Source organism: Rhodococcus gannanensis (assembly GCF_042681175.1).
GTDB classification, from domain to species: Bacteria; Actinomycetota; Actinomycetes; order Mycobacteriales; family Mycobacteriaceae; genus Rhodococcus_G; species Rhodococcus_G gannanensis.
The window spans coordinates 337,345-392,756 of the sequence record NZ_JBHUFB010000020.1 but is presented as its reverse complement, the minus strand read 5'-3'; the positions used below and the strand labels follow the sequence as shown (position 1 = coordinate 392,756).

Below are 55,412 nucleotides of genomic sequence, written 5' to 3'. Positions count from 1 at the left end.
GGTGGGTCCGTGGAACGAGCACCCGCGGGTGACTGGAGGCGTGATGGCCCTTCCCGTCAGGTGGTTGCTGTCGCAACCCGAGCTCGCCCTGAAACTGCTGGCGGGCACGACCGGGCTCGACGCCGACGTGACCTTCGTGGTCACCACCGAGTTGAGCGACCCGGCCCGCTGGCTCTCGGGTGGCGAGTTGCTGCTCACCACGGGGATCTCGTTGCCCTCGTCCGCGGTGGACCGCCGCGCCTACCTGCAGAAGATCGCCGAGTGCGGGGTCGCGGCGGTGGGGTTCGGTGTGGGTCTGTCCCACCCGTCGGTCCCCGAGGACCTCGTCGCGGCGGCCGACGAGTTCGGCCTCCCGCTGATCGAGGTGCCCCTGCCGACGCCGTTCGTGGCGGTGGCGAAGAAGGTCACCGAACGTCTCGCGGAACTGCGGTACGAGTCGATGCTGCGGGCGTCGCGAGCACAGCCCCGGATGACCCGTTCCGCAATCCAGGGCGGCGTGTACGCGACCATTCGCGAGCTGTCGGTGGCCTGTTCGGCGACCGTGCTGCTGATGGATCCGTCCATGCGGGTCATCGAGGCGTACCCGGAGGGCGTCGACGACGCCGTCGTCGCCGAGGTCGCGGATCTGGCCGCGAGTGGATCGGGATCGGTCGCGAGCAGTGTCGCGCGGAGCAGCAGCGGCGCGACGGTCGCGGTGCAGGTCATCACCGGCGGAAACGTCGTGCACGGCTACCTGGCCGCGATCAGCGACAGCTCGCTCGGGCACGTGGAACAGATCCTGCTCGGTCACGCGAACTCGTTGCTGGCCTTGGACTTCGAGAAGCCGCACCGGCTGCGTGCCGCGCAGAACCGGCTCAACAGCGAGGCGATCGGACTGCTGCTGTCCACCGAGATCGACCTCGCGCCCGCGCGGACGCAGGTGCGGCAGGCCGCCGACAGCGACGGCCGGGTGCGGGCGATGACGGTGCTGTGCGACTCCGAGTCCGCCGCCGAACGGGTCGCAGTGATCGTCGACGCGATCATGGCCGCCGAGGCCCGCCAGACGTTCGTCCGGCGCGACGGCACCAGGGTGACCGCACTGCTCCGCGGGCGGGACGAGCCCGACGTCGCGCAGCGGCTCCTGCAGGACCTCGGTTCCCGGCAGGCGAAGTCGGTACGGATCGGACTGAGCACCGCGCAGTCCGTCGACGACGTGACCGACGCGGTGCAGCAGTCGGTGCTCACCGCGTCGGCCGCGGCCTACGGTGGGCGCCCGGTCGAGTTCGAATCCGTCACCGGCAGTGCGCTGTTGACGTTCCCGGAGTCGCGGCGCGTCCTCGACGCGCTGGCCCGGACCATGATCACGCCGCTCGTCGAACACGACCGCGTGCACGGCACCGACCTGGAGCTGTCGCTACGCGCCTACCTCGAGGCGAACGGCCACTGGGAATCGGCCGCCGCGACGATCGGCATCCACCGCCACACGCTCCGCAGCCGCATCGCGCGGATCGAGGACCTGCTCGGCTGCGACCTCGACGTGGCGCGGGTGCGTGCGGAGCTGCTGCTGGCGATCATCGCCCGGCAGGCGTGACCGCCGTCCGGACTGCGAGCGCGAGCTCCGCGCTGACCACGCACCCGCGGACCCCGTCCGCCCGGCCCTCGCTGCGGAGTTCGCCGATCATCGTGGTCAGCCGTGCGGAGCCGGTCGGGTTCGATTCGCGCCACCGGTCGACGGCTTCCGCGACCGGTTCCTCGGCGCCGAGATCGGACAGCAGCACCTCGACGAGTGCATGCCAGCGCTCCTGGAGTTCGTCGGCGACGACGTCCGCGGCCATCGTGTCCCAGTACCCGGCCTTACCGTCGGGCGACATCGCGGTGCACAGCCAGTCCAGGCCGAGCCCGGAGCCGAGCTCGCGATACGCCTGCGCGGCACGGGTCACGTGATGGCCGGTGCGTTCCGCCGCGTCCGCCAGCGCGGGCGCCTGTGCCAGCACCCGGAGGGTGGCGAGGTCGGATTCGAGCCGCCCGGACAGCCGGGGCAGTGCGGCGCCGAGACCCGCGACTGCGTCCGCGAGCCGCGCGCCGTCCACTGCCGGTCCGTGCCCGCCGCGGCGTGCCCGCAGCAGCCACGACGTGGCCCGCTCGATCAGCTCCTGGACGCCGGACAGCAGGTCGAGTCGGGTCTGCCTGCCGATGTCCGGGATGGCGAGGACGTCGTTCCAGAGGCGGTCGACGTCGAACGCGGACCGGACCACCGCGTACGCGGTGACGATCTCGGCCGTGGTCGCGCCTGCCCGCTCCTCGAGCCTGTGGATGAACCCTGGCCCGACCCGGTCGATCAGCTGGTTCGCGACCACCACCGCGACGATCTCGCGCGCCACACGGTGCCCGCGCAGGTCCGGCCCGACGACCTCCCGGATCCGTGCCGGGAAGTACTCGTCGAGCAGCCCGTCGAACGCCGGATCGTCCAGATCGGCGGAGTCGAGAAGCTCGCTGCGGACGAGGTTCTTGGAGCGGGCGAGCAGGACCGCGATCTCGGGGCGGACGAGGCCGACGCCCGCGCGCCGGCGCGCGGCCAGCTCGGTGCGGGACGGGAGGACGTCCGCGGCCCGATCGATGCTGGTGGCGTCCTCGAGGTTCTCGATGAGGCGCTCGTGGCGGCTGAGCAGGAACGAGGCGTTCGCCTCGGCGAGGCTGATCGCCAGTGTCTGCCGGTCACAATCGTCCAGGACCGAGCGAGCGATGTCGTCGGACACGTCGGCGAGCAGCGCGTCGCGCGCCGCGGCGGTGAGCGCACCCTTGTGCACCGCGGTGTCGAGCGCGATCTTGAGGTTCACCTCGCGGTCGGAGGTGGCGACCCCGGCTGCGTTGTCGATGAAGTCGGCGTTGACGCGTCCGCCCGCGAGTGCGTACTCGACCCGTGCGCGTTGCGTCAGGCCGAGGTTGCCGCCCTCGCCGATCGACCGGCAGCGCAGCGTGTCGGCGTCGACCCGGACCACGTCGCTCGCCGGATCGGCAGCGTCGGAGTGCGACTCCACGGACGCCTTGACGTACGTCCCGATTCCGCCGTTCCACAGCAGGTCCACCTCGGCGCGCAGCAGGGCACGGATCACCTCGTGCGGCGCCAGTTCGGTGGCGTCGACGCCGAGACGGCGCCGGACCTGCGGGGACAGCGGGATCGACTTCGCCGTCCGCGGCCACACGCCGCCGCCGGGGGAGATGACGGTGCGGTCGTAGTCGTCCCAGCTGCTGCGCTCGAGGCCGGCGAGGCGTTCGCGCTCGAGGTACGAGTGCTCGGTGTCCGGGTCGGGGTCGAGGAAGACGTGCCGGTGGTCGAACGCGCCGACGAGACGGATCTGCCGGGACAGCAGCATGCCGTTGCCGAACACGTCGCCCGACATGTCACCGACGCCCACGACGGTGAAGGCGTCGGTGTCGACGTCGATGCCTGCCTCCGCGAGGTGACGGCGCACCGAGCACCAGGCGCCGCGGGCGGTGATGCCCATCTTCTTGTGGTCGTAGCCCGTCGCGCCACCGGAGGCGAATGCGTCACCGAGCCAGAAGCCGCGACCGAGGGCGATGCCGTTGGCGAGGTCCGAGAACCGGGCGGTGCCCTTGTCCGCGGCGACCACCAGGTAGGGGTCCGGTCCGTCGTGGACGACGGTCTCGGGCGGGTGCACGGTGACGCCGTCGACGACGTTGTCGGTCACGTCGAGGAGTGCCCCGACGAAGGCCGAGTACGCGGCCTCGACTTCGGCCGCGGTCGGGTCCGCCGTGCCGCGCACCACGAACGCGCCCTTCGCGCCGATCGGCACGATCAGCGAGTTCTTCACGACCTGCGTGCGCATCAGTCCGAGGACCTCGGTCCGGAAGTCGTCGCGGCGGTCGGACCAGCGCAGGCCGCCGCGCGAGATCGGCCCGCCCCGCACGTGGCTGCCTTCCACGCCGGGGGCGTGGACGAAGATCTCCCGGTACGGGACGACCGACGCGGGCAGGGACACTCGGGAGGGGTCGAGTTTCAGTGCGATCGGGGCGCCCGCCTGCACGTGCGGCCGGAACCAGTTGGTGCGCAGCGTCGCCGACACGACCGACCAGAGTCCACGCAGCAGCCGGTCCTCGTCGAGGGTCGTCGTCGCCGCGACCGCGGACGTCAGCGTGTCCTCCGCGGCCGCGACGTCGGCGTCCCGGTCGCCGGGCACCGGTGCGAAGCGGGCCCGGAACAGTGCCACGAGCGCCCGCGTGTAGGCCGGTCGCGCGGCGAGCAGGTCGACGACCGACGTGGTGGACAGCTCGAGTCCGGACTGCCGGGCGTAGCGGGCGAGTGCGCGGACGAGCACGGCCTCGCGCCACGGCAGGCCGGCGGTCGCGACGAGCCGGAGGTAGCCGTCCACCTCGACGGCACCGGTCGTCGCGGCGACGAAGGCGTCCGACACCAGTGCCTCGGTCACCGCGTCCCACTCGGCCGCTCCGGTGCGGAAGGTGAACCGGTGGACGGACTCGCGGTCGGAGGAGACGAGGTCGTGGGTGGCCACGCACAGGTCGAGGTGGGCGAAGGTCTCCACCAGGTCGGCGAGGAGGGGCGCGTCACCGTGCGGCCAGACGACCTCGGCCTGCAGCGTGTTCCCGGCTCCGGACGTCGTGGAGAACCTCAAGGACGGCTGGTCGACGACGGTGCCGGCAGAGAGGGGACCGTCGGCGGCGACCGACGTCAGGGTGCGACTCATGTGACTCCTCGAGGCGAATGTGCTTGGCGCAAGTCTTCTCGGGGGGAGATGTGTGCCACATCCGCCACAACGGAGTGTGTCGCAGGTGGGGGGACTCCCTTTCGTCGAACTGTCGGGGTTTCCCGAGGTCGCGGACTGTACGAATCGGTGCACGATCGGCGGCGGCGGTCTCGCGTCCGGCGAGGTGGCGTTGTCAGTTACTTGCAGTCACACCTGTAACTTGAACAGTGTTCAAGTGTGGCTGTGGAGTGGAACGACGCGACGATGACGACCCGGGTGCTGGTGATCGGAGCCGGGTTCGCCGGACTCGGGATGGCCGCCGGGCTGCAGGCCGCGGGAATCGACGACTTCCTCGTCCTGGAGCGGGCGGCGGATCTCGGCGGCGTCTGGCGCGACAACACCTACCCCGGCGCCGCGTGCGACGTCCCGTCGGTGCTCTACTCCTACTCCTTCGCGCGGGGTGACGGCTGGAGTGCGGCACGGGCCCGGCAGCCGGAGATCCTGGACCACCTGCGCGCGCTTGCACGCAGCTTCGCCGATCACATCGAGTACGGCGCCGAGGTGGTCCGCGGCGACTGGGACGAGGACGCCGCCCGGTGGCGGGTGACGACCGCGGACGGCCGCACGTTCGAGGCCCGGATCCTGGTCGCCGCGACCGGCGCGCTGAACCTGCCCAAGAGGCCCCGGATCCCCGGCGCCGACACCTTCGCCGGGCCGGCGCTGCACACCGCGGACTGGGACGATTCCGTCGACCTCGACGGCAGACGGGTCGCGGTGGTCGGGACCGGAGCTTCCGCTGCACAGCTCGTCCCCGCGATCGCGGCCCGCGCACGGACACTCGACGTCTACCAGCGGAGCCCGGCGTGGGTACTGCCCCCGATGGGATCCGCGGCACCGCGCCTGCCCCGCCTGGCCCGACTCGCCTGGTACTGGCGCGCGGAGGCCACGGCACCGGCGTACGCGGGATCGACCGTGGCGTCCGCGCTCCTGCGCAGGCGGGCGATGCGGCACCTGCAGGCACAGGTCTCCGATCCCGGCCTGCGGCAGGTGCTCACACCCGATCACCGCATCGGGTGCAAACGGATCGTTCGCTCGGACGACTACCTTCCGGCGATGGCGCGGGAGACCACGACGGTGGTGACGGACCCGATCGACCGGATCGAGCCCGGCGGCATCGTCACCTCGGACGGGATCGCCCGGCCCGCCGATGTCCTGGTGTACGCGACCGGCTTCCGGGTGGCCGGATCGCTGGCCGCGCTGCCGTTGACCGGCCGGGGCGGGACGACGTTGCAGGAGCGGTGGATGCGCGACGGCGTCCGCACCCATCTCGGGATCACCGTCTCCGGGATGCCGAATCTGTTCCTGCTGTCGGGTCCGAACACCGGTCTCGGCCACAATTCGATCGTGTTCATGATCGAGTCGCAGATCCGGTACGTCCTCGACGCGATCCGGGAACTGGACCGGGTGGGTGCCGCGGCGCTCGACGTGCGGGAGGACGTGCAGGCCGCGTCGGACGCTGAGGTGCAGGGGCGGCTCCGGCGCTCGGTGTGGAGTGACGGTGGTTGCAGCAGTTGGTATCTCGACCGCGGTGGCCGCAATCACGCGCTGTGGCCGGGATTCTCGTGGCGGTACCGGCTGAGAACGCGTCGCGTGCGACTGCGGGAACACCACCTCGTCGGGGCGGGGTGACCCCCGGGTCCCGTGGCCCGCGCCGGGTACTCGGACGGGACGAGACCCCTCAGCTCACCGCCGTCTCCACCACGACAACCCCGATCATCCAGGTCGCGACGATCACCACGGCGGCGGCGATCGGCCAGAGGAACATCCACCCACCGCGTCGGTGGGAGCGTGCGATCCCGGCCCCGGCGGTCACCAGGGCCACCACGATCCCGGTCCAGGCGAACACCGTTGCGGTGTAGACCGCGCCGAGTCTGCAGTCGTCGCGGCAGTTGACGGTCGCCATCTGGAACAGCGCCGCCAGGACGAACGCGTAGAAGGCCAGCACCAACACGGCGACGGACAGCACCGCCGTTGCGGCGGCATCGGCCCGACGTCGGTTCCGCAACGGGTTCGGGCTGCGTGGTGGTGGGACGGGAGGCCGGGACGTCATGGGGACTCTCCTTCCAGGGCAGGGACTCGTCACAGGGTCAGATGCCGCGGCGCGGTGCGAAGTTCCCAGCCGGCGTCGATTCCTCACGGGTATCCGGCCCACCATCCGTTAGGGTTGGCCAGAATTTGCGAGACGAAACGAGTGGCGCCTACGTGACGGGGGTTCGGACTGTGAGGGCATTCGGAGTCGGCGCGGTACTCGGCGCGGTGATGGTGGTCGGCACGGCGCAGGCTGCGGGCGCTCAGCCCGCGCCGGTCGTCCCGGGACCGGCACTCTCGGTGACCACCGTCCTGGACGGGCTGTCCAAGCCGTGGGACGTGGTGCAGGCGCCCGACGGCGCGGTGCTCACCGGCGAACGCTCGGGCAGGTTCGTGGTGTCGCGGCCCGACGGCTCCACCGGAGAGGTCACGGCCGACCTGTCGGATCTGTTCGTGGCAGGCGAGACCGGGCTGATGGGCATCGCGTTGTCCCGCGACTTCGCGGCCAACCGCACCCTCTACACCTGCCAGGGACACCAGAATCCCGGCCCGGCCGGCCCGGCCGGATCGCTCGACACCGGATCGCTCGGGACGGGTTCCGGTGGCGGTGCCGGACGCGACGTTCGAGTGGTGTCCTGGACCGTGGACGAGAACTGGACGCAGCTCACCCGCGGAGCCGACGTGCTCACAGGACTGCCGGTGGGCCCGACCGGCAGGCACGGCGGCTGCCGCGTACTCGCGCATCCCGACGGCACCCTGTACATCGGTGCGGGCGACTCGGCGTCGCCGACCGTCCCTCAGGATCCGGCGTCGCTCGGCGGCAAGGTCCTGCACGTCAACACCGACGGGACACCTGCCGCCGGCAACCCGGATCCCGGCAGTCCGGTGTTCACACTCGGTCACCGCAACGTCCAGGGGTTGGCGCTGCAGCCGGGCACCGGACGCCTTTACGGCATCGAGCAGGGCACCCGCGCAGACGACGAAGTGAATCTCCTGACCGCGGGCGGCAACTACGGCTACCGGCCCGACCGCAATCCGCTCGTCTACGACGAGTCCGTGCCGATGACCGATCCGGACCGGGTTCCGGGAGCAATTGCGGCTGTGTGGAGTTCGGGTGCACCGACCATTGCCACACCCGGTGGCACCTTCCTCGACGGCGCGAGCTGGGGGGAGTGGGCCGGAACGCTCGTCGTCACCAGCCAGCAGGCGAAGAAGCTGGTGCTGCTGCGGCTCGCCGCCGACGGCCGGTCGGTCACCGAGCAGTCGGTGGCACTGGAGGGGCAGTTCGGCAGGCTGCGGTCGGCGACCCTCGCGTCGGACGGCGCGCTGTTGCTCACCACGGACAACGGGTCGGGCGACAAGGTCCTGCGCGTCACGCTCGCGTCCTGACCCGACGAGTGATGGGAGTGGCGCCATGTGCTCACCCGACGTGATGGCGCAGGTGCAGGCGACGATCGAGCGGGACTCACGTCGCTCGGGGATACGTCGCCGCGACCTGTTCGGCGCGGCCGGACTCGCGGCGCTGGGCGCGCTCGCGGCGCCGCGGGTCGCGGCTGCGGCACCGGTGTCGATCTCGGGCACGGTCGTGGACCTCACACACACCCTGACGCCCGATTTCCCGGTGTGGCCTGGCAATCCGCAGTTCGCGATGCGCCCGGTCGCGCGGATCGGCGGGATCGGCTCCGTGGACGCCGGCTCGGTGGGCTCCGGCTCCGTCGACACCGGATCGCTGGGCTCAGCCGACCCCGCGAGCGGATTCGCCGTCAACGAACTCACCTACTGGGAGCACACCGGAACACACCTCGATGCCCCGGCGCACAAGATCGTGGGCGGGGCGACGGCGGAGGTGCTGCCGGTGGCCGACTTCGTCGCCCCCGTCGTGGTCGTCGACATCGCGGCCAAGGCGGGCGCCGATGCCGACGCCGTCCTCACCGTCGCCGACCTGCAGGACTGGGAGAGTGCGCACGGCCGCATCCCCGCCCGCGCGCTCGTCGCCATGTACTCGGGTTGGGAGGCGCGGCTCGCCGTCCCCGGTGCCTTCGCGAACCTCGACGCACTGGGCGTGCCGCACGCCCCGGGCTTCGATCCCGACGCGGTGGACTTCCTCGTCGCCGAGCGCGACATCGTCGGGATCGGCGTCGACACCCTCAGCCTCGACCACGCGAGCAGCCGTGACCACGGCGCCCACGTCGCCTGCCTCGGTGCGGGCCGCTACGGCATCGAGGCGCTTGCGAACCTCGACACGATCCCACCGGTCGGCGCGACCGTGGTCGTCGGTGCGCCGAAACACGTTGCGGCGACCGGTGGTCCGTGCCGAGTGCTGGCCCTACTCTGATTCGTCACCTCGGTTCCGAGGGGATTTCGGGAGCGCCGTCAGGGAGCGGGGACGCGGTAGCGCGGTCCCAGGGCCAGGTACAGGGTGTACCCGATGACGGCAACCGTGTACAGGGCCGTCGGCGCGACCAACGGCAGGATGTCGACGGAATCTCCCGATGCCCCGCCGACGACCGCGAGCATCACCGCCATGAGGAGGATCGTCGCCGAACCCAGCCACATCAGGTCCGTCGCCATCCGGTTGTCGAACTCCCCGCGTCGCTCCGGCGCCGTCCAGTACGCGTGCTGCTCGCGACTCGGCATGTTGATCGCGCTCGCGGGCACTCGGGACAGCACAGGCTTCGCGAACCCGAACATCAGCGCGAGCCCCAGCGTGATGCCGCCGAGTGTCAGCAGCAGCGACCACTTGCCGTCCCACCGGGTGACGGTTCCGGACGCGTCGACGTGGCCGGGCAGCTGGTCGGGACCGGACACGGCCGGCCACAGCCACACCACGGCGAACACGGTGCACGCGATCGCGAATGCGGACCGGGCCGCATCCCATTTCGCCGGGTTCATCGAAGGGGGTCGAGCATCGCGGCGCCACGCACCGCCTCGGGCACGCCGAATCCCTCGACGAGGGTGAGCGTGTGCGGTCGGAGCGACCGGCACCGCTCGTTGACGCCGCGGGTGACGGCCTTCGCCCGCTCCACCGAGATGTGCCGGTGCTCGATGAACCACGCCTTGTCGTCCTCGATGATCGACAGCGCGTAGAGGTCGCACAGGTCGCCGAGGAGTTCGGCGGTCGCCTCGTCCTCGCACGAGTCGATACCCGCGACGAACGCCTCCAGCACCACTCGGTCGATGTGCGCCTCGGCGGCGCGCAGCACGTGGTCCTGCACGAAGTTGAAGGCGTCGAAGGGATCGTCCTCCCGCTTGCTCGCGCCCTGCAGGCGCCGCGCCGCCGTCGAGAGCAGGTACTCCTCGCGGTCGGCGAACATCGTCAGCTGGGTGCCGCGGTTGAACAGGCTGCCGTCCTCCTCGTTGTCCTGCCGGGTGTCGAGGATGGTCTGGATGATCTGCTGGGCGGCGGTGCGCTTCTTCACGATGTCCGAGACTGTGGTGGCGGCGAAGCGCATCCACTCGACGGGACTCATCCCCTGCACCTCGTCGGCGTACGCGGTGAGCAGTTCCTTCGCCACGAGCTGGGTGAGCACGTGGTTGTCGCCCTCGAAGGTGGTGAACACGTCGCTGTCCGCCTTCAGTGCCACGAGGCGGTTCTCCGTGAGGTAGCCGGCGCCGCCGCACGCCTCGCGGGCTTCCTGGATGGCGCGCGTCGCGTGCCAGGTATTGGCCGCCTTCAGGCCGGCCGCGCGGGCCTCCAGTTCGCGCTGTTCCTGCGGATCGACCTCGTCGGCGGTCTGGATCTCGTGCAGTCGCGTGACGAGCTCGTTCTGCGCGAAGTGCAGCGCGTACGAGCGGGCGATCAACGGCAGCAGCCGGCGCTGATGGACGAGGTAGTCCATGATCAGCACTTCCTGTTCCGACTCGGGACGGTCGAACTGCCTGCGCTGCAACGCGTATCGGGTTGCGATGTCCAGTGCCACTCGCGCCGCTGCGCCCGCCGCGCCGCCCACTGTCACCCGGCCGCGGACGAGGGTGCCCACCATCGTGAAGAATCGTCGGTTCGAGCTCTCGATCGGCGAGGAGTAGGTGCCGTCGGGCGCGACGTCGGCGTAGCGGTTGAGCAGACTCTCGCGGGGAACCCGCACCTGATCGAACATGATGCGCCCGTTGTCGACACCGGGCAGCCCGCCCTTGTACCCGCAGTCCGACGTGGTGACGCCGGGCAGGTCGGCGCCGTCGTCGTCGCGGATCGGGACCAGGAAGCAGTGCACGCCTTTGGACTCCGGTTCCTCACCGGGGCCCGCGGTGATCAACTGCGCGAACACCGCCGCCATTCGTGCGTGCTGCGCGGCGCCGCCGATGTAGTCCTTGCGTGACGACGGGGTGGGGGAGTGGACGACGAACTCCCCGGCGTCGGCGTCGTAGGTCGCGGTCGTCTCCAGCGACTGCACGTCGCTGCCGTGTCCGGTCTCCGTCATCGCGAAGCATCCGAGCAGATCGAGGTCGATGGTGGGCCGGACATACCGCTCGTGATGTGCTGCGGTGCCCAGGTTTTCGATCGCTCCGCCGAACAGCCCCCACTGCACGCCCGCCTTGACCATGAGCGACAGATCCGACATCGCGAGCATCTCGATCCCCGTGACCGCTGCGCCGACGTTTCCGGTGCCGCCGTGCGCCACGGCGAAACCGTCGGCGGCGTAACCCGACTCGGCGAGCAGTCGCATCTGGGACAGTGTGGTGTCCCGTGCAGCGGCGAGGTCCGGGGTGAAATGCGGCGCGAACTCGGGCCGGGAGAGGTCGAGCCGCACCTTCTCCCGCACGTCGTGCCAGCGTCCGCCGAGGGTGGTCCGGAGGTGGTCTGCCGTGGTAGCCATGTTTCCAACCTACTGAACCGGCGCGGTCAGCGTGGGATGCAGCGACACCTCCTGCGCCTTGACCACGAAGAACACCCGCCTGCCCGGTGCGAGATCGAGCTCCGCGACCGCGGCGGGTGTGACATCCGCCGCGAGTCCGGTGCTGCCGTCCGGGTTCTCCTCGGCGCGGACCCGGACGGCCGCCCCGTGCAGCTCCAGCTCACCGATGGTGACGGCGAAGCAGTTGCGGGGGCTGCCGTGCGGCGGTTCGGTGTGCACGGCGACTGCGGCGGGCCGGAACAAGGCAACCGCGGGTGAGCCGACCGGCGTCGCCTCCGACGCGTCGACACCGGAAACGACCTCACCCCAGGATGTTTCGATCGAGTCCTCCGTAGTCCTGCTGCCCGAGAGGATGTTCACACCCGCGATCCGCGCGGCGAACGCGCTGCGCGGGGTCGCGAGGACGTCGCGGACCGTGCCGGACTCGACGACGTGACCGCTCTCGACGACGGCGACCCGGTCGGCGAGGGCGAGGGCGTCGAGCAGGTCGTGCGTGACGATCACCGCCGTGCGGCCCTCGTCCCGCAGGATGCGGCGCAACAGCCTGCGCAGCGCCGGTGCCACGGCGACGTCGAGTGCCGCCATCGGTTCGTCGAGCAGCAGCAGACGGGGCTGCGCGGCCAACGCGCGGGCGATGGCGATGCGCTGCGCCTGCCCACCCGACAGCTGCGACGGCCGCCTGCTCGCGAGCTCCTCGGCATCCACCTCACGCAACCAGTGCTCCGCAACGGACCTGGCCTCGGCGCGGGACAGGCCGCGACTGCGTGGCGCGAACGCGACGTTGGCCGCGGCCGTCATGTGCGGGAACAACAGCGGCTGTTGCGACAGCAACGCCACACCGCGGTCGTGCGGCGGTACGAAGGTGCCGGATGCGGTGTCGGTGAGCGTCCGGTCGCCCAGCGTCACCAGGCCCTCGTCCGGGTGGAGCAATCCGGCGACGAGGCCGAGCAGCGTCGACTTCCCGGCGCCGTTCGGGCCGAGGACCGCAAGCACCTCCCCGTCGCCGAGTTCGACGTCGAACGCGGCACCCCGGTGCGCGAGCCGCGCGCGGACCCGCAGCGCGCTCACAGCACCGCCGCCCGGCCACGGTGGGTCAGCAGCACGACCACGGCCGCGACGACGATCAGCAGCAGCGACAGCGCCACCGCCGCCTGCGGGTCGGTCTCCCTCTGCAGATAGATCTCCAGCGGCAGGGTACGGGTGACGCCCTGCAGAGACCCGGCGAAGGTGATCGTCGCGCCGAACTCGCCGAGCGCGCGGGCGAAGGCGAGGACGGCGCCGGACGCCAGGCCGGGCAGCACCAGCGGCAACGTCACCCGGCGCAGCACCGTCGTCGGGCGCGCGCCGAGCGTCGCCGCGACCTCCTCGTAGCGGCGGCCGGCCACCCGTAGCGCGCCCTCCAGGCTGACGACGAGGAACGGCAGCGAGACGAACGTCTGCGCGAGCACCACCGCGGTGGTGGAGAACGCGATCCGGATTCCGAACGCGTCGAGATGCTCGCCGAGCAGCCCGTTCCGGCCGAACGTGTAGAGCAGGGCTATGCCGCCGACCACCGGCGGCATCACCAGCGGCAGCAGTACCAGCGATCGCAGCGTCGACCGTCCGCGAAACCTGCCCCGCGCCAACACGAGTGCCATCGGGATGCCGACGACGATGCAGGCGAGGGTGCTCGCAGTCGCGGTCTTCAGGCTGAGCAACAGCGCGATGCGAGCGGACTCGGAGGTGACGAGGGAGACGAAGTTGTCCCAGTCGATCTCGAGGAGAACCGCGACCAGGGGAACGATCAGGAACGCGGCGCCGACCGCCGCGGGCAGGTACGTCCAGCCGGGCAGGCCGATGCGCACCTGACCGTCCGGTTCGGCGGTGGCGCGGGTCATGGCGTGACCGGATGCGGTCGGGCGGGCGGCGTCACGACGAGCCCTCGGGCGTCTCGACGATGACGGTGGTGGCCTTGACCATCGCCACGGCCACCGAGCCGGGTTCGAGCCCGAGCTCGCGGACCGAGGCGCTGCTCATCAGCGACACCACGGTGAAGGGTCCGCACTGCATCTGCACCTCGGCCATCACCTTGTCTGTGGTGACCTTCGTGACCAGGCCGACGAGGCGGTTCCGGGCCGAGGTGCCCGACCCGAGCGGGTTCGGCGGCGGGGACGCGTGCTCGACCGCGAACTCCGCGAGGACCTTCCCGTCGACGACCATGCGGCCCGAAGCGTCCTTCGACGCGGGCAGTGCTCCGCTGTCGATCCAGCGGCGCACGGTGTCGTCGCTGACGCCCAGCAGACCGGCGGCGTCCTTGATGCGCAGCGACGGCATGGCGCTCCTCTACATGTTGCGGTGGGCCGATTTGACCCGGTCCACGGACAGTTCAGGGAGATTCTGCCGCATTTGCGGAACCAGTGTCCGGAGGGGAGACACCGGGGTCACTCGACGCCGAGCATGACCTCGGTCGACTTGACGAGCACAGTTGCCGCGACGCCCGGCGCAAGCCCGAGTTCCTCGACTGCCTCCTTGGTGATGGACGCCGTGACGACCTGCTCGCCGCCGTCGAGCCTCACCTTCACGGTGGCCATCACGGCGCCGACGGTCACCTCGGTGACCCTGCCGGTGAGCTGATTGCGGGTGGACAGGCGCATCGGAACCTCCTGGATCGGGGTGGTTGCGCCGACCATAGCCGGAATCACGCGTTCCACTCGGGATGACCGCACAACAAAGAGGCATACTCGGAGAGATTTGATTCATTCGCACGCAATTGCGAAGTAATTGATCGATTGCGTCCGCGTGTGAGAATCAACCCGAACTCGACGTGTGTGTTTGTCGATTGGTGTCACCGGAGCCCGGCCACCCGCACGTCCGCGACAACTCAGGAGAAGATCGATGAAGAGGCTGTTCGGCACGACCCTGCTCGCTCTGACCGCGACAACCGTCCTCGTGGCCGGGTGCTCGTCGAACTCGGAATCGGAGACGACGACTTCGACCACCGGATCGGCGTCCGCCGAGCAGGTGACCGGCGACCTCACGGTCTTCGCCGCGGCCTCGCTGAAGGCCACGTTCACGGCGCTGGGCGAACAGTTCGAGGCCGATCATCCGGGCACGAACGTCGAGTTCAACTTCGCCGGCTCGTCGGACCTGGTCGCGCAGCTGACCCAGGGCGCGCCCGCCGACGTCTTCGCCTCGGCCGACACCGCCAACATGACGAAGGCCGTCGACGCCGGTCTCGTCGCCGGTGCCCCGGTGAACTTCGCGACCAACACCCTCACCATCGTCACGCCGCCCGGAAACCCGAAGAACATCACCTCGTTCGCCGATCTGGCGGCGCCCGGCAACCAGGTGGTCGTGTGCGCGCCGCAGGTGCCGTGCGGCGCGGCGACGAAGAAGATCGAGGACGCCAGCGGGGTCGACATCGCACCGGTGAGCGAGGAATCCTCCGTCACCGACGTGCTCGGGAAGGTCACCACGGGTCAGGCCGACGCCGGCCTCGTCTACGTGACCGACGCCGCGAATGCCGGCGACGCCGTCGTGACCGTCGACTTCCCCGAGTCGGCGACCGTCGTGAACACCTACCCGATCGCCACGCTGACGGACGCTCAGAACCCCGCCGCGGCACAGGCGTTCGTCGAGTTGGTCACGGGCCCCGAGGGTCGGAAGGTGCTCGCAGACGCCGGTTTCCAGGCGCCCTGACGCAGTCGAGCTCCGCTGCGGCGGTGCCGGTCAGCACGTGCTCGTCGCCTGTGGACCGCCTCAGCCAGTGAAGGCGAGGCGTTGTCGGTTGTGGGCGGGGATGGGTTGTCGGTCCGGGTCCACCCATCTCGGCGGAATGAACCACGGGTGGCCGTCGTCGGTGCTGATGACGACCTGCCAGTCGTTCTTGTGGATCAGGGTGTGGTGGTGACGGCACAGCAGCACTAGGTTGTTCAGTGCAGTCGGGCCGCCGTTCGACCAGTGGTGGATATGGTGGCCATCGGTCCAGGCCGTGGGTCGGCCGCAGTTCGGAAACGCGCAGCCGCAGTCGCGGGCCTCGAGGGCTTTGCGAATTCGTTTCGGGATGACGCGGGTGGTGTGGCCGACATCGAGGGGATTGCCGTCCTCGTCCATCACGATCGGGGTGATCGACGCATCGCAGGACACCGTCCCGGCCGTGGCGACGGTGATCGGTCCGAGCCACGGCATCCACGACGGCCCACGCCGGAGAAACGACGATTGCACTGACTGCTGTGTGACGGGATTCTGGCTGGTGGCGTTGGTGTTTCGCGTTGCGTTCTCGAGGTCCCGCAGGTCAACGAAGACCGTCATGTGGGGTCGCTCGCCGCCTTCCCGAGGGGCTGCACCGGAATCCAGGTAGAACCTGACGATGTCGGCGACCGCGTCGGCGCGGCGTTGTGCCGGACTGCGGGGATCGGGTTCGAGTTCCCCGGTGGCGTTGTTCCGACCGGGTGTCGGCTTGGACAGCGACGACACCGCCGTCATGAACTGCTCGCCCGTGATCTTGTCGAAGGTGCCCTTCAGTCGGACTCGCCCGCCGGGCATCTGGGTGACGTGAAATTCGTTGAGGGCGGGGTTCTCGTCGTCGGGCGCGGGGCCGTCCTGGTCGCGTTCGAGCATCGTCCTGAGCGCTGCTGCACGCCGGGTGGTCTCCCCGGCGTGTTCGTGTTCGGCGGCGGCGACAAGGTAGTCGGTGCACTGCCGGGTGCACTCCTCGACGAGTTCGGGTTCGGTGCCGCGGAGCAGGTCGGGGATCTGGTCGAGCAGGTTGGTGATGGCCCGGACCTGGTCGACGTCGGTGGTCCCGGATGTCATCGCGTCGGCGACGTCGGGGCGGTGCCGGACGCTGTGGGCGGCGGCCACGAGCTTCCTCGCGTGCCCGGGAGTGAGACGGCAGGCGCCGGAGAGCCAGTCTGCGGTGGACGCTCCACCGACCTTCTTGTTCAGGCAGCGTTCGTGAACCTCGTGTGCGAGTCGGACGCGGAGCGCGTCGAGTTGCCGCATCCGCTCCGACAGTTCCGGCAGGAGGTTCAGGACCGCGTCGTCGGACAGGCGCCATGCCTCGACCCCGGCGGGGTCGGTGACGATGGCGTCGAGTTCCATGACTCGACACTACTCGAACACCAGTTCGAGCGCAATGGTCGATTCTATCTGTTCTGTTGCTGCGCAACATTATTCGAGTTCTCGACTGTCGAACTTCGCCGTGTTGTGGAATCTGGGTATGGAATTTAGACTCAGCTGGTGACCACGCTTTCGGACACGGTGACCCTGCTCGGCGAGCGCTGGGCGCTGCTCGTCGTGCGCGAGGTGTCCCTCGGACTGCGACGCTTCGACGAACTCCGGGACGCCACCGGCGCGCCGCGCACCGTGCTGTCCGAACGCCTGCACCGACTCGTCGCGGCGGGGGTGCTCGGCACCCGTGAGTACCGCATGCCCGGCAGTCGGGCGCGGCTCGAGTACGTGCTCACCGACGCCGGCCTCGACCTGCTCCCCGTGCTCGCAGCCCTGACCGAATGGGGGGAGCGGCATCTCGACTCGGGTGCCGCTGCCGACGTCGCGTACCGGCACGGCGGGTGCGGAGGTCGCGTTACGGCGCGGCTGGTGTGCGAATGCGGAGCGGAAGTCGTTCCGGGTCAACGACTTCTCGCTCAGATCGATCGATGAGCACCTCACCCGACAGCAAGAAGGAACTGCACATGACACTCGAGGTCACCTCCGATGCCGGGTTCGCGGCCGACGTCCTCGGATCCGATCTGCCGGTTCTCGTCGACTTCACCGCCGAACGGTGCGGGCCGTGCCGCATGGTTGCCCCGGTGCTCGACCAGATCGCGGCCGAACACCGCGGCCGGTTGCGTGTCGTCGAACTCGACGTCGCAGCGAATCCCGGCACCACCGGCGAATACCAGGTGATGGGCACGCCGACCCTCGCGCTGTTCGTCGGCGGCGACCTGGTTGCCCGCATGGCAGGCGCGAAGGCCAAGGCCGCGATCCTGCGCGAGATCGAGCCGCACCTTCCGGTGGGCTGACCGCGGCGCGGCGTCTCGCCTACGCCCGCACCAGCTGCACGTGCCGCAGCGGGATGGGTGTCTCCAGGGCGATCGCCGTCGACGAGCGCAGCACGTGCCTGCCGTCGACGATGTCGTTGATCACCCGCTGCAGGTCCGCGTGCGTGCGGGCGACGACACGGACAAGTAGATCGCCCGCGCCGGTCGTCGTGTGCGCTTCCAGGATCTCGGGGATCGCGGACAGGTGCTCGATCACCGAGCCGTGCCCCTGGCCCTGTGCGATCTCCAGCGTCGCGAAGGCGGTCACCGGGAATCCCAGCGCCGCGGCGTCGAGGGTGGGGGAGCGGTCGGCGATCACACCCGTGCGCTCCAGCCGGTCCAGGCGCGACTGCACCGTCCCGCGCGCCACCCCGAGCCGGCGCGAGGCCTCCAGGACCCCGATTCTCGGCTCGTCGTGCAGGAGCGTCAGGAGTGCGGCGTCGAGGTCGTCGAGCGTCATGGCGGTCTCCTGGTCAAGATGTCCAGTCGAAGTGGCGTAACGCCCAGCATTCTGTACAGGGTGACCAGCGTCAACTGCAGTGATTGCGCAGTCGCGGGTCGCGTCGGACAGTGAGATGTATGACCACCGCGCGGTTGACTCCCCACGAACGTGCCGCGCACCTGCGCGCCACGCAGTTGCGCCGACTCGTCGGGCTCGTCGAGCACGACGACGCCGCGGACCCGTTCCCCGTCGTCGGCATGGACGCGGTCGAATTCGTGTGCGGCAACGCAACCCAGACCGCTCACTACTTCGCCTCCGCGTGGGGGATGACGCTCGTCGCGTACTCCGGCCCCGAAACCGGGCTGCGCGACCACAAGTCGTTCGTGCTCGAATCCGGTTCGGCGCGGTTCGTGCTCAGCGGCGCCGTCGATCCGGCCAGCCCGCTCGCCGACCACCACCGACGGCACGGCGACGGTGTCGTCGACCTCGCGCTCGAGGTACTCGACGTCGACCGCTGCATCGAGCACGCCCGCCGTCACGGCGCCGTTGTGCTCGACGAACCGCACGATCTCTCCGACGATCACGGCACCGTCCGGATCGCGGCGCTCGCCGCCTACGGCAGCACCCGGCACACCCTCGTCGACCGCTCCCGCTACCGCGGCGTGTACCTGCCCGGATACGAGCCCCGCTCGTCGGTGCGCACCAGGCGACCCGGATCGCCCGAGCGCGTCTTCGCGGCACTCGACCACGCCGTCGGCAACGTCGAGATGGGCCGGATGAACCACTGGGTGCGGTTCTACAACGAGGTCATGGGGTTCACGAACATGGCCGAGTTCGTCGGTGACGACATCGCCACCGAGTACTCCGCACTGATGAGCAAGGTCGTCGCGAACGGCAACCACCGCGTGAAGTTCCCGCTCAACGAACCGGCAGTCGGGCGGAAGCGCTCGCAGATCGACGAGTACCTCGACTTCTACGGCGAGCCCGGCTGTCAGCATCTCGCCCTGGCGACCGACGACATCCTCGCGAGCGTCGATGCGCTCCGCGCCGAGGGCGTCGAGTTCCTCGCGACCCCCGATGCGTACTACGACGATCCGCTCCTGCGTGCCCGGATCGGGCGGGTGCGCGTCCCCGTCGCCGAACTCCGGTCCCGCGGCATCCTCGTCGACCGGGACGAGGACGGCTACCTCCTGCAGATCTTCACGAAGCCGCTCGGTGACCGGCCGACCGTCTTCTTCGAACTCATCGAGCGGCACGGCTCGCTCGGCTTCGGCAAGGGCAACTTCAAGGCGCTGTTCGAGTCCATCGAGCGCGAGCAGGCAACACGTGGCAATCTGTGACCGGAACCGCCGCCTGTCCGAACCGACACCTCGGTGTTATCCGTTCGACGCCATAGCGGTGGCGGACGGCGTCTGCATCGTGTTTCATCGATGCACTATGAGCGCTGTCACTCGAATCGCCCGAATCGCCACGGTCGCCGCCGGATCCGCGGCCGTGCTGGCCTCCACCGCGGCCATCGCGTCCGCCGACCCGTCCGCCTCGGCCGTCGCCGAACGGTTCACCCCCCTGGCAGGCGGATCGCACACCGAGTACGCCGTCAACCCGGTCCTCACCCAGGACGACCTGCTCTACACCAACAAGGACTTCACGTCGGTTCCCGGCGTGCTCGCGCACAGCATCGACGGTCGCAACTTCTCCTACTACCGGCTCGTCGACGGGGCACGCATCTCCATGGCCCGCGTCAACGAGGTGTGCCTGCCCACCGGCGTCTGCCACGGATTCGTCATCGACGCGCCCAGCCCCGTCTTCTGATCGTCGGTCCACCGATCGTCGCCGGGTGGACCACCGGTCGACCACCGCTCTGTCTCGAGGCCCGCGACTCCTGTCGCGGGCCTCGACTCGTTCCGGACACAAGTGTCGCTGCGACAGGTGTCCTGTTTGCGTCTCCGACACCCTGTCGTTGTCGGAATCTCGGGAACTGGGACACTGGAGGCCGTGACTGTCACCTCGCACGATGCGCCCAGGTCTGCACAACTCTTCGACCGGGCCTCCTCGGTCATCCCCGGCGGCGTGAACTCCCCTGTCCGCGCGTTCGGATCCGTTGGCGGCACGCCGCGCTTCATCGCCTCGGCGAAGGGAAGCACCCTCACCGACGTCGACGGCAAGGACTACGTCGACCTCGTCTGCTCCTGGGGTCCGATGATCCTCGGCCACGCGCACCCCGCAGTCGTCGAGGCCGTGCGCAGCGCCGCACTCGGCGGACTGTCCTTCGGAGCTCCCACCGAAGGTGAGATCGAACTCGCCGAACTGATCGTCGACCGGACCTCCGTCGAGCAGGTCCGGCTGGTCAACTCGGGCACCGAGGCGACCATGAGCGCCGTCCGCCTGGCCCGCGGCTTCAGCGGCCGCACCAAGATCGTCAAGTTCGCCGGCTGCTACCACGGTCACGTCGACGCCCTCCTCGCCGAGGCCGGGTCCGGTCTCGCGACCTTCGCGCTGCCGACCTCGCCCGGCGTCACCGGTGCCCAGTCGTCCGACACCATCGTTCTGCCCTACAACGACCTCGCCGCCGTCGAGCAGGTGTTCGCCGCCAACCCCGGTGAGATCGCGTGTGTCATCACCGAGGCCGCGGCGGGCAACATGGGTGCTGTCGCGCCGCTGCCCGGGTTCAACGAGGGACTGCGCCGACTGTGCACCGAGCACGGCGCCCTGCTCGTCATGGACGAGGTCATGACCGGCTTCCGCGTCAGCCGCTCCGGCTGGTACGGCGTCGACGGCGTCGCCGGAGACCTCACCACCTTCGGCAAGGTGATGAGCGGCGGACTCCCCGCTGCGGCGTTCGGAGGCCGCGCCGACGTCATGGGTCACCTCGCGCCCGCCGGTCCCGTCTACCAGGCGGGCACCCTCTCCGGTAACCCCGTCGCGGTCGCCGCCGGCCTCGCCAGCCTCAAAGCCGCAGATCAGGACGTGTACGACGCGCTCGAGCGGAACGCCGCGACGCTCGGCCGCCTGCTCGGTGACGCACTCCACGCGGCAGGGGTGCGGCACCAGGTGCAATTTGCAGGCACCATGGTGAGCGTGTTCTTCGCCGACCGACCCGTGACCAACTACGCGGAGGCGAAGGCCAGCGACACCTGGCGGTACCCCGCCTTCTTCCACACGCTGCTCTCGCGCGGCGTGTACGCACCGCCCAGCGCGTTCGAGGCGTGGTTCGTCTCGGCCGCGCTCGACGACGCCGCATTCGACCGCATCGCCGAGGCCGCCCCTGCCGCGGCCGCGGCCGCCGCCGCGGCGACGCCGAGCAGCTGACCGAACCGCCACCCCGCACACCGCACCCGGAGCAGACCACGTGACAAGCCCCCAGCAGACGCCGTCCGCAGAACCCGCCGAATCCCGCACGATCGTCCACGTCCTGCGGCACGGCGAGGTCCACAACCCGAAGGGCATCCTCTACGGGCGGCTTCCCGGCTACCGGCTCTCCGTGGCAGGTCAGGCGCAGGCTCGCACGGTCGCGTCGGTGCTGTCGGGGCACGACATCACGCACGTCGTCGCATCGCCGCTCCAGCGCGCGCAGGAGACGGCCACCCCGATCGCCGACGCCCACGGGCTGACGCTCGCCACCGACGACAACCTGATCGAGGCGGCCAACGACTTCGAGGGCCTCAAGGTCTCCGTCGGCGACGGCGCACTGCGCCGACCCCGGCACTGGTACAAACTGCGCGACCCGTTCACGCCGTCGTGGGGTGAGCCGTACCTGCAGATCGCGCACCGGATGCTCGCGGCCGTCAACACCGCGCGGGTCGCGGCCGTCGGGCACGAGGCCGTCTGCGTCAGCCACCAGCTGCCGGTCTGGACGCTGCGCCGGTTCCTGCAGGGCGAGCGGCTCTGGCACGACCCGCGGAACCGGCAGTGCGCGCTCGCGTCGCTGACCTCCCTCGTCTACGAGGGCGACACACTCGTCGACATCGTGTACTCCGAGCCCGCCGGCTCCTCCGATCCCACGGTGACCGGGGCATGACCAGGAACTCCGTACGTGGGCTGGCCGCCCTGCTGTTCGCGCTGGTCGTCGGGACGACCGCGACGGCCTGCGCGACCGGCAACGATGCCGTCGCGTCCGGGGGCACCTTCGACTTCGTCTCGCCCGGCGGCCAGACCGAGATCTTCTACGACCCGCCCGCCGACCGCGGCACCATCGGCAACCTCACCGGCGAGAACCTCATGGAGGAGGGGCAGACGCTGTCCCTGTCCGACTTCGAGGGGCAGGTCGTCGTCGTGAACCTGTGGGGCCAGTGGTGCGGCCCCTGCCGCGGCGAGGCCGACGATCTCGAGAAGGTCTACGAGGGCACGAAGGACCAGGGTGTCGCGTTCCTCGGCATCAACGTCAAGGATCCCCAGCGTGACAAGGCCCAGGACTTCGTCACCAACAACAACGTGACGTTCCCGTCCATCTGGGACCCGTCGCTGCGCAGCCTCACCGCGCTCGGCGGCAGCTACCCGACCAGCGTCATCCCGTCCACCCTCGTTCTCGACCGGCAGCACCGCGTCGCAGCGGTGTACCTGACGGCGTTGCTCGCCGACGACCTCCAGCCCGTGGTGGAGAGGATCGCGGCAGAGCAGTGAACACCGTAATTCTCGCGCAGGGCGTCGGGGCGACCTTCCAGAACACCGCCGCGACCGGGCCGCTCGTGCTGGCGTTCCTGGTCTGCATTCTCGCCGGACTCGTCTCGTTCGCCTCGCCGTGCGTGGTGCCGCTCGTCCCCGGCTACCTGTCCTACCTGGCCGGCGTCGTCGGTGCGGACGCTCCGCCCGTCACCGCCGAGCAGGCATCCGTGCGGACCGCCACCCGGACCGCGCGGCTGCGTGTCGCCGGTGCGGCTGCGCTGTTCGTCGCCGGCTTCACCGTTGTGTTCGTGCTTGCGACGATGACGGTCTTCGGCGCGATGTCGGCGCTGTCGGTGAACCGCGAGCTGTTCCAGCGGATCGGCGGCGTCGTCACCATCGCGATGGGACTGGTGTTCATCGGTCTCGTGCCCGCGCTCCAGCGGGACGTGCGGTTCGAGCCGCGCCGGATCTCCGGGCTCGTCGGGGCTCCGCTGCTCGGCGGCGTCTTCGCGCTCGGCTGGACGCCCTGCCTCGGTCCGACCCTGACCGGTGTGCTCACCGTCGCGGCGGGCACAGAGGGTGCCACCGCCGCCCGCGGACTGGTCCTGATGATCGCGTACTGCGTCGGCCTCGGCCTGCCGTTCGTGATCCTCGCGTTCGGGTCCGCCAGCGCCCTGCGCGGCGTCGGCTGGCTGCGGCGCAACGCCCGCACCATCCAGGTCTTCGGCGGCGTGATGCTCGTCGCCGTCGGTGTCGCGCTCGTGACCGGCGCGTGGGACGTGTTCGTGGGTTGGGTCAGGGATGCATTCGTGTCCGATGTCGTGTTGCCGATCTGATGGCACGGGAAGGTGACGTCGCCGTGACGGCAGACGAGATGGAACAGAGCACACAGCAGGCCGGAACCCCGCCGAAGCGGCAGTCGCCCGTCGGCCGCGCGGTCGCGTTCCTGCGCAACACCTGGCGCGGACTGACGTCCATGCGGACCGCGCTGGTCCTGCTGTTCCTGCTCGCGATCGCGGCCATCCCCGGCGCGCTGTTGCCGCAGCGCAGCCTCAACGCAGGCAAGGTCGACGAGTACATCGCCAACCGTCCGACGCTCGGTCCCTGGATGGACCGCCTCGAACTGTTCGACGTGTTCGGCAGCTTCTGGTTCACCGCCATCTACGTGCTGCTGTTCGTCTCGCTGATCGGCTGCATCCTCCCGCGGTGCTGGGAGCACTTCCACGCGCTGCGGGCGAAGCCGGTCGCCGCGCCGCGCAGGCTGTCGCGACTGCCGCATCACCGCGACACGGTCGTCGATGCGACCCCGGACGAGGTCGTCGCGGGTGCACTGGGCCGCCTGAAGGGCTGGAAGACCGTGACCCGGTCGGGCGACGAGTTGCGCTCCGGCCGTCCCGGCGAGGTCACCGTGTCCGCGGAGAAGGGCTACCTGCGCGAGGCGGGCAACCTGGTGTTCCACCTCTCGCTCGTCGGGCTGCTCGCCGCGATCGCCGTCGGCAAGCTGTTCGGGTACGAGGGGCAGGTGATCGTGATCGCCGACGGTGGTCCCGGTATCTGCACCACCTCGCCCGCCGCGTTCGACTCGTTCCGCGCGGGCAACGTCGAGGACGGCACCGGAATGACTCCGCTGTGCGTGAAGGTCAACGACTTCACCGCCGACTACCTGGACAACGGTCAGGCCGAGATGTTCACGTCGAACATCGAGTACCAGGCGGGTGCGGATCTCGAGTCCAACTCGTGGCGCGAGACCCAGCTGCGGGTCAACCATCCGCTGCGCATCGCGGGCGACCGCGTCTACCTGCAGGGACACGGTTACGCGCCGACGTTCACCGTCACCTTCCCGAACGGCGAGACCCGCACGGAGACGCTGCAGTGGCGCCCCGACGACGCGACCACGTTCCTGTCGAGCGGTGCGATGCGGTTCGATCCGCCCGGCGGCATGTACTCGGACGAGGCGGAGCGCCGCAAGAACCAGATCGGCATCGAGGGCCTGTTCGCTCCGACCGCGCTGTTCCACGGCGAACTGCTGACGTCGAGTTTCCCGGCGCTGAACGATCCCGCGGTCGCGATCGACGTCTACAAGGGCGACACCGGCCTCGACACCGGAAACCCGCAGTCGATCTTCTCGCTCAGCAAGGAACTGGTGAACCAGGGCCGGATGGTGAAGGAGGCCCGGGTGAACCTGTACCCGGGCGAATCGACGACGTTGTCCGACGGCACGGTGGTCCGCTTCGACGGCGCCACGGACTTCGTGAACCTGCAGGTGTCGCACGATCCGGCGCAGAATTGGGTGCTCGTGTTCGCCATCGCGATGATGGCGGGCCTGCTGGTGTCGTTGCTGGTCAAACGGCGCCGCATCTGGGTTCGGGTGTATCCCGCACCCGCGGACAAGGATGCCGACACCGTGTCGGATACATTGGTGGGGCAACCACGACGTACCGTAGTAGAGCTCGGCGGGCTCGCCCGCACCGATCACGCGGGCTGGGGCGACGAGTTCGACCGGCTCACCGACCGGCTGCTCGAGGACCTCGGGCAACCGACCGACACACCGCACAACCGGGTCTGACCCGCAGGAGAGAGAAAGCATGCCGATCAACGAGACCCTGGCGCACTACAGCGACCTGGCGTTCGAATCCGCGTTCGCGATCTTCGTGCTGGCGTTCGTGCTGCTCATCGCGCAGTACGCGACAACCCGGGCCCGAGCGGTCCAGGAGCGGGAGCTGGTCACGGCCGGCGCGGTCGGCAGCTCGGCGCCGGGTGCCCCGCCGGTGCCAGGCCGGGTCACCGAGCCGCAGGCCAAGCCGCTGTCCGAGCGTCTCGGCAACATGGCGATGGCGGTGCTCGTCGTCGGCATCGCGCTGCAGTGGGCGGCCATCGTCCTGCGCGGTTTCGCCACCGAGCGCTTCCCGCTCGGCAACATGTACGAGTTCGTCAGCATGGCGGTCGCCGCCGCCACCACGGTCGGCGTCGTGACCCTGCGCAAGCAGACATACCGCTCACTGTGGGCGTTCCTGCTGATCCCGGTGCTGATCCTGATGTTCCTGGCGGGCACCGTGCTGTACGCCGACGCGGCGCCGGTCGTCCCTGCGCTGCGGTCCTACTGGCTGCCCATCCACGTCACGATCATCAGCGTCGGCAGCGGCATCTTCCTCGTCTCCGGCGTCGCCAGCCTGATGTTCCTGCTGCGCATTCGCCAGCCCAAGGGGGAGGAGTCGAGCGGTCTCCTCGGCAGGCTCGCGGCCCGGCTGCCCGACGCCCAGACCCTCGACCGCCTCGCCTACAAGACGACCATCGTCGCGTTCCCGTTGTTCGGCGCGGGCGTCATCCTCGGTGCGATCTGGGCGGAGGCGGCGTGGGGCCGCTTCTGGGGCTGGGACCCGAAGGAGACCGTCTCCTTCATCACCTGGGTCGTCTACGCGGCCTACCTGCACGCCCGCGCGACCTCCGGGTGGCGCGACACGCGCGCCGCGTGGATCAACGTCGCCGGGTTCGTCGCGATGCTGTTCAACCTGTTCATCATCAACATGGTCGTGTCCGGTTTGCACTCCTACGCCGGCCTGAACTGACGCCTCTCTGCATGGGAATCGTGACGTTCCCGCAGGTGCCCGCAGCGGATAACGCTACGTGCACGGAACCGTGGCGGACTTGTTACCGGTTATCTCAGGTGAGACCGTGACTGGACACACTCGGTAACGCATGATCGAGCCATGCGGAGGGTGAGGGGGCGGGTGCGCCGACTACGGCTGTGGAACGCGATCGCGCTCTGCGCCGTGCTGGTGCTTGCCGTCGGCGTCGTGTCGGGGGTGTTCGCGAAGACGAACGACGACGCGCCCACGGTGCTCGCGAACTACATGGACGCCCTCAACGAGGGCGACCTCGACGCCGCCTCCGCGCTGACGTCGTACCCGAACGCCGCCAGGGACACGATGGCCCAGGCCTTCGACGCGCTGCAGCCGGAGTCCGTGCACTTCGACGTCAACCAGATCATCGACCTCGACGTCGAGTCCGGCATGTTCAACGCCGTCGCCACGTGGGACCTCGGCAACGACCGCACCTGGACCTACAACGTCGACGGCTGGGTTCGCCACCTCTCCGTCGGCTGGCGGGTCTCGTGGAACCCCGAGACCTTCATGCCGGGAGTCGGCAACGGGCGCACCGTCCGCCTCGACCGCACCGACGCCGCCCCGCCGACCGTCTTCGACATCGCCGGCCAACCGATGATGACCGAGCAGACCATCAACGCGGTCCGTCTCGACCCCACCCGCACCGGAGACCCGATCGCCAGCTCGATCGCGCTAGCGAAGGCGATCGAACCGGTCGCGCCCCTGATCACCGCCGAGGAACTGCAGCAGGAGGTCGCGGCCTCGAACGGCGAGCCCATCACCGCCGTCAATCTGCGCGACGGCGACTTCGCCGTCCTCGAGGACGACCTGCGCGCGGTTCCCGGCGTCGTCATCGAGAGCACTCCGCGACTGATCACGATCGACCGGCGGGTGTACGGGCCGGTCGTCGACGCGATGCGCGGGGTGTGGCAGGCGAACCGTGACAAGACCCAGGGCTGGGCCGTGAACTCGGTCGACCCCGGCGGCCAGGTCACCCGGCTGACCGGCTACCAGGGCCCGCCCGGACCCGACATCCGGTCCACCATCGAACCGCACATGCAGATGGCGGCCGCCGATGCCGCGGTCAGCGTCGGAACGCCGTCCTCGATCGTCGTGATGCAGCCCTCGACCGGCGCGATCCTCGCGGTCGCGCAGAACAATCAGGCCAGCGAGATCGGGTCGGTCGCCTTCACCGGCACCTACCCCGCGGGATCGGCGTTCGATCTCGTGCGCACCGCGGCGCAGGCGCAGGGAGTCGACGTCGAACAGGCGGCCAAGCAGCTGGGTATCGGCCTGCGCTACACGATTCCCGATCTCGACCAGCAGACGGTGTCCTTCGCAGGCGACGGGCCGAACCTGATGCGGGGAACCACGGACCGGAACGCCGACGACGTCGAGGTGAGCCCGTTCGGGATGGCGCTCGTCGCGGCATCTGTCGCACGTGGCGCCCCGACCGTCCCGATCATCTCCGCGGGACAGCCCGCGACGACGAGCGAGGAGTTCACGCAGCTGCCGGCCCAGGTCACCGACCAGCTCCGCGGGATCATGCGGTCCACGGTCCACGGCGGCCCTGCCGGACTGCTCGCCGGATGGGGTGACCTCATCGGAGCGACCGGCGCGAGTGGCGACGACCGCTGGTTCTACGGCTCGAAGGGCGATCTCGCGTTCGCGGTGTTCGTCGAGGACGCAGACGGTGGCGACCTCGCGGTCAAGGTGACGGACCGGTTGTTCAAGGCGTTGGCCAAGCCGTCCGACTGACCGCCCCTACCGGGGCGGGTGCCCGGCCACCGGGTTCACTCCGTCGGGTCGGTCGAGGTCCCGTCGGGTGTCTCTCCGGACTTGCGGTGATTCTGCCGGTCCACCTGCCACAGGAACTCCGGGTCGTCGTCCGGTCCCACCACTCCGCGAGCAGGGGACCGCAGGTCGGGTCCGAATCCCTTCCACAACAGTACGGCGAGCGTCACCAGTCCGATGAGCGCCAACAGATAGATCACGACGCACCTCCTCCCTTCCAGGTTAGTCGCACATCGACGCGGTGCAGATGGCTGAAGGCCCCCTTGATGCGGATGGACCGCGTGAAGGTGCCGTTCAGCCGATAGCGGAGCGTCCGGGGTACATGGCTGAAGGCCCCTTTCATGCGGGTGGACCGCGTGAAAGGAGCCTTCAGTAGGGGAACGGGAGGGGTCAGGCGGAGACGATGACGGACGAGCCGTGACCGAACAGGCCCTGGTTGGCGGTGATGCCGATCCGGGCGCCCTCGACCTGACGGCCCTCGGCCTGGCCGCGCAGCTGCCAGGTCAGTTCGCACACCTGGGCCAGTGCCTGAGCGGGGACGGCCTCGCCGAAGCACGCCAGGCCGCCGGACGGGTTGACCGGGATCCGGCCACCGATCGAGGTGTCACCGGCACGCAGCAGGTGCTCGGCCTCGCCGCGCTTGCACAGCGACAGGTCCTCGATCCAGTCCAGCTCGAGAGCGGTCGACAGGTCGTACACCTCGGCGACGTCGATGTCCTCCGGGGAGATGCCTGCCTCCTCGTACGCGGCGTCGCCGATCGACTCCTTGAACGTGCGCTCCGGGGCGGGCACCGCCGATGCCGACTCCGTCGAGAAGTTCGGCATGTCCATGACGGTCTGCGGGAACGTCGGGGTGACCGTCGAGATCGCCTTGATCCGGACCGGATCGACGATGCCCTTCTTGCGGGCGTACTCCATCGACGTCAGGATGATCGCGGCGCCGCCGTCGGAGGTCGCGCAGATGTCGAGGAGGTGCAGGGGGTCCGCGACCACCGGGGAGGCAAGCACGTCGGCCGCGACGACCTCCTTGCGGTATCGGGCGTTCGGGTTGCTCAGGCCGTGCCGGGCGTTCTTGACCTTCACCGCGGCGAAGTCTTCGCTCGTCGCGCCGTAGAGGTCGATGCGACGGCGTGCGTTGAGCGCGAAGTACGCCGGGTTGGTCATGCCCATCAGGCGGAACCGCAGCCAGTCCGGATCGTCCCAGCGCTCACCGGCGTTCGGGGCGAGGAAGCCCTTCGGGGTGGTGTCAGCGCCGACGACGAGCGCGACGTCGGACAGTCCGGCCAGGATGCGCGCGCGGGCGGTGTCCAGAGCCTGGGCGCCGGTCGCGCACGCGGCGTACGACGTCGCGACGCGGGCGCCGTTCCAGCCGAGGGCCTGCGCGAAGGTGGCGCCTGCGACGTAGCCGCCGTAGCCGTTGCGGACGGTCTCGCCGCCGACGATCAGGTCGACGTCCTGCCAGTCGACGCCCGAGTCGGCGAGGGCGGTGCGGGCCGCGGCGACGCCGTACTTCACGAACGAGTGGCCCCACTTGCCCCACGGGTGCATGCCGACGCCGAGGATCGCCACATCGTTCTTGCCGCTCATGCCTGGGCTCCGTTCTCTGCTGCGGTGCTGGTGACCGGCTTCCAGCGCCAGATGGTGCGGTCACCCGTCTCGTCCGTGTAGAGGGTCTCGACGACCAGCTCCACCTCGTTGCCGACCTTGAGGTCGGCAACCCCGAAGCCGTCCGCGACCTGCCCGAGGACGACGAGGCCCTCGGGGAGTTCGACGGCGGCCAGCGCGAACGGCACGTACGGGTCCGAATTGGGGATGTACGGGGCCGGCGGCTGGTACTGGGCGTCCGTGTAGGACCACACCCGGCCGCGGCGCGACAGCTCGACGTCGTCGAACTCCTCGCCCGAGCAGGCCGGGTTCTTGCAGAAGGTGGTCTCGCGGGGGAAGGAGATCGTGCCGCACGAACGGCACGAGGTACCGATCAGGGCCGGTGCGGGACCGGTGGTGAACCAGCCCGGCACCGCGGGGGTCGCGTCGCTCATCAACGTCCTCATCTGCAGGGGCAACCCGCCCGGATCACGACACGAACGGGTAGAACGTGTTGCAGTATTACACGAACTCGGGCCGTTTCGAGGACGAGTTCCCGCCCAGCGAGAGCCGAGATCGGGGTATAGGTTGAGCGGCATGGCCGCCACCGGCTCCCGCGACGCCACCTCCGTCGAGGTCGGCGACCGGTCCGTGCGCATCTCGCACCCGGATCGCGTGTACTTCCCGGACCTCGGGACCACCAAACTCGATCTCGCCCGCTACTACCTCGCGGTCGGCGACGGCATCGTCCGAGCCCTGCGCGACCGGCCGTGCATGCTTCACCGCTTCCCCGACGGGCTCGACGGCGGGAAGGTGCACCAGAAGCGGGTGCCGCGCGGTGCGCCCGACTGGCTGCACACCGTCCGTGTGCACTTCCCGCGGTACGACCGGAACGCCGACGAACTGTGCGTCGCCGAGCTCGCCGACGTGATCTGGGCCGTGCAGATGTCGACGGTCGAGTTCCATCCCTGGAACAGCAGGCGTGGGGACGTGGAGAAGCCGGACGAGTGGCGCATCGACCTCGATCCGATGCCCGACTGCGGTTGGGACCGGATCCTGCGCGTCGCGGGGGTGGTGCACGAGGTGCTGGACGAGCTCGGCGCGGTCGGCTGGCCGAAGACGTCGGGCGGCCGCGGACTGCACGTCTACGTGCGGATACCGCCGGAACACGGTTTCGGGGACGTCCGGCGCGCGGCGCTGGCCTTCGCGCGCGAGGTCGAACGCCGCGCTCCCGCCGACGTGACGACGACCTGGTGGCGCAAGGACCGGGATCAGGCCGCGCTGTTCGTCGACTACAACCAGAACGCGCGGGACCACACGATGGCCGCCGCCTACTCGGTGCGGGGTGTCCCCGAGGCCCGGGTGTCCGCGCCGCTGCGCTGGGACGAATTGGCCGACGCGGTGCCTGCCGACTTCACCGTCGCGACGATGCCCGAGCGGTTCGCCCGTCTGGGCGACCTGCATGCCGGGATCGACGACGCGGTGTTCGACATCGCGTCGCTGCTCGAGTGGGCGGACCGCGATGAGCGGGACGGGGCGGAGACGCCGCCCGAACCGGACTAGAGCCGCCTGCGCGTGGGCGGTGGGTGCCGACGGGTCGGCGGACGCGTCAGCGAACGGTTGCCTCGGTGGTCAGCGAGCGCAGGAGTTCCATGACCTCGGACTCGCGGAAGCGGCGATGTCCGCCGGGAGTGCGGAGCGATCCGAGTCGTCCGGCGTGCGCCCACCGCGTCACAGTCTTGGGATCGACGTGGAACAGGGCAGCCACCTGGCCAGGGGTCAGCAGTGATTCCTGGGTGGCGTGGAACGCGGGGACGCTCATCGAAACCCTCCGTGTAGCGAGTCGGACGACAGTGCGCACATCGTGGCACCCGACCCCTCGGGTACTCGAACCGTCTAAGTTCGGTAAAGGGGAGGTAATTCGCAAATCGGTCAAGTCCGGCAGTCGGCGCCGCATAAGTCGAGGTCGGTACCCTGGGAGCGTGATTGATACGCCCACCCCTGGTTCCGCCCCGTCCAACCCCAAGGGCAAGCTCGCCCGCAACCTCGCGATCTACACCCTCGCCCGGCTCGGCCTGGTCGTGGTGATCGCCGCGATCATCCTCGGCGTCAGCACCCTCGTCGACGCCCAGGTGCCGCTCCTCGTGGCCGCGATCTTCGCCGTCATCATCGCGATGCCGCTGTCGCTCGTGCTGTTCAAGAAGCTGCGCTTGCAGGTCAACGAGCAGATCTCCGCCGTGGACGCCCAGCGTCGCCAGGACCGCGACGAACTCCGGTCGAAGTTGCGCGGCGACAAGTGACCCCGACCGTCGTCGATCGCAGCGGCCCGCGGGACTGGGTGGACACCGCGGTCCGGCTGATCGACGCGGACACCCAGCGCAGCGCCGACACCCACCTGCTGCGCTACCCGCTGCCCCAGGACTGGAACGTCGCGCTCTACCTCAAGGACGAGTCGACGCACATCACCGGCAGCCTCAAGCACCGCCTGGCCCGGTCGCTGTTCCTCTACTCGATCTGCAACGGCTGGATCACCGAGGACACGACGGTGATCGAGGCGTCGTCCGGATCCACCGCGGTCAGCGAGGCGTACTTCGCGAAGCTGCTCGGCCTCGACTTCGTCGCCGTGGTGCCGCGGAAGACGAGTCCCGCAAAGCTCGCGCTCATCGAGGCGCAGGGCGGGCGCTGCCACCTCGTCGACCGCCCCTCCGAGATCTACACGGAGGCCCAGCGGCTCGCCGACGAGGTCGGCGGCCACTACATGGACCAGTTCACGCACGCCGAGCGTGCGACCGACTGGCGTGGCAACAACAACATCGCCGAGAGCATCTTCGAGCAGATGCGGCTCGAACGGCACCCCGTCCCCGACTGGGTGGTGGTCGGCGCGGGCACCGGCGGCACCAGCGCGACGATCGGCCGCTACATTCGCTACCGGCGTCACGCGACCAGGCTCCTCGTCGTCGACCCCGAGAACTCCGCGTTCATCGGCGGCTACGAGACCGGCTCGTGCGACTACCAGACCGGCATGCCGTCGCGGATCGAGGGCATCGGCAGGCCGCGCGTCGAACCGTCCTTCGTCGGACAGGTGGTCGACCGCATGTGCACCGTCCCGGACGCCGCGTCCATCGCCGCGGCCCGGCACGCGAGTACCGTCCTCGGTCGTCGTGTCGGCGGCTCGACCGGCACCAATCTCTGGGGAGCGTTCTCGGTGCTCGCCGACATGATCGCCGCCGGCCGCACGGGCAGCGTGGTGACGCTGATCTGCGACGGCGGCGAACGCTACGCCGACACCTACTTCGACGACGGCTGGGTCCGGGAGCAGGGCTTCGACCTCACCGGACCGACCGCCGTCCTCGACACCTTCGCCGCGACCGGACGCTGGACCGCGAGCTGACGCCCGCCCGGCGTCACCGTGCGGCGGCGGACTGCTCGTCGGTGTCCGCGAACTGGGTCCGGTAGAGCTCGCCGTACCGTCCGCCCGCGGCGAGCAGTTCGGTGTGGGTGCCCCGCTCCACGACCCCGCCGTCTTCGACGACCAGGATCTGGTCGGCGGCCCGGATGGTCGACAGCCGGTGCGCGATCACCACCGACGTCCGGCCGGCCAACGCCTCGCCGAGGGCCTCCTGCACCGCCGCCTCCGACGTCGAATCCAGGTGCGCGGTGGCCTCGTCCAGGATCACCACCCGTGGATGGGCGAGCAGCAGTCGCGCGATGGTCAGACGCTGGCGCTCACCGCCGGACAGCCGATATCCGCGCTCGCCGACCACGGTGTCCAGCCCGTCCGGAAGCGACCGGATCAGGGTGTCGAGGCGTGCTCGTCGAAGTACCTCCCAGAGTTCCGCCTCCGTCGCGGCGGGCCCGGCCAGCAGCAGGTTCGCCCGGATCGACTCGTGGAAGAGGTGCCCGTCCTGGGTCACCATGCCGACGGCGCCGCGGATCGCGTCGGCCGACAGGTCACGGACGTCGACCCCGCCGAACCGGACCGCTCCCGATCCGGTGTCGTAGAGGCGCGGCAGCAGCTGCGCGATCGTCGACTTCCCCGCTCCGGACGATCCGACCAGCGCGATCATCTGACCGGGCTCGGCACGGAACGAGACGTCATGGAGCACCTCCACACCGCCGCGACTGTCCAGGGTCGCCACCTCCTCCAGCGACGCCAGCGACACCTGGTCGGCCGCCGGGTAGGCGAACCGCACGTGGTCGAACTCGACGGACAGCGGTCCCTCCGGCAGCGGCTTCGGGTCGGCGGGTTCGGCGATCAACGGCTTCAGGTCGAGCACCTCGAAGACCCGCTCGAAACTGACGAGTGCACTCATCACCTCGACGCGCGCCGAGGCGAGCGCGGTGAGCGGCGCGTAGAGGCGGGTCAGCAGCAGTGCCAGCGCCACGACGGAACCCGGTTCGAGCGTGCCCTGGAGCGCGTACCAGCCGCCGAGCCCGTAGACCAGGGCCAACGCCAGCGCCGACACCAGCGTCAGCGAGGTGACGAACGCGGACTGCGTCATCGCGGTCCGGACGCCGATGTCCCGGACGCGGTGCGCGCGGACCTCGAACTCCGCCGACTCCTCGCGGGGCCGGCCGAACAGCTTGACCAGGGTGGCGCCGGGCGCGGAGAACCGCTCGGTCATCTGAGTGCTCATCGTGGCGTTGTGGTTCGCCGCCTCCCGCTGCAGCACTGCCATCCGTGCGCCGATCCGGCGGGCGGGCAGCACGAACACCGGAAGCAACAGCAGCGACAGGACGGTGATCTGCCATGAGATGCCGAGCATGACGACCAGCGTCAACACGAGAGTGACGAGGTTCGCCACCACACCGGACAGGGTGTCGCTGAACGCCCGTTGCGCGCCGATCACGTCGTTGTTCAGGCGGCTGACGAGGGCGCCGGTGCGGGTGCGGGTGAAGAACGCGATCGGCATCTTCTGCACGTGATCGAAGACCGTGGTGCGCAGGTCGAGGATCAGGCCCTCGCCGATGTTCGACGAGAGGTACCGGTTGTACAGCCCGAGGGACGCCTCGACCACCGCGATGACGGCGATGGCCACCGCCAGCCACACCACGACGGATGCGTCGGTGCCCGAGACGATCGCGTCGACGACCCGTCCCGCCAGCACCGGAGTCGCGACTGCCAGCGCTGCGCTGGCGACGCTGACCACCAGGAACAGCGCGATCGCGCGGCGATGCGGCCGCGCGAACGTCAGGATGCGCCGCACCGTCGCCATCGAGAACGGCCTGCGGTCGTCCTGGGCGTTCATCATGCGGTACATCGAGTTCCAGGCGACCGACTCCATACTCATCGTCGCGCCCCGCTCGTCGTCATGGTCGTCTCCGCTCGTCCGTACGTGTGCTCGGTGCAACGTACGGCCCGGCTCCGACAATCCCGAGCGGCGGGGCGGACGGGTCACTCGCAGTGCGCGGGGCCGTCCTCGGCGAACGGCTCGTCGTCCGGGAGGACATAGGTGACGAGCATGATCAGCGGAGTGGTGCCAAGGTTGAGCCCGACGTGGTCGCCGCCGGGTTGCTCGGTGACCCACGAGCCGGCGGGGGAGTCGGCCCGGGTGCAGTCGGGGAACACTCGGGTGAGGGTTCCGGAGACGATCAGGCCCTGGACGTGGCCGTTGTGGTGGTGCCACCCGGTGCTGCCGCCGGGCGCGATCTCGATGCGCCGGAGCGTGCCCTCGACCTCGTCCGGGAGTGGTGGATGGCCGGCCGGTGGGGGCGGCACCAGCTCGGGTGCCAGCTCGAGTTCGGCGAGGGTCTCGGCGGTGACGCCCTCGGCAGGCGTGGCATGTGCGGGGGTCGAGAACCCGAGCAACAGGGCGGCGACGGCGGTTCCGGCGGCGGTGAGGCGGAGAAACTGGATGGGCATGACGTCCGGTCCGATCGAGTTCGGCAACGGTGCGGTGGCGGGTCCCTCGGGGTGCCGTCCGTGCGGGCGGAGCCCCGGAACGCGATCCTTCGCGTCCATCGTCCCGCACCCGGTGGACGGGTGCGGGACGATTCGACGATTCCCCCTCCCCTCTGGAACGTGTTCTCGCTAGGGTTCGGGACATGCGCATCCGTACCTTCGCCCTGGCCGCACTCGCCGCGACCGCGGTCACCACAGCCCTCGTCATGACCGCCGGCCCCGCAGCTGCCGGTCCCGCGGTGTCGGCAGACCCGAGTCGCGTCGACACCGAACAGGAGGCCATCGCCCGCGCCTACATCGACGCGCTGGTCACGCACGACGCGTCGGCGGTGTCGTTCGCGCCGGACGCCACCCGCGTCGAGGCCGGCCTGAAGACCGGGTTCAACGGTGCCCAGCTGCGGTGGGATCTCGACCACGGGCCGCAGTACCGGGTAATCCAGGGCATCCGCGAGCTCGAGTTGTCCGAGCAGGGCAACGAGGTCGCGGCGCGGTTCCTGCTCGACGCCGGATTCGGCAGCACGACGCTGCTGACCGTGCGGATCGACGAGACGTTCACGATCGAGAACGGTGCGATCAAGACGATCGTCGCGCACATCACGCCGCAGTTCGGGTCCTGACGCCCGCGTTCTCGTGACACCGGCAGCGGTGCCGCCCACCCGGGCGGCACCGCTGCCGTCGTTCGTCAGCCCTTGCTGATGACCTGGGAGGCGAGGGCGGTGCCCGCGGCGACAGCGCCGACGGACGGCCACGCGCCGATCTTCTTCGCCAGCGGGTGCGAGCCGCCGAATGCGCCGAGGTAGGTGCCGACGAGCACGGCGGTGCGGGCCGAACCCGAGGTGCGCGCCCAGTTGGTTGCGCAGACCGCGCCGACGCCTGCGAGGACCACGCCGCCGAGCGGTCGCACACCGGTCACCCGGGCCGCGGCGTATCCGCCGACGAGTCCGCCTGCGGCGAGCGCGGATACGGCCGTCTTCGACAGTGCCATGTGTTTCTCCTCGTGAGTTCCTCGTTCGGTTCCGACCACCGTAGCCGTGTCAACTTTCCTTGACATCGACGCGCTGTCAATTTAGATTGACAGGCATGACGGAGGCGACGAATCTCGCGGCAGCGGCAGGCAGCCCCGACCCGAAGGTCGGACTGCGAGCCGTGCTCGCGCTACGCCGACTGCTGGAACGACTCGAGGCGGTGCAGGTACAGAGCGCTCGGGACCAGGGCTGGTCCTGGCAGGCGATCGCCGACGCACTCGAGGTCAGCAGGCAGGCCGTGCACCAGAAGCACAATCGGAGAAGGAGCTGAGATGTTCGAACGATTCACCGACGAGGCGCGCACCGCGGTCCTCGCAGCGCAGTCCGAGGCGCGGGACCGCAGTGCCACGCGCATCGAGCCGGTGCACGTCCTGCTCGGCGTCCTCGTCGCGGGAGCGGACACCCCGCTCGGCCGCGCCTGCGCGGAACGTGGGCTCACCGTCGACGCCGTCCGCGCCGACCTCGCCGACGAACCGCTCGGGGAACAGGACGCGGAAGCGTTGCGGTCCATCGGAATCGACCTGGACGCGGTCCGCGAGTCCGTCGAGGCCAACTTCGGAGCGGACGCGTTCGACGGTGCCGCGTTCGACAGTGCGACGGACGACAGGCGTGGCTGGTTCTCCCGGCGCACCGGCCACCTCCCGTTCACCGCGAGCGCGAAGAAGACGCTGGAGCTCGCGTTGCGTGAGGCGATTGCTCGCAAGGACAAGTCGATCCGGGCCGACCACCTCGTACTCGGGCTGCTGCGCGGCGGCGATCCGACCGTGGCCGCCGTGATCGAGCGGCACGTGTCGCCCACCGAGCTGCGCGGCGTCGTCGTCGGCATCCTCGACCAGGCCGCCTGAGCGCTCAGCCCGCGGTGGCCGGCCGAAGGCGACGACGCATCGCGATCCGTGGCCAGACGTCGAGGCCGTGTGCTGCCTCCCGGACGCGGACCGCGCGCAGTTCCGGTCCGATGTCCCGGTCGGCCATCGGCTCGAACCCGAGGCGCCCGTAGTACGGCGCGTTCCACGGCACCTCCGCGAACGTGGTCAGCGTCAGCACGTCGTAACCGAGGGCCCGTGCCCACTCCTCGATCGCGTCGATCAGAGCGGCCCCCAGCCGGCGGCCTGCCCAACGCGGATCCACCGACACCTGCTCGACGTGACCGCAGCCGTCGATGACGTCCGCGATCGCGTACCCGACCGGCGTCGGGCCGGACGCGGTCGCGACCCACAGCCGCCCCGCGTGCAGGGCGTGTTCGAGTTCGGCGCGGGTGGGTGGGTCGTCGTCGGCGACGGCGGTCATCCCCAGGGTCCGGAACGGCTCGCCCGCGGCGACCTCGATCCCGGGCAGGTACGTCAGGTCCACAGCGTTGGCAGGGCGAATCACCTCTTATGTCTAGCGCTGTGCCAGCATGGGCGCCATGGGATTTGTGTTGCGTCTGGTGATCAACGCGATCGCCATCTGGCTGGCGTCCGAATGGGTGACGGGGATCGACATCGCCACCCGCGAGGACGGGAACCAGTGGCTCGTGATCGGGTTCGTCGCCCTCGTGTTCACCGTGGTGAACGCCTTCGTCAAACCGATCGTGCAACTGCTGTCGCTGCCGTTGCTCATCCTCACCCTCGGCCTGTTCACGGTGGTCATCAACGCCCTGATGCTGATGCTCACCGCGTGGATCACCGAGTCCACCAGCCTCGGGATCTCGGTCGACGGATTCTGGACCGCGGTCTGGGGTGCGCTGATCATCTCGGTGGTCAACTTCGTCCTCACCGCGCTGGTACCCAGCGCCAAGGACTGAGCGCGCTCGAAACGAGTGGTGGCCGACCTCCGATACAACATCGACGGGATCGGAGGTCGTGGTGACGAGAATCGGACGTGTGTCACTGGTGGCGGTGGCGGGGCTCGCCCTGACGGTGGCGGGCGTCGCGCCCGCGGCGGCACAGGGGAGTACCGGCACCTCGGACCTCAGGATCGAGGTCGGGTACGGGTGCCGGACCACGGGCACCGGCCCGGCGGACTGGCGGACGACCGCGCACGTCTTCACCACCGTCGCCAACGTCGGCGGAGCGCCCGTCCGGGACGTCGTCGCCCGCGTCGCGGTGCTGCCGTCGTTCACGGCGGACAACACCGTTCCGGTCCTGGAACCGGGCGCGTCGGTGACGTTCGACGACGACACGTTCGCCAATGCGCTCGTGCTCAACCCGGTGGGCGCGGTGACGTACGGGAGCGCCCCGGACGCGAACCCGCTCGACAACGTCTACGCCGGACTGGCGCCCTTCGTGTGTTCCGCGCTGTAGGTCAGCCGATCCAGAGTGCGAGACCGGAGGCAGCGCCCCAGACGAGCATGGCCGCGCCCGTCGCGGCGAGGGCGGGGATCAGGGCCATGCCCTGCGCACCCGACCGGACCGGGGCGTTCGCCTTGGCGGCGAGTGGCAGCGCGAGCAGGCCGAGCAGCGCCCACGGGGTGCGGGCGACGAGCACCAGCGTCATCACGAACGGCACCGCCACCAGGACCAGGTGCAGGATCCGGGTGCGGGAGTCGCCGAGCCGGACGGCCAAGGTGACCTTGCCGGACTCCGTGTCGGTGGGGATGTCGCGGAGGTTGTTCGCGACCAGGACCGCCGACGAGAACGACCCGATCGCGATCGCGGACACCAGGCCCGCCCAGTCGACGCGGTCGGCCTGGACGAACTGCGTGCCGAGGACGGCGACGAGCCCGAAGAAGACGAACACCGCGATCTCGCCGAGGCCGGCATAGCCGTAGGGCTTCTTCCCTCCGGTGTAGTACCAGGCGCCGAGGATGCATCCGGCGCCGACGAGGATCAGCCACCATGCCGATGCGATCGCCAGCGCCAGACCGGCGACGGCCGCGACCCCGAAGCACGCGAACGCGGCCCGCTTGACCGCCGCAGGCGAGGCGAGACGCGACCCGACGAGCCGTACCGGACCGACGCGCTCGTCGTCGGTGCCGCGGATGCCGTCGGAGTAGTCGTTGGCGTAGTTCACCCCGACGATGAGTGCGACCGCGACGACGAGGGCGAGCAGTGCCTTCCACCAGACCGCCCCGTCGATCGACGCGGCCGCACCGGTGCCGACGAGGACGGGGGCGATCGCGTTCGGCAGCGTGCGCGGACGCGCGCCTTCGATCCACTCGGAAACTGAAGCCATGCTCCGATCCTTGCACCAGGGGCCGGCGCAGCCCGCGACCGGCGGTCGAACCGGCGGCCGTGCCGCGGGACTAGCATGAGCGCCGGTGCAACCCGATTCGATCGACCTCGCTCAGGACGCGCCCGCGGGAGTCGTGGTGGGACTGCTCGGTCCCGTGGTGACGCGGCGCGGCGGCGACCTCGCCGTCGTCGCGGGCTCGCGTGCCCGCAGCCTGCTCGTCGCCCTCGCCCGCCGCCCCGGTAGCTTCCGCAGTGCTGCCGCGCTGATCGAGGACGTGTGGGGCGACGATCCGCCCCGTTCGCCTGCGAACGCACTGCACACCCAGATCTCGCGCCTGCGCGGCGTCCTCCCCGACGGCGCTGTCGAGAGCGGTCCCGCCGGCTACCGGCTGACCCTGACCCGCGCGCAGGTGGACCTGACGCTGGTGCGGGCGCTCGAACAGCAGGCGCAACAGTCGCACGCGGACGGCGACCACCGGAGCGCCGTCGACACCGCCCGACGGGCGCGGTCGCTCTGGCGCGGTGATCCGGGCGGCGACCTGCCTGCGGGCGAGCTCGCCGAGGGCCTCGAAGCCGAGGCCGCCGCACGCGCCGACGCCCTCGACGCGGTGGAGCTGGCGGCGCTGGTGGCGGGCGGTCAAGCGCGGCAGGCGCTTCCGCTGGCCCGGTCCGTGGCGGCGCGGCGCCCGCTCGACGAGCAGGCGCACGGGCAGCTCATGCTGGCGCTGGCCGAGGCGGGGCTCACCGGTGAGGCCCTTGCTGTGTTCGCGGACCTGCGGGCGCGTCTCGCGCAGGAACTGGGTGCGGACCCGTCGCCGCAACTGGTCGCGGTGAACACCGCCCTGCTGACGGGTACCGCGGCGGTTCCCCAGCCGGTGGTGATCGAATCGGACGCGCCGAGCCTGCCGGGTCCTGTGGGCTCCGCGATCGGGTTACGAGCCGCTCCGAACCCCCTGATCGGGCGGGACGGCGACCTCTCGGCGGTCGAGCACCTGCTGGCCTCCGGCCGGGTGGTCACCGTGCTCGGTCCCGGCGGAACCGGGAAGACCCGGCTGGCACACGAACTGGGCCGCCGCGCCTCCGGGACACGCGCGGTCACCCTGGTCGAGCTCGCCGCATTGCGCAGCGGCGCGGACGTGGTCGCCGCGATCAGTGCGACGCTCGGTGTCGGTGAGGTGGAGCTCGCGCCGGGCACCGACCTCACCCGGGTGCGGGTCCACGACGCCCGCAGCCGGCTGCGGGACGCGCTGGGCTCACGGCCATCGTTGCTGATCCTCGACAACTGCGAGCACCTGATCGACGACGTCGCCGAGGTGGTCGCCGATCTGGTGGCGGCGACCGACCAGCTGACGGTGCTCGCCACCAGTCGCGCCCCGATGGCGATCACCGCCGAGGCGGTGTACCCGCTCCCGCCGCTCGCGGTCGACGAGAAGAGCTCTCCCGCAACGGAACTGTTCCGCGTGAGGGCGCGCTCGGTGCGGCCGTCCGTGCAGTTGGACGACGCCGAGGTGGCGCGACTGTGCCGCACCCTGGACGGTCTGCCGCTCGCGATCGAACTGGCCGCCGCGCGGGTCCGGACGATGACCGTGGAGGACATCAACACGCGGCTCGCCGACAGGTTCGCGCTGCTGCGCGCCGGAGACCGGACGTCGCCGCAGCGGCATCGGACGCTGCACGCCGTCATCGACTGGAGTTGGAACCTCCTCGACCTCCCGCAGCGGGCTGCGCTGTGCCGACTGTGCCGGTTCCCCGGCGGATTCACGCTCGACGCCGCGATCGCCGTGGGGGAGTGGGGCGACGTGGACGACGTCGTCGCCGCGATCGAGGGGCTGGTGAACCAGTCGCTGCTCACCGTCGTGGAGAACGGCAGCGACCTCCGCTACCACATGCTGGAGACGGTCCGCGAGTTCGGCGAGGAGCAGCTCGCGCTCGCAGACGCCGCGGAGCGCGACGAGGTCGCCGCCCGGATGCGCACCTGGGCAGCGGAATTCGCACTCGGAGCGCTGCGCGGATTCCTCGACGGCGATCAGCTCGCCGTCACGCACCGGGTGGAGGCAGAGCACGACAACCTCGTCGCGGCACTGCGACAGGCGCTCGCCGCGCGGGAAGTCCCGACCGCGTTGTCGGTGTTCCCGGTGCTGGCGGCGTCGTGGTCGTTGCGCGGTGCGCACTCCGAGGTCTCGGTGTGGTCGACGCGGCTGCGGACGCTGGACCTGCGCGCGTCGTCGGCGGATGCGCCGGGCAACGCGCTGGCCGTGTCGTACCTGCTGATCGGCGCGCACTCCGCATTCTCCGGCGACGTCCGCACCCTCGCCGGCGCGCGGGTGCGGCTGCGAGACATCGTCCGCACCCGTGACGATCTCGACCCGGTCGTGGCGCTGGGCGCCTCGCTGGTCGCGAGTCGCGTCGGCGGGTACGGGCTGGCGCGGATGCTCTCGAGAGCGGTGCATGACGGTGACGGCCCGGTCCGGACGATCGCGCTGCTGTCCCGGGCGAACCTGCGCGAGAACATGGGCGACCTACGCGGATCCGCCGTCGACGCGCGGGCGGCGCTGCGGCTGGCGAGGGAGGCGGGGGAAACGTGGACGACGGCCAGTGTCTGCCAGCACCTCGGCAGCCTCGAGGCGCAGACGGCCCGGTACGAGGCAGCGCTCGAGCACTACCGCGAGGCCGCCGAGATGATGCGTGGGCTGCACGCGTTCGACGAGTCGGTGACCCTGTACAGCTACACCGCGGGCTGCCTCGTCGGACTCGGACGGCTCGACGAGGCGCGTCGCGAACTCGATCGGGCCGCACCGCTGTTGGCGATGGTCGAGGAGGTGCCGATCGGGCCGGCGCGCGGCGGGCAGGCGTCGGTCGCAGTGAGTCGCGCGGAACTGGACCTCGCCTCCGGCGACGTCGACGCGGGCCTGCGCGGCTACCGGCACGCCCTGGAACTGGCGGGGATGTCGGGGGAGCCGGGTGCCGCCGATCCGTTCGCGTCGATGGTGCTGGCGGCGGTCGTCGACGCGCATGTGCTGGCTGGGCGGCCCGGCGAGATCACCGCCACCGTCGACAGGTTCCTGACCCGTGTCCTCGGCGACCTCGGACCGGGTGGCCACGCCGACCTGCCGCAGACCGGTGCCGTGGCCTGCGCGATCGGCAGCCACGACGTCGCACTCGGCGACGAGTCGGGGCTTCGTCTGCTGGCGCTGGCCACGAGAGTCGCACCGCGGCAGGATTTCCCGTCGATGCAGCTCTCGCTGCACCTGGACCGGGCCAGGGCCGAGCTCGGGTCGGAACGGGTGGACGCGGCACTCGCGGAGGCTGCGCGAGTGCCGCGGACCACGGCCCGGGAAGAGATATTGGAGGCGCTGCGCGCCCGTGCGCACTTCCGGTAGCCCCAACTACCAAAAGTGCGCACAGGGCTAGGCCTTCCGCATGTAGGTGCGGACGGTGAGCGGGGCGAAGATCGCGACGACGGCCGCGGCCCCGACGAGCGACCACACCAGGGGCATGCCGACGTGCCCGTCGTTGACCAGGTCGCGGACGGCGGTCACCAGGTGCGAGACCGGGTTGACGTTCACGAACGCCTGCATCCAGCCCGGCATGGTGTCCGCGGGCACGAACGCGTTGGACATGAAAGTCAGCGGAAACAGCACCAGCATCGAGGTGCCCTGCACACTGGACGCCTTGCTCATCAGGACACCCATGAGCGCGAAGATCCAGCTGATCGCGAACGCGCACAGGATCACCAGGACGGCCGCGCCGAGTACTCCGACGATGCCGCCGCCGGGGCGGAAGCCCATCGCGTAGCCAACGGCGAAGGTGATGGTGGTGGCGATGGCGTAGCGCACGACGTCGGACAGCAGCGCACCTGCGAGAGGCGAGATCCGTGCGATGGGTAGGGATTTGAACCTGTCGAAGACGCCCTTGTCCATGTCCTCCCGCAGCTGCGTGCCGGTGACGATGGACGCCGTGATCACCGTCTGGACAAGGATGCCGGGGATGATGATCGGCAGGTAGGACGCGACGTCGCCGGAGATGGCGCCGCCGAAGATGTAGGTGAACATCACGGTGAAGATCACCGGCTGGATCACCACGTCGAACAGCAGCTCGGGGTTGTGCTTGACCTTCATCAGGCCGCGGTAGGCCATGGTGAGCGACTGGGTCACGGTGTCGCGGAGCCCGATGGTCCGGGCGGCCGGAACCGGGGTGGCGGTGCGGGGTGCGGTGGCGACTGCGGTGGTCACGCGGCGCTCCTCTCGGTGTCGGTGGTGTCGTCGGCGCCGTGGCCGGTGATGGTGAGGAAGACCTCGTCCAGGCTGGGCTTGCTGACGGTGATCTCGTCGACGGCGATGCCGTTGTCACGCAATCGGATCAGCAGCTCCGGTGTCACGGACGTGTCCTGGAGCGGTGCGGTGAGCCGAGCGGCCTCGGGACTGACGACTACCTCCACGCCGAGCGCCTCGGCGAGCAGGGCGCGGGTGGTGTCGAGGTCGGCGCGGTCGACGAGTGCGATCTGCAGCGACGACGTCCCCACCGACGCCTTCAGTTCGTCCGCGGTGCCGTCGGCGACGACGCGGCCGCGGTCGATGACGGCGATCCGGTCGGCGAGCTGGTCGGCCTCGTCGAGGTACTGGGTGGTGAGCAGGACCGTCGAGCCGTCGGCGACGAGACGACGAATGGTGTCCCACATCTGCGCGCGGGTGCGCGGGTCGAGACCGGTGGTCGGTTCGTCGAGGAAGAGCAGCGGGGGCCGGGCGATGAGCGATGCCGCGAGGTCGAGGCGCCGCCGCATACCGCCGGAGAAGTTCTTCAGCGCGCGGTCCGCCGCCTCGGTGAGCGCGAACTCCTCCAGCAGTTCGGCCGTCTTGCGGCGGGCGGCCGCCCGGTTCAGCCCGAGCAGGCGGGAGAAGATCATCAGGTTCTCGGTGGCGGTGAGATCCTCGTCGACGGACGCGTACTGGCCGGTCACGCCGACCAGGGAGCGCACTGCGGTGGGCTCGGCGACGACGTCGTGGCCGAAGATGCGGGCGTGGCCGGCGTCCGGGCGGAGGAGGGTGGCGAGCATCCGGATGGTGGTGGTCTTGCCCGCGCCGTTGGGGCCGAGGACTCCGTAGACGGATCCGGTGGGGACGACGAGGTCGACCCCGTCGACGGCGGTGAACTCTCCGAATCGTTTGACGAGGCCGTCCGCCTCGATGGCGGGAGGGTACGAGTCGGTCATGGGTACTCCCTTCGAGTGGGTGTGTTGTCACCACCCTGCGGGGACCCGCTTGCATGCCGCTTGCGTCCGCCTGGCGCGCGACTGTCGTCGCAGTGCGCCGGGAGTGGCGACCGTCCGCGACCCCCGGCGTTCGCACGTTCCGCCGTCCCGCACGGGGCGGGTGAGAGCTCGCCGGCATCTGTGAACGAGCATTCATGAACACCTGTTCACAATGGGTGTGGACGAAGGGGTGGCTCGTGTGAGGGGTCCGTCTCCTATCCCTACGATCAACCCCGATGTCTCCGAGAACCGCGGCCGCCCTGCGCGGCGACGACACCAGCCTGCGCGACCACCTGATCGAGGCCGCTCGCCGGCTCGTCGCCGAACGTGGCACCGCCGGCCTGACCGTCCGCGACATCGCCCGCGAGGCCCGAGTCGCCGACGGCGTGCTCTACAACCACTTCGCGGGCAAGGAGGAACTGCTCGCGCTCGGCCTCGACGCGCACGTGCGCGCTGCCGACTCGGGTCGCCCGGCGCCGGAGCCCGGCTCGGGGTCGGTCGAGGCGAATCTGCGTGTGCTGGTGCGTCGGGGGTTCGCACTGCACGCCGCGACCGTGCCCGCCTTCGCCGGCCTGCTCTCGCAGCCGAAGGTGTTGTCCGCGTACGCATCCTTGCCGAAGGCATCGGTTCCGCTGCGGGAGGTCCTCGCGGACTACCTGCGCAGCGAGCAGGAACTGGGCCGGCTCGCCGCATTCGCCGACGTACCCGCCGCCGTCACCCTGATCAGCGGCGCCTGGCACGACAGGGTCCTTCGAGGGCTGCTGTCCGGCGACGTCCCGGGCGCCACCGAACCCGACGACAGGCTCGTCGACTCCCTGGTCGCCACCGTGCTCCGCGGTATCGCGCGGCACTGAGCCGCTCCGGTCAGCGACCGGGTGTGAACCGGGCAGACAGGGCGCGGCGGTCCACCTTGCCGGGACCACGCACCGGCAGCGAGTCGAGAAGGTGGATCTCCCGCGGGGCGGCCGTGGAATCCAGTGCGCCCGAGAGGTGCTCGCGCAGGTCGTCGAGGCCGGGCCGCGTGCCCGCGACCGGAACCACCGCCGCGACCACCCGCTGACCGAGGCGGGGGTCCTCGACGCCGAACACCGCCACCTGTGCGACGTCGGGGTGGGTGACGAGTACGGCCTCGACGACCTGCGGCACGACGGTCAGCCCGCCGGTGCTGATCGCCTCGTCCAGCCGGCCCAGGATGCGCAGTACCCCGTCCTCGACGACGCCGGCGTCGTCGGTCCGGAACCACCCCGGCTCGGCGAACGCGGGATGCTCGGGGCGGCCCCGGTATCCGGACGCGAGCACCGGACCGCCGAGCAGCACCCGCGAGTCCGCGTCGATCCGCAATCGCACCCCGTCCAGGGGTACACCGTCGTACACACAGCCACCGCAGGTCTCGCTCATCCCGTAGGTGCGGACGACGGTGATCCCGGCATCCACCGCCCGGGCCAGCACCGGTGCGGGAGTCGCGGCACCGCCGAGCAGCACCGCGTCGAGGTCGGCCAGCGCCGCCACCGCCGGCGGATGGTCGAGGGCCTTGATCAGCTGGGTGGGAACCAGCGAGGTGTAGCGGCGGGGACCCGACATCTCGGCGACCGCGGCAGACAGCGCTGCGGGGTCGAAGCCGCCTGCGACGTCGACGATCACGGGGGTCGTGCCTGCCGCCAGACCGCGCAGCAAGACCTGCAGGCCGGCGATGTGGTGTGCGGGCAGCGCCAGCAGCCACGCACCCGGCCCGCCGAGGCGTTCGTGGGTGGCGGCGGCGCTCGCGCGCAGCGCCGAGGCGGTCAGCTCGGCGCCCTTGGGGACGCCGGTGCTCCCGGATGTCGCGACCACCAGCGCGATCTCGTCGTCGATCGGCTGGCCCGGAGACAGTGCCGTACACAGGCGAGCGGTCTCGCGTTCGTCTCCGGCGGGCACCGGGAGCAGCGCGGAACCCTCACCGGACAGCATCTGTGCCAGATCCGGCAGGATCGCGGACACCCCGGCGCCGGCCGGGACGGGAAGGGTGCGCAGGACCGAACTCATGCCGTCGATGCTTCCAGAGTGGCGTCCACGCTCAGTCGCGCGGCGTGTCCGACGGGTCGACGAGGGGCCATCCGCCGGCGACGAGGCGGGCGCGCACCCGCGCGATGTCCGTCTCGTGCGGCATCTCGTCGGTGACCTTCGTGATCAGCACGCCGATGTCGACCCGGCCGATCGGGGACTGTGCGGACGTCAGCGCGTCGGTCACGGCGCGCACCTCGTCGTCGGAGAGCCGGCGGCGCAACAGCGCGATCAGCGGGATGTAGTCCTGTTCGGGCACGCCGTTGGGGTAGCCGGCCCGCAGCCATCCGAGGATCGACGACAGCAGTGGAGACACGCTCACAGCGGGTCCTGTTCGTCGGGGTCGACCTCGTCGGTGAGGGACCAACCGGCCGACGTGAGCACGGCCTCGACGCGAGCGATGTCCTCGGCGGACGGTTCGGTGTGCGCAACCTGCGTGATCGCCTCGCCGATCTCGTCCCGCTCGATGGACGGGTCCTCGCCGCGCCCGGTCTCCTCGGTGAGTGCCTCCTCGGCGAGGGCCACCGCGACCGCCTTGATCTGGTCCGAGGTGAGTCGCCGTGCGAGCACGGCGACCAGAGGGATGTGGTCCTTCGGCGGGATGCCGTCGGGGTAGCCGTCCCGCAGCCAGCGGACGAGAGCCACGGGGAAGTGCGGCTTGTCGTCGCCCGACGGGTGTTCGGTGTTCACGAGTGGTCCTCCTCTCCGATGGTCCAGGGCGTCGTCAGAACAGGTTGATGCCGAAGGTGTGGTCGAGGAAGTCCGCCATGATGAACAGGATGCCCGTGACGATCGCGATCACCACGATCGCGAAGCACGCCCAGCCGGCGAACACCGCGAGGCGGTTCCGGGTACCCGCCACGGCGACGTCGGATCCGGCGGTCGCACCCGACTCGACGGAGCCGATCAGGCGCAGGCCGAACGCGAACAGGGCGGGCAGCCCGGCGCCGAGCAGCAGGCCGACGGCGATCACCTGCCACAGCGATTCGGCGGTTTTGGTCAACAGGTCCATGGTCTTCGCTTCCTGGGCGTCCCGTACGGGACGGTGGATGTCCGATTGGCGCGAGCGCGCGGGCGTCCGGACCGGGTCAGCGTGGCACGTTCGGCACGGTGGTGCCGGACTCGTCCGAGGCGTGGCCGGGTGGGGCGGGGATGTCGTCGATGTCGATCAGCGAGGCGTCGAGCGCGGCGAGGTCGGTGAACACCGACTCGTCGAAGTGCTCGGCCTCGGCTGCGCCCGGCTCGAGACGGCCGGACCACTCGGCGTTGACGTTGCTGTGGTCGATCGGCTGCCGACGCGAACGCAGGTACATCAGGGTGGACAGCGACAGCAGCAGCGCGAACACCACCAGAACCCCGGCGAGACCGCCGATGAGGTGTGCCAGACCCCAGCACAACGCTCCGGCCAGCGCCGCCGACGGCAACGTGATCAGCCACGCGACGGCCATCCGGCCCGCCACCGACCAGCGCACCTCGGCGCCGCGCCTGCCGACGCCGCTGCCCATGATCGAGCCGGTCGCGACGTGGGTGGTCGAGAGCGGAAGTCCGAGGTGGCTGGACGTCAGAATGATCGCCGCGGACGACGATTCGGCCGCCATGCCCTGCGGTGCGGCGATCTCGACCAGCCCCTTGCCGAGGGTGCGGATGACGCGCCAGCCGCCGAGGTAGGTGCCGAGCGCGATGGCGACGGCGCAGCTGAACTTCACCCAGAACGGCATCGCCGCGTCCTCGGTGATGGTGCCGTGCGCGACCAGCGCCAGGAAGATCACGCCCATCGTCTTCTGGGCGTCGTTGGTGCCGTGCGCAAGTGAGACGAGCGACGCGGATCCGACCTGTCCGAGCCGGAAGCCCTTTTCCTTGGTGCCCTCGTCGACCCTCGAGGTGATGCGGTAGATCAGCCAGGTCCCGCAGGCGGCGACGAGCGCTGCGACCACGGGGGCCAGCAGCGCGGGGATGATCACCTTGCTCAGCACACCGGCCCACTCGACGCCGTTGACGCCGATGCCCGCGAGGGCGGCGCCGATCAGTCCGCCGAACAGCGCGTGCGAGGAGCTGGACGGGATGCCGAACAGCCACGTGAGCAGATTCCACAGGATGCCGCCGACGAGTCCGGCGAACACGATCAGGAGCAGATCGTCGCCGCTGACGGAGTTGAGATTGACGACGCCCTTGGCGACCGTCGCGGCGACCTCCACTGACAGGAAGGCGCCGACCAGGTTGAGGATCGCGGACAGCGCCACTGCGACCTTTGGTCGAAGTGCGCCGGTGGCAATGGATGTGGCCATCGCGTTCCCGGTGTCGTGGAAGCCGTTGGTGAAGTCGAACCCTAGGGCTGTGACGACAACGACGAGAAGAACGATGAGTTCCGCGTTCACAAGCCTTCATCCTCCGTTAACAGCACATAAAAGTCGAGTTCACCGGTCAGAGGCTCGGGGGTGTCGCGAGAGGCCCGGCCACGCCCGTGTCCTGCGCCTTCCGGCGTGGTCCCAGGTGAGTTCCGCCCGACGCGGGTGCGGCGGGCGTGCGGAGGCTCACAGCCCGGCGGCTGTGGCCCGACTCACAGTGCGGTCTCACTCACCGGGAACCACCCGAATCGCCCGTTACCCGATGGCTAGCGTCCCCGCATCGAGTGACGCAGCCCACTTTTCTGTGCACTCGGATTTCTCGCCCCCTCCCGAGGAAACGGAGACCCCGCTCGTGAAAACACGCAAGACCGCGAAACTCGTCGCGGCGCTAGCCCTGTCCACCGCACTGGTGTCGGCCTGTGCCACCGAACGGGGCGGTGACGACGGGGTCCCCGCAGCCGGCTCCGGTTCCGCAGGCACCTCGACGTCCTCGGACACCGCCTTCGGCACCCTCGACTCGCCGTGCGGTGAGGGCGATGCCAAGGGCAGCACCGACCAGGGCGTCAGCGACACCGAGATCAAGATCGGATACGGCGACGACCGCGGGTACGCGCAGAGCCCCGGTCTGAACAAGGAGATGTCCGACGCCGTCGCCGCGATGATCGACTGGTGCAACGAGCAGGGCGGCATCAACGGCCGCACGATCGTGGGCACCGACTACGACGCCGCGATGACCAACGCGAACACGGTCATGCAGGAGGCGTGCCGCTCCGAGTTCATGATGGTCGGCCACGGCTTCGCGATGGACCAGACCGCCGAGCAGACCCGCGTCGCCTGCAACATGGCCGCCGTGCCCGGCTTCACCGTCTCTCCGGATGCAGCCAACGGTCCGATGACCTACCAGGGCGTCCCGTTCCCGGTCGACTACGCCAACGGCGCCGCCTGGTTCCAGATGGCCGAGATGCACCCCGACATGCTGAACGACTTCGACCTGGTCGGCTCGACCATGCCGACGATCATCACGTCGCTCGCCAAGACCCGGTCGATCGCGGAGGCCGCCGGCTTCACGCTCAAGGACTGCGGCGTCACGATCAACTACCAGGGCGAGCCCAGCTACGTCCCGTTCGCGGAGAAGTACAAGCAGTGCGGCGTCAAGGGTCTGTGGACCTCGCGTTCGCCGGTGCCCAACGAGTTCAACTTCTTCAAGGCCATCGACCAGGTCGGCATCGACCCGATCATCTTCGGTGAGGCCACCTGGTACGGCGCGTCGGCCCAGTCGTTCAACGCCCAGTCCGGCCTGCTGGACAACCTGAACGCCAACATGATCTTCCAGATGCTCGAGAACGCCGACAAGGTGCCTGCGGTCGCGAAGTACAAGGAGCTCGTCGAGGGCGAGGGCGGCAAGACCGCGCTGCTCGGCATGCAGTCCACCTCGTCCTTCCTGCTGTGGGCCACCGCGGCCAAGGAGTGCGGCTCCGACCTGACGCGTCAGTGCATGATCGACGAACTGTCGAAGATCCACGAGTGGGACGGCGGCGGACTGCACGCCGTGACCGACCCCGGCAAGAACATGCCTGCGCAGTGCGGCCTGATGGTCGACCTCAAGGGCGCGGACTACAGCCAGGTCTTCCCCTCCGAGGCCGCCGAGTTCAAGTGCGACGCGAAGTACCTGATCAAGACCGATCCCTCCACCTGGGGCACCGACCTGGGCCCGGATCGCGTCTCCACCAAGTACCTCGGACCGAACGTGATCAAGCCGCAGGTCTGACGACTCGCGGACCGCGACGGGGGCGGGCGGTTCTCCACCCGCCCCCGTCCTTCGACCAGGGGTTCATCACATGGACACATTCGTGACCTTCACGATCCTGGGCCTCGTGCTCGGATCGGTGTACGCGATCGCCGCCTCCGGGCTGGTGCTCACGTACAACACCTCGGGAATCTTCAACTTCGCCCACGGCGCCCAGGCGATGCTCGGCGCCTTCGTCTACTGGCAGCTCAGCGTCGGGTGGGGTCTGCCGACGCCGATCGCCCTCGTCGTGGTGCTCGGAATCTTCGGTCCCCTCATGGGCCTCGGCCTCTACTTCCTGATCATGCGCGGCCTGCGGGACACCGCTGAGGTGACCAAGATCGTGGTCACCGTGTCGATCATGCTCGGGATGCTTTTCCTGTCCCAGTGGTTCTGGCACGCCGAGGAGCCACGCACCCTGCCGATGTTCTTCGGTGACGACAGCAAGTTCACCGTCCTCGGCGCCACCGTGCACGTGCACGAATTGCTCTGCCTGATCGCCGCGGCCGCGATCGCCGTCGGCCTGCGTCTGCTCTTCACCCGCACCCGAATGGGCACGACGATGCGCGGCGTCGTCGACGACCCGGACCTCCTGCGGCTCAGCGGGCACAACCCGGAGCGCATCGCCGGTTTCTCGTGGGCGCTCAGCTCGATGCTGGCCGTCCTCGCCGGCATCCTCGTCACCCCGATCAGCGGTGGCACCCTCGAGGCGAACCTGCTGACGCTGCTGGTGATCGACGCCTTCGCGGCGGCGATGTTCGGCCGGCTCCGCAGCATCCCCCGCACTTTCGTCGGTGCACTCGTCCTCGGACTGGCGGGCACCTACCTGCTCGGCTACGCGCCCACCTCGTGGACGTGGTCGTCGAACCTGCGGGTGTCGCTGCCGATGATCGCACTGTTCGTGGTGCTGATCGTGCTGCCGCAGGACCGGCTCCGTGGCGCCGCCGTCCGGACCCGCGAGCGGTACCACGTGCCGTCGGTCCGCAAGGCCGTCGGCTGGGCGGTCGCGCTCGTCGTGATCGTGTTCCTGATCCGGCAGTTGATGGTGGAGTCCGCGGTCACGACCCTCACCATCGGTGTCTGCTTCGCGATCGTCGCGCTCTCGCTCACACTGCTCACCGGTTACGCGGGCGAGATGAACCTCGCGCCGCTGTCCTTCGGTGCGATCGCCACGATCATCGTGTTCCACTTCGGCATCACGGGATCGGGCCTGGCGCAACGACTCACACTCGTCGGCGTTGTCCTCGGCGTGATCGTGGCGGCACTCGTCGGTGGGCTGGTGGCGCTGCCCGCGCTGCGCCTGCGGGGGCTGTACCTCGCCCTCGCGACGATGGCGTTCGGCGTGTTCCTGTCGAACATGGTGCTCCGGGACACCACCGAGCACGAACTGTTCGGGGTGAAGTTCTCCATCTTCACCGGCGGCACCCTCGTCATCCCGCCGCTGCAGGTCGGCCCCCTCGACCTCGCGGACCCGACGGCGTTCCTGATGACGGCCACCGTCCTGTTCGCGATCCTCGGTGTCGGCGTGATCGCGCTGCGCAACAGCGGTTACGGCCGCAGGCTCACCGCGATGAAGGACAGCCCGGCGGCGTCGGCGATGCTCGGCCAGAACCTCGTTCGGCTCAAGCTCAGCGTGTTCGTGCTGTCCGCGGGCATCGCGGGTCTGGGCGGCGTGCTGATGTCCTCCGCGCTGGGATCGGTGTCGGGCGAGTCCTTCACGATCGTCATCAGCCTCTCGCTGTTGATGCTCACCGTCGTCGCCGGCATCGGCTACGTCAGTGGTGCGTTCTTCGGTGGCGTGATGGCCGGCGTCGGCTTCTCGATCATCATGGTGTCATTCAACAACCTCGCCAAGACGCAACCGGACCTCGAGGGCCTGTTCCTGTTGCTCGGCAACCTCGCCGCGGTGAGCCCCGCGCTCATCGGTATCGGTGTGGGACACAACCCGTCCGGCACCGTGCACCAGGTCGTGGAGGGCTACCGCAAGCTCCGCGACGCCCGGCCGGTGCTCGTCGGCGGCGCCGCCGTCGTCGCGGTGGCGTACGTCCTGGCGCTGACCGGCATCCTCGACAACTGGTGGTTCGCGACCATCACCATCGTGACGGTGTTCGCGCTGCCCGTGGTCGGCGAGATGCTCATGCCGACGGCCGTGCTCGGCGAGGAGGAGGCGGCTCGCCGTCGTCCGGTCGACCCCGAGCGGGTCGGCGTCGACGAGCCGTACAGCGCCGAGACCATCGCCCGGGTGGACCGCGAGCTGGGACTGCCCCCGCTCCCGGTACGCACCAGCGACGAGGCCACGGCGCAGGCACCCGAGTCGACGCCCGAGAAGGAGCTGACCGCACATGTCTGATGCGACCCCACTGCTCGAAACCCGCGGTGTCACCGTCCGATTCGGTGGGAACGTGGCGGTGAACGACGTGAGCGTCGCGTTCGGCGCGGGCACAGTCACCGGGCTCATCGGACCGAACGGTGCCGGCAAGACCACGCTGTTCAACACGATCACCGGCCTGCAGAAGCCGACGTCCGGGCGGATCCTGATCGACGGCGTCGACGTCACCCGCAAGGCCCCCTACAAGCGGGCCCGGCTCGGGCTGGCCCGGACCTTCCAGCGCCTGGAACTGTTCCTGTCGCTGTCGGTGCGGGACAACCTGCGGGTGGCGGGGGACATCCACGGCACCGGCGGTGGCGGCCGCCGGCGGGACCTGGAGGCGGAGACGGACCGGCTGCTCGAACTCACCGGGCTGACGGACGTCGCGCACCAGGACGTGTCCGACATCCCGACCGGCCGCGCGCGGGTCGTCGAGGTGGCACGGGCCCTGATGACCGGGCCCCGGGTGCTGCTGCTCGACGAACCTGCGTCCGGCCAGACCGAACAGGAGACCGAGGCGTTCGCCGAACTCCTGCTCCGGCTCGCCGGCGAGGGGCTGGGCATCTGCCTCGTCGAACACGACCTCCCGCTCGTGATGCGGGTGTGCTCACACATCCACGTCCTCGACTACGGATCGCTGATCGCCTCCGGCACGCCTGCGGAGATCCGCGACAACCCGGCGGTCGTGGCTGCCTACATCGGAACGGAGGAGGTCGCATGAGCGCGCCCGTCGACGAGATGTCGAACAGCACTGCCGCCCACCAGGACCCGATCCTGGAACTGTCGGGAGTGCGTGCCGGGTACGGACCGATCGAGGTGCTGCACGGTGTCGACCTGACCGTGCAGCCCGGCGCCGTCGTCGCGTTGCTCGGACCGAACGGCGGCGGCAAGACCTCCACCTTGAAGATCTGCTCCGGCATCCTGCCGGTCACCGGCGGCGAGTTCCGGCTCGCAGGCCGGTGCGTGAACGGGGTGGACGCGGCGACCCTCGCCAAGCTCGGGGTGTGCACCATCCCGGAGGGGCGAGGCGTGTTCGCGAACCTCACCGTCCGCGAGAACCTGTGGGTGGCGACCGGGACCGGGACGTCGCTGAAGGATCTCGAAGAGGTTGCCTACGAGCGGTTCCCGATCCTCGGGAAGCGTCGCAGTCAGCTCGCCGGGTCGATGTCCGGCGGTGAGCAGCAGATGCTGGCGCTCTCCCGGGCGCTCGGCACCGCCCCCACGGTGCTGCTGCTCGACGAACTGTCGATGGGGCTCGCGCCCCGCGTGGTCACCGAGATGTACGACATCGTCGGAGGTCTCGCCGCGGAGGGGTTGTCGATCCTCGTCGCGGAACAGTTCGCCCGTGCAGTGCTGCCGATCGCGACGTCGGCGGCACTCATGCTGCAGGGCCGGGTGGTCAAGACCGGCAACCCTGCCGACATCGACAGTGAACTCTCTACCAGCTATCTAGGAGGATGACGATGACCGCACTCGCGGAGGACCGTCGGGACCAGTTCAAGAAGGACGTTGCCGACCTGAAGCTGAAGGCGGACGGCGCCACCGGCGGCGACTCGAAGGCCCGTATCGCGGGCCTCGCCCTGATGATCGTCGGCGCCGTCGCCGCGTTCGTCCTGTACTTCGCGTCGCTGACGCTGGACGACCTGCGCAACATCGCCTCGTACCAGATTCTGGCGACCGCGATGCTCGCTCTCACCGTCATCGGTGCGGCGCTGTACCTGGCCGGCTCGATCGCCCGGGTGCTGCGACTGTGGCTGCTGCGCCAGTCGTACGAGGCGCAGGAGCAGTCGGAGCTGATCGCGAGCGCCCTGCGCTCTCGTTGATCTCGGCGGCTGTGCGCTCGCTCGGAGTCGTG

57 protein-coding genes are annotated in these 55,412 nt (G+C 70.0%); 31 read left to right on the top strand and 26 right to left on the bottom strand.

The genetic code is table 11. The features are described 5' to 3' along the window. The first annotated feature begins 43 nt into the window (after window positions 1–43). Window positions 44–1,570, top strand: a complete 1,527-nt coding sequence (locus ACFSJG_RS22670) for a PucR family transcriptional regulator (protein ID WP_378487482.1) — start codon at window positions 44–46, stop codon at window positions 1,568–1,570. On the opposite strand, the gene ACFSJG_RS22665 is transcribed toward ACFSJG_RS22670, so the two are convergent. Beyond that, a complete protein-coding gene (locus ACFSJG_RS22665) occupies window positions 1,551–4,703 on the bottom strand; it encodes an NAD-glutamate dehydrogenase domain-containing protein (protein WP_378487481.1) in 3,153 nt (1,050 codons plus the stop codon). The two genes, ACFSJG_RS22670 and ACFSJG_RS22665, sit on opposite strands and share 20 nt — an antisense overlap. Before the next feature lie 237 nt (window positions 4,704–4,940). On the opposite strand from ACFSJG_RS22665, the gene ACFSJG_RS22660 reads away from it, so the two are divergent. Then, window positions 4,941–6,392, top strand: coding sequence for a flavin-containing monooxygenase (locus ACFSJG_RS22660; protein WP_378487480.1), 1,452 nt, complete (start codon window positions 4,941–4,943; stop codon window positions 6,390–6,392). 49 nt (window positions 6,393–6,441) lie between these two features. Here the strand turns inward: ACFSJG_RS22660 and ACFSJG_RS22655 are convergent, their stop codons facing one another. Next, a complete protein-coding gene (locus tag ACFSJG_RS22655; protein WP_378487479.1) occupies window positions 6,442–6,813 on the bottom strand; it encodes a hypothetical protein in 372 nt (123 codons plus the stop codon). 209 nt (window positions 6,814–7,022) lie between these two features. On the opposite strand from ACFSJG_RS22655, the gene ACFSJG_RS22650 reads away from it, so the two are divergent. Both ACFSJG_RS22650 and ACFSJG_RS22645 read left to right on the top strand, forming a co-directional pair. Continuing rightward, window positions 7,023–8,180, top strand: a complete 1,158-nt coding sequence (locus ACFSJG_RS22650; RefSeq protein WP_378487924.1) for a PQQ-dependent sugar dehydrogenase — start codon at window positions 7,023–7,025, stop codon at window positions 8,178–8,180. A 25-nt stretch (window positions 8,181–8,205) separates the two neighbouring features. Continuing rightward, window positions 8,206–9,126, top strand: a complete 921-nt coding sequence (locus ACFSJG_RS22645) for a cyclase family protein (RefSeq protein WP_378487478.1) — start codon at window positions 8,206–8,208, stop codon at window positions 9,124–9,126. Window positions 9,127–9,164: 38 nt separating this feature from the next. Here the strand turns inward: ACFSJG_RS22645 and ACFSJG_RS22640 are convergent, their stop codons facing one another. From ACFSJG_RS22640 to ACFSJG_RS22615, 6 genes are all read right to left on the bottom strand, one after another. Continuing rightward, complete coding sequence (locus ACFSJG_RS22640; protein WP_378487477.1) at window positions 9,165–9,683, bottom strand: DUF1648 domain-containing protein; 519 nt, start codon at window positions 9,681–9,683, stop codon at window positions 9,165–9,167. Then, window positions 9,680–11,605 carry an acyl-CoA dehydrogenase family protein gene (locus ACFSJG_RS22635; RefSeq protein WP_378487476.1) on the bottom strand — a complete coding sequence of 642 codons (1,926 nt, stop codon included), beginning with the start codon at window positions 11,603–11,605 and terminating at the stop codon, window positions 9,680–9,682. The genes ACFSJG_RS22640 and ACFSJG_RS22635 overlap by 4 nt, the downstream gene beginning before the upstream one ends. Window positions 11,606–11,614: 9 nt before the next feature. Next, window positions 11,615–12,712, bottom strand: a complete 1,098-nt coding sequence (locus tag ACFSJG_RS22630) for a sulfate/molybdate ABC transporter ATP-binding protein (protein WP_378487475.1) — start codon at window positions 12,710–12,712, stop codon at window positions 11,615–11,617. Continuing rightward, window positions 12,709–13,521, bottom strand: a complete 813-nt coding sequence (locus ACFSJG_RS22625) for an ABC transporter permease (protein ID WP_378487474.1) — start codon at window positions 13,519–13,521, stop codon at window positions 12,709–12,711. The genes ACFSJG_RS22630 and ACFSJG_RS22625 overlap by 4 nt, the downstream gene beginning before the upstream one ends. 31 nt (window positions 13,522–13,552) lie before the next feature. Further along, window positions 13,553–13,957 (bottom strand): TOBE domain-containing protein, encoded by a 405-nt coding sequence (locus ACFSJG_RS22620; RefSeq protein WP_378487473.1) that lies wholly within the window; start codon window positions 13,955–13,957, stop codon window positions 13,553–13,555. A 107-nt stretch (window positions 13,958–14,064) separates the two neighbouring features. After that, a complete protein-coding gene (locus tag ACFSJG_RS22615; protein ID WP_378487472.1) occupies window positions 14,065–14,277 on the bottom strand; it encodes a TOBE domain-containing protein in 213 nt (70 codons plus the stop codon). 241 nt (window positions 14,278–14,518) lie between these two features. Here ACFSJG_RS22615 and modA point away from each other — a divergent pair, with 241 nt between their 5' ends. Then, complete coding sequence (modA, locus tag ACFSJG_RS22610; RefSeq protein WP_378487471.1) at window positions 14,519–15,322, top strand: molybdate ABC transporter substrate-binding protein; 804 nt, start codon at window positions 14,519–14,521, stop codon at window positions 15,320–15,322. A 60-nt stretch (window positions 15,323–15,382) separates the two neighbouring features. Here modA and ACFSJG_RS22605 read toward each other — a convergent pair whose 3' ends face one another. After that, window positions 15,383–16,726: an HNH endonuclease signature motif containing protein gene (locus tag ACFSJG_RS22605; protein ID WP_378487470.1), complete on the bottom strand. Its 1,344-nt coding sequence runs from the start codon at window positions 16,724–16,726 to the stop codon at window positions 15,383–15,385. Window positions 16,727–16,864: 138 nt separating this feature from the next. Between ACFSJG_RS22605 and ACFSJG_RS22600 the strand changes: the two genes are divergently transcribed. Together ACFSJG_RS22600 and ACFSJG_RS22595 are read left to right on the top strand one after the other, a co-directional pair. After that, a complete protein-coding gene (locus ACFSJG_RS22600; RefSeq protein WP_378487469.1) occupies window positions 16,865–17,287 on the top strand; it encodes a winged helix-turn-helix transcriptional regulator in 423 nt (140 codons plus the stop codon). Continuing rightward, window positions 17,284–17,649 (top strand): thioredoxin family protein, encoded by a 366-nt coding sequence (locus tag ACFSJG_RS22595; RefSeq protein ID WP_378487468.1) that lies wholly within the window; start codon window positions 17,284–17,286, stop codon window positions 17,647–17,649. The genes ACFSJG_RS22600 and ACFSJG_RS22595 overlap by 4 nt, the downstream gene beginning before the upstream one ends. A 19-nt stretch (window positions 17,650–17,668) precedes the next feature. On the opposite strand, the gene ACFSJG_RS22590 is transcribed toward ACFSJG_RS22595, so the two are convergent. Beyond that, window positions 17,669–18,127 carry an Lrp/AsnC family transcriptional regulator gene (locus tag ACFSJG_RS22590; RefSeq protein WP_378487467.1) on the bottom strand — a complete coding sequence of 153 codons (459 nt, stop codon included), beginning with the start codon at window positions 18,125–18,127 and terminating at the stop codon, window positions 17,669–17,671. A 119-nt stretch (window positions 18,128–18,246) separates the two neighbouring features. Here ACFSJG_RS22590 and hppD point away from each other — a divergent pair, with 119 nt between their 5' ends. From hppD to ACFSJG_RS22545, 9 genes are all read left to right on the top strand, one after another. Next, window positions 18,247–19,449 carry a 4-hydroxyphenylpyruvate dioxygenase gene (gene hppD, locus ACFSJG_RS22585; RefSeq protein ID WP_378487466.1) on the top strand — a complete coding sequence of 401 codons (1,203 nt, stop codon included), beginning with the start codon at window positions 18,247–18,249 and terminating at the stop codon, window positions 19,447–19,449. 97 nt (window positions 19,450–19,546) lie between these two features. Further along, window positions 19,547–19,921, top strand: coding sequence for a hypothetical protein (locus ACFSJG_RS22580; protein ID WP_378487465.1), 375 nt, complete (start codon window positions 19,547–19,549; stop codon window positions 19,919–19,921). A 183-nt stretch (window positions 19,922–20,104) separates the two neighbouring features. Further along, on the top strand, window positions 20,105–21,418 hold the full coding sequence (hemL, locus tag ACFSJG_RS22575) for a glutamate-1-semialdehyde 2,1-aminomutase (RefSeq protein WP_378487464.1): 1,314 nt from the start codon (window positions 20,105–20,107) through the stop codon (window positions 21,416–21,418). A gap of 40 nt (window positions 21,419–21,458) precedes the next feature. Continuing rightward, window positions 21,459–22,127, top strand: a complete 669-nt coding sequence (locus tag ACFSJG_RS22570) for a histidine phosphatase family protein (RefSeq protein WP_378487463.1) — start codon at window positions 21,459–21,461, stop codon at window positions 22,125–22,127. Further along, window positions 22,124–22,729, top strand: a complete 606-nt coding sequence (locus tag ACFSJG_RS22565) for a TlpA disulfide reductase family protein (protein ID WP_378487462.1) — start codon at window positions 22,124–22,126, stop codon at window positions 22,727–22,729. The genes ACFSJG_RS22570 and ACFSJG_RS22565 overlap by 4 nt, the downstream gene beginning before the upstream one ends. After that, window positions 22,726–23,547, top strand: a complete 822-nt coding sequence (locus ACFSJG_RS22560; RefSeq protein WP_378487461.1) for a cytochrome c biogenesis CcdA family protein — start codon at window positions 22,726–22,728, stop codon at window positions 23,545–23,547. The genes ACFSJG_RS22565 and ACFSJG_RS22560 overlap by 4 nt, the downstream gene beginning before the upstream one ends. Before the next feature lie 38 nt (window positions 23,548–23,585). After that, the gene (gene resB, locus ACFSJG_RS22555; protein WP_378487923.1) at window positions 23,586–25,277 is read left to right on the top strand and encodes a cytochrome c biogenesis protein ResB; all 1,692 of its coding nucleotides are present in this window, start codon (window positions 23,586–23,588) and stop codon (window positions 25,275–25,277) included. 19 nt (window positions 25,278–25,296) lie between these two features. Then, complete coding sequence (gene ccsB, locus ACFSJG_RS22550; protein ID WP_378487460.1) at window positions 25,297–26,277, top strand: c-type cytochrome biogenesis protein CcsB; 981 nt, start codon at window positions 25,297–25,299, stop codon at window positions 26,275–26,277. A gap of 141 nt (window positions 26,278–26,418) precedes the next feature. Continuing rightward, on the top strand, window positions 26,419–28,071 hold the full coding sequence (locus ACFSJG_RS22545; protein ID WP_378487459.1) for an NTF2-like N-terminal transpeptidase domain-containing protein: 1,653 nt from the start codon (window positions 26,419–26,421) through the stop codon (window positions 28,069–28,071). A 35-nt stretch (window positions 28,072–28,106) separates the two neighbouring features. On the opposite strand, the gene ACFSJG_RS22540 is transcribed toward ACFSJG_RS22545, so the two are convergent. The 3 genes from ACFSJG_RS22540 to ACFSJG_RS22530 form a co-directional block, all read right to left on the bottom strand. Beyond that, window positions 28,107–28,307, bottom strand: coding sequence for a hypothetical protein (locus ACFSJG_RS22540; RefSeq protein WP_378487458.1), 201 nt, complete (start codon window positions 28,305–28,307; stop codon window positions 28,107–28,109). Window positions 28,308–28,497: 190 nt separating this feature from the next. Then, window positions 28,498–29,694, bottom strand: coding sequence for a lipid-transfer protein (locus ACFSJG_RS22535; RefSeq protein WP_378487457.1), 1,197 nt, complete (start codon window positions 29,692–29,694; stop codon window positions 28,498–28,500). Then, window positions 29,691–30,146, bottom strand: a complete 456-nt coding sequence (locus tag ACFSJG_RS22530) for a Zn-ribbon domain-containing OB-fold protein (protein ID WP_378487456.1) — start codon at window positions 30,144–30,146, stop codon at window positions 29,691–29,693. Before ACFSJG_RS22530 ends, ACFSJG_RS22535 begins: the two co-directional genes overlap by 4 nt. A 142-nt stretch (window positions 30,147–30,288) precedes the next feature. On the opposite strand from ACFSJG_RS22530, the gene ligD reads away from it, so the two are divergent. Next, on the top strand, window positions 30,289–31,254 hold the full coding sequence (ligD, locus tag ACFSJG_RS22525) for a non-homologous end-joining DNA ligase (protein ID WP_378487455.1): 966 nt from the start codon (window positions 30,289–30,291) through the stop codon (window positions 31,252–31,254). Window positions 31,255–31,300: 46 nt separating this feature from the next. On the opposite strand, the gene ACFSJG_RS22520 is transcribed toward ligD, so the two are convergent. After that, complete coding sequence (locus ACFSJG_RS22520; RefSeq protein ID WP_378487454.1) at window positions 31,301–31,513, bottom strand: BldC family transcriptional regulator; 213 nt, start codon at window positions 31,511–31,513, stop codon at window positions 31,301–31,303. A gap of 160 nt (window positions 31,514–31,673) precedes the next feature. Between ACFSJG_RS22520 and ACFSJG_RS22515 the strand changes: the two genes are divergently transcribed. Next, window positions 31,674–31,991, top strand: coding sequence for a DUF4229 domain-containing protein (locus ACFSJG_RS22515; RefSeq protein WP_378487453.1), 318 nt, complete (start codon window positions 31,674–31,676; stop codon window positions 31,989–31,991). Continuing rightward, window positions 31,988–33,082 carry an L-cysteine desulfhydrase Cds1 gene (gene cds1 / locus ACFSJG_RS22510; RefSeq protein WP_378487452.1) on the top strand — a complete coding sequence of 365 codons (1,095 nt, stop codon included), beginning with the start codon at window positions 31,988–31,990 and terminating at the stop codon, window positions 33,080–33,082. The genes ACFSJG_RS22515 and cds1 overlap by 4 nt, the downstream gene beginning before the upstream one ends. A gap of 13 nt (window positions 33,083–33,095) precedes the next feature. On the opposite strand, the gene ACFSJG_RS22505 is transcribed toward cds1, so the two are convergent. Together ACFSJG_RS22505 and ACFSJG_RS22500 are read right to left on the bottom strand one after the other, a co-directional pair. Then, window positions 33,096–34,982: an ABC transporter ATP-binding protein gene (locus tag ACFSJG_RS22505; RefSeq protein WP_378487451.1), complete on the bottom strand. Its 1,887-nt coding sequence runs from the start codon at window positions 34,980–34,982 to the stop codon at window positions 33,096–33,098. Window positions 34,983–35,086: 104 nt separating this feature from the next. Further along, window positions 35,087–35,653: a cupin domain-containing protein gene (locus tag ACFSJG_RS22500; protein WP_378487450.1), complete on the bottom strand. Its 567-nt coding sequence runs from the start codon at window positions 35,651–35,653 to the stop codon at window positions 35,087–35,089. A gap of 83 nt (window positions 35,654–35,736) precedes the next feature. Between ACFSJG_RS22500 and ACFSJG_RS22495 the strand changes: the two genes are divergently transcribed. Further along, window positions 35,737–36,210 (top strand): DUF8021 domain-containing protein, encoded by a 474-nt coding sequence (locus tag ACFSJG_RS22495; protein WP_378487449.1) that lies wholly within the window; start codon window positions 35,737–35,739, stop codon window positions 36,208–36,210. Window positions 36,211–36,275: 65 nt separating this feature from the next. Here ACFSJG_RS22495 and ACFSJG_RS22490 read toward each other — a convergent pair whose 3' ends face one another. Next, complete coding sequence (locus ACFSJG_RS22490) at window positions 36,276–36,578, bottom strand: hypothetical protein (RefSeq protein WP_378487448.1); 303 nt, start codon at window positions 36,576–36,578, stop codon at window positions 36,276–36,278. A gap of 95 nt (window positions 36,579–36,673) precedes the next feature. Here ACFSJG_RS22490 and ACFSJG_RS22485 point away from each other — a divergent pair, with 95 nt between their 5' ends. Together ACFSJG_RS22485 and ACFSJG_RS22480 are read left to right on the top strand one after the other, a co-directional pair. Beyond that, window positions 36,674–36,889: a helix-turn-helix domain-containing protein gene (locus ACFSJG_RS22485; protein ID WP_378487447.1), complete on the top strand. Its 216-nt coding sequence runs from the start codon at window positions 36,674–36,676 to the stop codon at window positions 36,887–36,889. A 1-nt stretch (window position 36,890) separates the two neighbouring features. Then, complete coding sequence (locus ACFSJG_RS22480) at window positions 36,891–37,463, top strand: Clp protease N-terminal domain-containing protein (RefSeq protein WP_378487446.1); 573 nt, start codon at window positions 36,891–36,893, stop codon at window positions 37,461–37,463. A gap of 4 nt (window positions 37,464–37,467) precedes the next feature. Here the strand turns inward: ACFSJG_RS22480 and ACFSJG_RS22475 are convergent, their stop codons facing one another. Then, on the bottom strand, window positions 37,468–37,989 hold the full coding sequence (locus ACFSJG_RS22475) for a GNAT family N-acetyltransferase (RefSeq protein ID WP_378487445.1): 522 nt from the start codon (window positions 37,987–37,989) through the stop codon (window positions 37,468–37,470). A 34-nt stretch (window positions 37,990–38,023) separates the two neighbouring features. Between ACFSJG_RS22475 and ACFSJG_RS22470 the strand changes: the two genes are divergently transcribed. Further along, entirely contained in the window at window positions 38,024–38,401 is a 378-nt protein-coding gene (locus ACFSJG_RS22470; protein ID WP_378487444.1) for a phage holin family protein, read from the top strand. Between the two features lie 61 nt (window positions 38,402–38,462). Then, complete coding sequence (locus ACFSJG_RS22465; RefSeq protein WP_378487443.1) at window positions 38,463–38,900, top strand: hypothetical protein; 438 nt, start codon at window positions 38,463–38,465, stop codon at window positions 38,898–38,900. A 1-nt stretch (window position 38,901) separates the two neighbouring features. Here the strand turns inward: ACFSJG_RS22465 and ACFSJG_RS22460 are convergent, their stop codons facing one another. Then, the gene (locus ACFSJG_RS22460) at window positions 38,902–39,771 is read right to left on the bottom strand and encodes a 1,4-dihydroxy-2-naphthoate polyprenyltransferase (RefSeq protein ID WP_378487442.1); all 870 of its coding nucleotides are present in this window, start codon (window positions 39,769–39,771) and stop codon (window positions 38,902–38,904) included. An 85-nt stretch (window positions 39,772–39,856) separates the two neighbouring features. Between ACFSJG_RS22460 and ACFSJG_RS22455 the strand changes: the two genes are divergently transcribed. Next, a complete protein-coding gene (locus tag ACFSJG_RS22455; RefSeq protein ID WP_378487441.1) occupies window positions 39,857–43,150 on the top strand; it encodes an AfsR/SARP family transcriptional regulator in 3,294 nt (1,097 codons plus the stop codon). 27 nt (window positions 43,151–43,177) lie between these two features. Here ACFSJG_RS22455 and ACFSJG_RS22450 read toward each other — a convergent pair whose 3' ends face one another. Further along, window positions 43,178–44,002 carry an ABC transporter permease gene (locus tag ACFSJG_RS22450; RefSeq protein WP_378487440.1) on the bottom strand — a complete coding sequence of 275 codons (825 nt, stop codon included), beginning with the start codon at window positions 44,000–44,002 and terminating at the stop codon, window positions 43,178–43,180. Beyond that, complete coding sequence (locus ACFSJG_RS22445; protein ID WP_378487439.1) at window positions 43,999–44,979, bottom strand: ATP-binding cassette domain-containing protein; 981 nt, start codon at window positions 44,977–44,979, stop codon at window positions 43,999–44,001. The genes ACFSJG_RS22450 and ACFSJG_RS22445 overlap by 4 nt, the downstream gene beginning before the upstream one ends. Before the next feature lie 275 nt (window positions 44,980–45,254). Here ACFSJG_RS22445 and ACFSJG_RS22440 point away from each other — a divergent pair, with 275 nt between their 5' ends. Next, entirely contained in the window at window positions 45,255–45,872 is a 618-nt protein-coding gene (locus ACFSJG_RS22440; RefSeq protein ID WP_378487438.1) for a TetR/AcrR family transcriptional regulator, read from the top strand. Between the two features lie 10 nt (window positions 45,873–45,882). Here ACFSJG_RS22440 and menE read toward each other — a convergent pair whose 3' ends face one another. From menE to ACFSJG_RS22415, 5 genes are all read right to left on the bottom strand, one after another. Next, a complete protein-coding gene (gene menE / locus ACFSJG_RS22435; RefSeq protein WP_378487437.1) occupies window positions 45,883–47,040 on the bottom strand; it encodes an o-succinylbenzoate--CoA ligase in 1,158 nt (385 codons plus the stop codon). 31 nt (window positions 47,041–47,071) lie between these two features. After that, the gene (locus tag ACFSJG_RS22430; RefSeq protein WP_378487436.1) at window positions 47,072–47,380 is read right to left on the bottom strand and encodes a DUF3349 domain-containing protein; all 309 of its coding nucleotides are present in this window, start codon (window positions 47,378–47,380) and stop codon (window positions 47,072–47,074) included. Further along, the gene (locus tag ACFSJG_RS22425; RefSeq protein ID WP_378487435.1) at window positions 47,377–47,748 is read right to left on the bottom strand and encodes a DUF3349 domain-containing protein; all 372 of its coding nucleotides are present in this window, start codon (window positions 47,746–47,748) and stop codon (window positions 47,377–47,379) included. The genes ACFSJG_RS22430 and ACFSJG_RS22425 overlap by 4 nt, the downstream gene beginning before the upstream one ends. 34 nt (window positions 47,749–47,782) lie before the next feature. Then, the gene (locus ACFSJG_RS22420) at window positions 47,783–48,070 is read right to left on the bottom strand and encodes a hypothetical protein (RefSeq protein WP_378487434.1); all 288 of its coding nucleotides are present in this window, start codon (window positions 48,068–48,070) and stop codon (window positions 47,783–47,785) included. Window positions 48,071–48,146: 76 nt separating this feature from the next. After that, complete coding sequence (locus ACFSJG_RS22415; protein WP_378487433.1) at window positions 48,147–49,433, bottom strand: inorganic phosphate transporter; 1,287 nt, start codon at window positions 49,431–49,433, stop codon at window positions 48,147–48,149. Window positions 49,434–49,755: 322 nt separating this feature from the next. On the opposite strand from ACFSJG_RS22415, the gene ACFSJG_RS22410 reads away from it, so the two are divergent. The 5 genes from ACFSJG_RS22410 to ACFSJG_RS22390 all read left to right on the top strand — a co-directional run bounded on the left by ACFSJG_RS22410 (window position 49,756) and on the right by ACFSJG_RS22390 (window position 55,380). Beyond that, entirely contained in the window at window positions 49,756–51,171 is a 1,416-nt protein-coding gene (locus ACFSJG_RS22410; protein WP_378487432.1) for an ABC transporter substrate-binding protein, read from the top strand. Window positions 51,172–51,241: 70 nt separating this feature from the next. Continuing rightward, on the top strand, window positions 51,242–53,539 hold the full coding sequence (locus ACFSJG_RS22405) for a branched-chain amino acid ABC transporter permease (RefSeq protein ID WP_378487431.1): 2,298 nt from the start codon (window positions 51,242–51,244) through the stop codon (window positions 53,537–53,539). After that, on the top strand, window positions 53,532–54,278 hold the full coding sequence (locus ACFSJG_RS22400; RefSeq protein WP_378487430.1) for an ABC transporter ATP-binding protein: 747 nt from the start codon (window positions 53,532–53,534) through the stop codon (window positions 54,276–54,278). Before ACFSJG_RS22405 ends, ACFSJG_RS22400 begins: the two co-directional genes overlap by 8 nt. Beyond that, window positions 54,275–55,018 (top strand): ABC transporter ATP-binding protein, encoded by a 744-nt coding sequence (locus ACFSJG_RS22395; protein ID WP_378487429.1) that lies wholly within the window; start codon window positions 54,275–54,277, stop codon window positions 55,016–55,018. The genes ACFSJG_RS22400 and ACFSJG_RS22395 overlap by 4 nt, the downstream gene beginning before the upstream one ends. Then, window positions 55,015–55,380 (top strand): hypothetical protein, encoded by a 366-nt coding sequence (locus ACFSJG_RS22390; protein WP_378487428.1) that lies wholly within the window; start codon window positions 55,015–55,017, stop codon window positions 55,378–55,380. The genes ACFSJG_RS22395 and ACFSJG_RS22390 overlap by 4 nt, the downstream gene beginning before the upstream one ends. The last annotated feature ends 32 nt before the right edge of the window (window positions 55,381–55,412 follow it).

Bases quoted from the DNA above. Each gene is read 5' to 3' on its own strand.
- menE (WP_378487437.1), bottom strand. From the start codon at position 47,040: ATGAGTTCGGTCCTGCGCACCCTTCCCGTCCCGGCCGGCGCCGGGGTG.
- ACFSJG_RS22520 (WP_378487454.1), bottom strand. From the start codon at position 31,513: ATGAGCGTCCCCGCGTTCCACGCCACCCAGGAATCACTGCTGACCCCT.
- ACFSJG_RS22595 (WP_378487468.1), top strand. From the start codon at position 17,284: ATGAGCACCTCACCCGACAGCAAGAAGGAACTGCACATGACACTCGAG.
- ACFSJG_RS22590 (WP_378487467.1), bottom strand. From the start codon at position 18,127: ATGACGCTCGACGACCTCGACGCCGCACTCCTGACGCTCCTGCACGAC.
- ACFSJG_RS22490 (WP_378487448.1), bottom strand. From the start codon at position 36,578: ATGGCACTGTCGAAGACGGCCGTATCCGCGCTCGCCGCAGGCGGACTC.
- ACFSJG_RS22650 (WP_378487924.1), top strand. From the start codon at position 7,023: ATGGTGGTCGGCACGGCGCAGGCTGCGGGCGCTCAGCCCGCGCCGGTC.
- ACFSJG_RS22625 (WP_378487474.1), bottom strand. From the start codon at position 13,521: ATGACCCGCGCCACCGCCGAACCGGACGGTCAGGTGCGCATCGGCCTG.
- ACFSJG_RS22670 (WP_378487482.1), top strand. From the start codon at position 44: ATGGCCCTTCCCGTCAGGTGGTTGCTGTCGCAACCCGAGCTCGCCCTG.
- ACFSJG_RS22655 (WP_378487479.1), bottom strand. From the start codon at position 6,813: ATGACGTCCCGGCCTCCCGTCCCACCACCACGCAGCCCGAACCCGTTG.
- ACFSJG_RS22440 (WP_378487438.1), top strand. From the start codon at position 45,255: ATGTCTCCGAGAACCGCGGCCGCCCTGCGCGGCGACGACACCAGCCTG.
- hppD (WP_378487466.1), top strand. From the start codon at position 18,247: ATGACCACCGCGCGGTTGACTCCCCACGAACGTGCCGCGCACCTGCGC.
- ACFSJG_RS22635 (WP_378487476.1), bottom strand. From the start codon at position 11,605: ATGGCTACCACGGCAGACCACCTCCGGACCACCCTCGGCGGACGCTGG.
- ACFSJG_RS22545 (WP_378487459.1), top strand. From the start codon at position 26,419: ATGCGGAGGGTGAGGGGGCGGGTGCGCCGACTACGGCTGTGGAACGCG.
- ACFSJG_RS22535 (WP_378487457.1), bottom strand. From the start codon at position 29,694: ATGAGCGGCAAGAACGATGTGGCGATCCTCGGCGTCGGCATGCACCCG.
- ACFSJG_RS22640 (WP_378487477.1), bottom strand. From the start codon at position 9,683: ATGAACCCGGCGAAATGGGATGCGGCCCGGTCCGCATTCGCGATCGCG.
- ACFSJG_RS22530 (WP_378487456.1), bottom strand. From the start codon at position 30,146: ATGAGCGACGCGACCCCCGCGGTGCCGGGCTGGTTCACCACCGGTCCC.
- ACFSJG_RS22620 (WP_378487473.1), bottom strand. From the start codon at position 13,957: ATGCCGTCGCTGCGCATCAAGGACGCCGCCGGTCTGCTGGGCGTCAGC.
- ACFSJG_RS22580 (WP_378487465.1), top strand. From the start codon at position 19,547: ATGAGCGCTGTCACTCGAATCGCCCGAATCGCCACGGTCGCCGCCGGA.
- ACFSJG_RS22495 (WP_378487449.1), top strand. From the start codon at position 35,737: ATGCGCATCCGTACCTTCGCCCTGGCCGCACTCGCCGCGACCGCGGTC.
- ACFSJG_RS22480 (WP_378487446.1), top strand. From the start codon at position 36,891: ATGTTCGAACGATTCACCGACGAGGCGCGCACCGCGGTCCTCGCAGCG.
- ACFSJG_RS22390 (WP_378487428.1), top strand. From the start codon at position 55,015: ATGACGATGACCGCACTCGCGGAGGACCGTCGGGACCAGTTCAAGAAG.
- ACFSJG_RS22505 (WP_378487451.1), bottom strand. From the start codon at position 34,982: ATGAGTATGGAGTCGGTCGCCTGGAACTCGATGTACCGCATGATGAAC.
- ACFSJG_RS22665 (WP_378487481.1), bottom strand. From the start codon at position 4,703: ATGAGTCGCACCCTGACGTCGGTCGCCGCCGACGGTCCCCTCTCTGCC.
- ACFSJG_RS22470 (WP_378487444.1), top strand. From the start codon at position 38,024: ATGGGATTTGTGTTGCGTCTGGTGATCAACGCGATCGCCATCTGGCTG.
- modA (WP_378487471.1), top strand. From the start codon at position 14,519: ATGAAGAGGCTGTTCGGCACGACCCTGCTCGCTCTGACCGCGACAACC.
- ligD (WP_378487455.1), top strand. From the start codon at position 30,289: ATGGCCGCCACCGGCTCCCGCGACGCCACCTCCGTCGAGGTCGGCGAC.
- ACFSJG_RS22615 (WP_378487472.1), bottom strand. From the start codon at position 14,277: ATGCGCCTGTCCACCCGCAATCAGCTCACCGGCAGGGTCACCGAGGTG.
- ACFSJG_RS22605 (WP_378487470.1), bottom strand. From the start codon at position 16,726: ATGGAACTCGACGCCATCGTCACCGACCCCGCCGGGGTCGAGGCATGG.
- ccsB (WP_378487460.1), top strand. From the start codon at position 25,297: ATGCCGATCAACGAGACCCTGGCGCACTACAGCGACCTGGCGTTCGAA.
- ACFSJG_RS22460 (WP_378487442.1), bottom strand. From the start codon at position 39,771: ATGGCTTCAGTTTCCGAGTGGATCGAAGGCGCGCGTCCGCGCACGCTG.
- ACFSJG_RS22645 (WP_378487478.1), top strand. From the start codon at position 8,206: ATGTGCTCACCCGACGTGATGGCGCAGGTGCAGGCGACGATCGAGCGG.
- ACFSJG_RS22420 (WP_378487434.1), bottom strand. From the start codon at position 48,070: ATGGACCTGTTGACCAAAACCGCCGAATCGCTGTGGCAGGTGATCGCC.
- resB (WP_378487923.1), top strand. From the start codon at position 23,586: ATGGAACAGAGCACACAGCAGGCCGGAACCCCGCCGAAGCGGCAGTCG.
- ACFSJG_RS22400 (WP_378487430.1), top strand. From the start codon at position 53,532: ATGTCTGATGCGACCCCACTGCTCGAAACCCGCGGTGTCACCGTCCGA.
- ACFSJG_RS22500 (WP_378487450.1), bottom strand. From the start codon at position 35,653: ATGGACGCGAAGGATCGCGTTCCGGGGCTCCGCCCGCACGGACGGCAC.
- ACFSJG_RS22405 (WP_378487431.1), top strand. From the start codon at position 51,242: ATGGACACATTCGTGACCTTCACGATCCTGGGCCTCGTGCTCGGATCG.
- ACFSJG_RS22485 (WP_378487447.1), top strand. From the start codon at position 36,674: ATGACGGAGGCGACGAATCTCGCGGCAGCGGCAGGCAGCCCCGACCCG.
- ACFSJG_RS22445 (WP_378487439.1), bottom strand. From the start codon at position 44,979: ATGACCGACTCGTACCCTCCCGCCATCGAGGCGGACGGCCTCGTCAAA.
- ACFSJG_RS22565 (WP_378487462.1), top strand. From the start codon at position 22,124: ATGACCAGGAACTCCGTACGTGGGCTGGCCGCCCTGCTGTTCGCGCTG.
- ACFSJG_RS22395 (WP_378487429.1), top strand. From the start codon at position 54,275: ATGAGCGCGCCCGTCGACGAGATGTCGAACAGCACTGCCGCCCACCAG.